Source organism: Pantoea folii (assembly GCF_056678875.1).
Genome location: NZ_JBWXON010000012.1, coordinates 57,672 through 115,342, shown reverse-complemented (window position 1 = coordinate 115,342; position 57,671 = coordinate 57,672). Strand labels below are relative to the sequence as shown.

Genomic DNA, 57,671 nt, shown 5'->3' with positions numbered 1-57,671 from the left:
TTATCGTAATATCGCAGCGAAAGGGTTTGCAGGTGTTCAAAAGCTTCCCGGCGCATATCCGTTTCAATACCAACGCCTAATGCATGCCCCCAGTAATTCACGATGGCCATAAGGCCAGTGTTAATCAGATAGATGGCTAATAATGCCAACGAGGCAAGAAGGATGAGCTCCCAGTTTTGCGCAGGGAGTAATTTATCAATAAACATCCGGACTGCCATGGGAAAGGAAAGTTCCAGCAACCCGGCGAGAATGGCGCAACCAAAGTCCAACAAAAATAGACGTTTGTAGGGAAGGTAGTAATTAAAAAATCGGCGCAACATAGCGTCTTCCTTGTTATTTCAAAGCCAGAATTTTCATTAAATTTTGGTACTAAACAGTTTCCGGCATACAACCCTCGTCCATCATTTTTCTATCCCAGGTGCTTGAAACAGACCTTAACCATACGCTAGCCATGCCTTCCGTGCCGTGTTCCGTTGCCAGACAGCCGCAGTTAAACAGATTCAGCGATCGGTCAATATTCTTTATTGATAACGATACTGATAGTGATTATCATTCCGTTTCGTGTAATTAACTGTAAATATATATCTCATGCTTATCAAAAAAATTACAAAGCGTACTCTACTCTCCCTCGCAGTCTCGCAACTGTTGTTATCTTCCTCCGGGATGGCTAACACTATGAATGAAATGGATTTTAAGACGAAGCCTTTAGGCCGTGGTGTTTATGAAATGGCCTATGTGAAGGAGCGTAATGCACTCCTCGCCGCTTCATCGCCCTCGTTTGACGAGGATAAAAGGGCGGGGATGGTGTTTGAACTGGCTGCCGATACGCTGCGGATTGATAAGAAAATCCCCACAAATCGTCGTGGTTTTTCCGTGGCACTCGATGAAGAGAGCCATATCCTGTATCTCGGTAACGCGCTGGATGGTTCCGTCACCCTGCTGGATAGTCGTAGCGGAAAAGAAGTCCGCACGCTGCAGTTAAGCGATGATGCCGTTGCGGAAAAAAAAGCCCATGTGCGCGAAGTCGTTCTGGATAAAAAACACCATCGCCTGTATGTATCCGGTATCGGTGGAAAAAGTAAAGGGTTGCTTTGGGTTGTCGATACTCAGAAGCAGCAGCTCATTAAAACGCTCGATAACATGGAGCCGGTTGGCTTGGCAGTCGATGAAGCGGGTAATAAAGTTTATGCCGTGACCGGAAAAGGCGAGATCATGACATTGGATGGCGTATCCTCCAGTCTCATTTCCACGGTGAAAGTCGACCCTGCAGAAACCAATCATTACTTCCTGAATATCGCCCTCAATACACGTGAGGGGCTTGGCTATATTGCGGACACCAATACGCGTGACGTGCTGGTGGTTAAGCTGGATTCCGGCAAGCTCCTGCACCGTATTCCCACACCCAACTCTATTGCGGTTATCTACAACGCCGCCCGCAGTGCAATCTATGTCACCCATCGCAACGCGCGTCAAATCAGCATCATTGACGCCGGCAATTATCGCGTGAAGCACACCATTGACACTTCTGGCATGCCCAACAGCCTGGTGTTGACACCCGATGCCAGCACGCTTTACGTCAGCGTGAAGCAGGACGAAAAAACCAATAAAGACGATTACGTCCTTAAGATCGATTTAAACCAATTTTAAAAGGGATTTTGCTGTGAAAAACCAAACACGCCTGGCCGTGGCGATTGCGCTCGCCCTGAGCCCTCTGCCCGTTGTCGGCTATGCCCAGGACAACACCTCGAATAATGAGAACGATCTTGTCGTGACCGCTTCTGGCTTCAGTCAGGAACGACGGGACGCACCAGCGAGTATTTCAGTGGTCGGTGAGAAGGAGTTAAACACCCGATCTAATCAGAATGTCACCGAAGCGCTACGCGAAATCCCGGGTGTACTGGTCGGAAATGGACATGGCAGCCTGGCAACCGGTGATATTCAGATGCGCGGCATGGACTCGACCTATACCTCTTACATGGTTAACGGGATTAAGCAGGCAACCCGTGAGTCACGTCCTTACGGCCATCACATCGGAACCGAAGCGGCTTTTATGCCACCGCTGGCGGCGATTGAGCGTATTGAGGTGATTCGCGGACCGATGTCCTCACTTTATGGCTCCGACTCGATTGGTGGTGTCGTCAACGTCATTACTAAAAAAGCCTATAACCTCGATAAATGGACAGGGGTACTGGAAGATAATTACTTCCTGCAGGAAAAAAGTGAGTACGGTAATACCAATCAGACCAATGCGTTTGTTATGGGGCCGATTATTCCGGGCAAACTGGGTGTGAGTGTGGGTGCTGATTATCTTGATCGCCGTGATGATGACAGCCAAAGCGATGAACGCTTCGTAAAGCATCAGTCTGGGAATCTTGATGCCACGGTTTCCATGTCTCCGACCGACACCCAACTCTGGGATCTGAGTGCCTCTCGCGGGCATCAGGAAAAAACCCACAGAGCAGCCAGTCCATGGTACTGGGGCTTTGATCGCGATGCAGCTTCGCTCTCGCAGCATGCCTGGTATGCCAACGACATGATCGAGGCGAAAAACTTCATCAGTTATGAAAAGGCTCGCACGGAGTACCGTGTTCCTGAGATGTCACCTCAGTTCATTGAGCAACGTAATTTTGAAGCGAACAGCGCGAATACCTTCTCCCTGGGCGATCACAAACTCACGCTGGGAGCGAACTTCACCCGTAATGAGCTGAATGACACCTTTGATGTCGAGGATAAGGTGGCGCCCGGCGTCACCCCGGTCAGCAAAATATCCCGTAATGGCTGGGCATTATTTGCGGAAGATGCCTGGATGATGGTCCCGGACTTTACACTAACAACCTCTGCTCGTCTGGATCATGACAGTTACTTCGGTTACCACGTCACGCCTAAACTCTATGGCAACTGGACGCTGAATGAAAACTGGTCGCTTAAAGGGGGCGTTTCAGCGGGTTATAAGAAGCCGGATTTGCGGGAAAATAATGCGGGCTTTACCAGCGTATATGGCGCCTATCCATACTCTTACATTGGCATCGGCAACGATGAACTCAAACCGGAAAAGAGTATCAATACCGAGTTGGGGCTTTACTGGCAGCAGGATGCACTGGCGCTGGATGCCACCATTTTCCACACAAAATTCAAAGATAAGATCAGCGATTACACCATCTGTACCCAGTCGGCCACGCAGCAATGCGTTTACAATGGCTATGTTGCCGAGAGCGTCTCGCAATATTTCAACGTCAGCTACGCTGAAATCTATGGGTTAGAGCTGAACGGTGACTGGCAGGCCACATCAAACCTGAAGGTGAACGCCAATTACACCTACACCCACAGTGAGCAGAAAAGCGGAGAGTACAAGGGATATGCGTTGAGTGACTTCCCGACCAGCATGGCCAATCTCTCGGTGAACTGGATGGCGATGAGCGAGCTGGAGTTGTGGACGCAGACAAGCTGGCGCAGTAACTCTCCGGACATTGGCAAGTCCAGCTCTACCGAAGCTTATGCATTGGTTGATCTGGGTGCGCGCTATCATCTGAATAAAAATATTACGCTGATGGCGGGTATTTATAATCTGTTCGATACAAACCCGATTTATAAAACGTCCTACAACCAGTCGGCGATGCTGGAAGGTAGACGTTATAACTTAGGGGCTCGCGTCGAGTTCTGATATCAGCCGGGCCTGATAGGCCCGGCATTTTTTTCTGATATGCCACCGACAACTCAGGCCAGCAATTCATGACAAATCGCGCCGATTTGGTCCACGGCATTGAGCAAATGAGCTGTTGGTTCGTTGGCACAATTTAACCGCAGGAAGTTCTGTAACTCCGCTCCCGGTGAAAACAGCGGTCCAGGGCTAACACCAATGCCCAGCGCCAGCGCGCGACGATGAACTTCCAGCGCATTGATCGGATGCGGAAGTTCAACCCACAGCAAAAAGCCGGCTTCCGGTGCGGTAACGCGCGCGCCAGGCGGGAAACTCGCTTCAACCCGTTCGATAACGGCTCGCACACCTTCCGCAACGCGAACCTTCAAACGTCGCAGATGCCGATCGTAGTCACCATTGGCCAGAACGTCGCTGGCGGCGGCTTCAAGCAGCGGTACGCCAGCCCAATCCCCCGCCATACGTGCCTGCATTACCTGCGTGTGATAGCGCCCAGCGGCAATCCAGCCGATTCGCCAGCCTGGAGCCAGAGTCTTAGACAGTGAACTGCAATAAATCACATTGCCGCTCTGATCAAAGGCCTTGCAGGCAGGAGGTCGCTGCCCGTAGCCAGCCAGATCGCCATACACATCGTCCTCGATTAACGGAATACCTGCACGTTCGAGCAATGCCACAAGCTCCTGCTTGCGCGCGACCGGCATACTGGCGCCAAGCGGATTTTGCACGGTAGGCGAAGCCAGCACGGCAGCGAGTTGATGCTGTTTAATGGCGTCAGCCAGTGGTGCCAGCAATAATCCTTCAGTGGGATCGGTGGGGATTTGCAGTGCCTTCAGGCCCAAATTCTCTAGCAACAGAAGCGTACCGAAGTAGGCGGGCTGCTCAATCGCGACGGCATCACCAGGCTGACACACGGCGTGCAGTGCCAGGCGTAGCGCCTGGGTCGCCCCAGCGGTAATGACAAGTTCGTCAGCGCTAAAGCGTGCGCCCCATTGCGCGGCACGTGTGGCTATCTTATTGCGCAGGTCGGCCCGGCCCGGTGGCAGGCTATAGCTTTGGCCATGCGCATCCAGACGGCGACCTGCCGATTGCAGCGCCCGCTGGAGTGTCTCCGTTGGCAACCAGTGGGGATCGGGCAGCGCCGCGCCGAGCGGTATCAAACGGCTTTCCGCGCTGCTGAACAGTGAACGCGCAACGGCTGACAGGGTCACGGGCACAGGGCCCGACAGCGCAGGCGGTATTTGCCGTTCGGTGTTTCGCGGAGTGACGAAGTAGCCTGAGCGCGGACGCGCAATAATCAATCCTTCCGCTTCCAGCCAACGCAGCGCTTCCAGAGCGGTTGGCAGACTAACCTGTTCGCGTTCAGCCAGTTTTCGGGCGGAGATCATCCGATCGCCGGGTTGCAGCGCACCGGAAGCAAGGGTATGTCGCAGACTCTCAGCAATGCGGCGGTAATGTGGGGACGATAATGGCAGGACGGACATGTCGATCTGTACAGTCTGATTTTCGATGAATCTGACTATACAGACGATGCCGGGCGCCATCTATAGTGTCAAACATGAACCAGACAAGGAGGCACTATGCACAGCAACAACTTCGACCTTTCCCGCTTTTTCCGCCGCATCAATTACACCGGCCCTGCGGCCGCCGATTCCGCCACGTTGCACGCCATCATGCGTCATCAACTGTTCACCGTACCGTTTGAGAATCTTGATGTGCAGGCTGGAAAAGTTGTTTCGTTGGTGCCTGAAGAGATCAGCGACAAGATTTTGCACCAGCAACGGGGCGGCTACTGTTACGAGGTCAACGGGCTGTTTGCCATGGCGCTGGAAGCGTTAGGTATTTCTTACCGTTTCGTGGCAGCAAGACCGATGTTCTACCCGGTGCGACGTCCCAAAACCCATATGGCGCTGGTGGCGGAAGTCGATGGGCGTCAATGGCTGTGCGATCTCGGTTTTGGCAGCTACGGCATTCGTGCGCCAATAGCTTTAGATGAGCTCAATACAGAAATTAAACAGGATTTCGACACGTTCAAACTCACCCGTGACGCGCATGGCGAGTATCTGCTGCAGGCGAAGGTAGAAGGGGAGTGGTGCAATCAGTACGGCTTTGATCTGTCACCGCAAGAGTGGATTGATTTTGCCCCGGCGAATTACCTCAACTCGACGCATCCTGATGCGATTTTTGTGCAGAAACGACTCATTGTGCAGCATTGTCCGGAGGGACGGATGATCCTGCTGGGAGATATGTTGAAAACGGTAACGGCGAATGGCGTGGAAAAGCAGCAGCTGGCGGAAGAGGAAATTGATGCTGTGCTGCAAAGCCGCTTTGGGCTAGTTAGCCATACATAGGAACGTCAAAAGAACTAGGCAGGAAATTTTGGGGGATGAATATCCTAATAAGCCAGAACCTTTGTGCGGCCTTAACTGAGCATATTTTGACGATGGTTATGGCTCCAACGAAATTTTTATTATCCATATGATTGAACGCTTTTGCGCGTGTTGGTTTGATGCAAGCCATGAGCCTCACATAATAGGCTCAAGGCTATGCACATTCTTCTCAAAGTTTTTTAGAAGATATGACTCAAAACTTCACTCTTTCCGCTGCAACGTAATCCGCGTCAGTTCCGAGGGACGCCCCAATCGTATTGCCATGCCTGGCCATAGCGCAGTGCCGTTATTCACATAGAGTTGCATGCCATCCACATCATAAAGCCCCGAGACAAAGCCCGCGTTGGGTTTCGCAAACAGCCGATCAAAACCGACGATCAGTCCGCCGTGGGTGTGACCAGATAGCTGCAAATCGACTTTGTGCGTTGCGTTCTGGCGCGCATTGCGTGGTTGATGATCCATCAAGATTACCGGTGCATCAGCAGGAACACCTTCCAGCGCCAGCTCAAGGTTAGGGCCAGTGGCTTCTCTGCGGGAGGCTGAAACATCGGGCAGACCGGCGATCGTTAGCTCCGCGTCGCCGCGTTTAATGAGGGTATGGCTGTTGAGCAAAGGTTGCAGTCCTAACGTCGCAAGATGATCGGTCCAGCGCTGCTGCTCAAAGAAATATTCATGATTGCCGGTGATGGCATAAACGCCGTCCGGCGCATGTAAACCTCGCAGCGGTTCCACGTCATTTCGGCGATTCTCGAGGGTGCCATCAATGACATCGCCGGTCACCAGAATCAGGTCCGCGTCCAGCGTCATGGCCTTTTTCACCATGGCTGCGGTCCATGCGGCGTTGAACACTTTGGTGATATGCAGGTCGGTGAGCTGAAGCAGCTGGTAGCCTTCAAACTCGCGCGGCAGGTTGTGGATTTTAACCGTCACTTCTTTTACGGCGGGGATGCGTATGGCCTGATGGACGCCGACCGCGGCCACAACCATGGTTAAAAGCGCAGCGCCATATCGTATGCCAGACGTAATCTGCAGCGGGTGCCGCACCAACAGGGAAATGAGTGTCACCACATCAAGCAATATTTGGGTGAACGCGAGCAGTAACACCGTGCCAAAGGCCCAGCTGAACAGGATGGTGACGGCGCGCGGCATTTCAGGTGAGAAGATACCGCCCGGCGTAAATCGGCTAATTAACAGATATTGAGAAGCCAGCAAAACCACCAAAGATAGGATGATTTTTAATACTAATGGCATGGCTAATGGAAAAACGAATCGCGCAATAACATACCAACTCGGTATGCTGAATATCAGATGAAACATCACTCTCTTCCCTGTTTTTAAGGCGCTGAATCAGCGCGAAAATCAAACTTATCATCATAAGTGATGACTATAGCAAAAGTTTATTTAGAGACTGTCCAGTTGATGTTCTTGCATTGGCATTATCATTTTCATCAGGAATGGCGATTACATTAGTGTTTTTGGTCTTGATTTACTGGGTCTGTATCGTGTAATTATTATTTTCGCGCTATAGTGCGGATAAATTATCGTTTTAACTTAGATGTTAAAGGATTCAGCCGATGCTGGTGGGATTTAAGGCGCTCTGTAAGCGCTATCACATTGAACTGGTTCAGCCACTTCGAGTGGAATCGGCTATTGGCACGGTTCGCGCCACCCATGAGAATCAGGGACGCATCGAAAAGCGTTATCCTCCAAGCTATCAACCTGAGGATAGCTTCTCAGGCCACTTTGCCTTTGGCCTCAAATATGAAGAGATCCATCTGGAGTTTTTTTCCCGGCTCTTCGCTAACATCGGCCCTGAACCGATCGAAAGCTGGTGTCTGCGTGAACCCTTTGGCCAATACGCACGCCGCACCGGCTTTCTCTATGAATGGCTGACAGGTAATACGCTCACCAACGTGCCCGATGTCGCTAACGGCGGCTATATTGCGGCGATCCCCGCGAAGGACTATCTGACGCGGACCTCAACGCTCAAGAATAAACGCTGGCGTATCAACGATAACTTACCCGGCTCGCCTGACTTTTGTCCTGTTGTTCGCCGCACGCCTGAGATTGAGAATGCCATTGCCTTTGATGTCACGGTAGCACTGCATGAACTGGATGATACCTTTGGTGCCGATGTTCTGCTGCGAACCGCCAGCTGGCTGACCTTCAAGGAATCCCGGGCCAGCTTTTTAATTGAGAAAGAGGCTGAACAGGCCGATCGTATTCAGCGTTTCGCCCATGTGATTGCGCAATATTGCGGCCAGATCGATGACCCGCTCAGTGATGAAAGCCTGCATATTCTGCAAAGAGGCATTCTCGGTCACGATGCGTTGGGACTAGGACTGCGTCGCTCGCCGGTGTTTGTCGGACAGGCCACGATGCGTGAGGACATCGTGCATTACGTGGCGCCACAATTTGAAGACCTGCCGCTGTTTATGCGTGGATTGCAAGAGTTTGAGCTCGCCACCCGTGGCGCCGAGCCTCTGGCCAGAGCGGGCGTGATTGCCTTCGGCTTTATCTATATTCATCCGATGCGCGACGGCAATGGCCGTATTCACCGCTTCCTGATTAATGACTCGTTAATCCGCGACGGCGCCATTCCTGAAGGCGTTATTCTGCCGGTCTCGGCCAGCATCACCAGTTCACTGGATTTTCGTGTTGGCTATGACCGCACGCTGGAAGTGTTCTCTAAACGCCTGATGCGCCGCTACGCCACCTCATGCCATTTTGGTGAGATTGTGACCTATGACGACGGTACACCGAGCAACTTCGCCTTCGCCGACTACGAAGATGCGCGTTACGCCTGGCGCTACCCGGATTTGACCTCTCACGTGTTGTACACCGCGAAAGTGATTGAGCACACCGTGCGAGTCGAAATGGCAGATGAAGCCAGAGTGCTGACAATATTCCAGAAGGCACAGGAGCGGCTGAAGGAAGTGCTGGAGATGCCGGATCAGGATGCGAATCGGATAATCCGATCATTGAAAGAGAATGGCTGGCAGGTGTCAGGGAAGTTGAGAAAGGAGTACCCGCCGCTAGAGGATACGGCAAGGGCGGAGAAGATCGTTAAGGCAGTTAAGTCGGCGTTTGAATAAGGGAGTTAAGATTAGTTGGGTTGGACGCAATTCTGAACATAAACGCCCTTACAGGAGAACTGCATGCATCATCTTGATGTGCAAGTGTTGAACGCAGCACTGGCATGGGCTGAGGAGCATCCGGTGTGGCTATGTACGGTGCTCAGTACCTTTGGTTCGTCCCCGCGCCCGCCAGGTGCAATGATGGTTATCAGAAGCGATGGACGCTATTACGGCTCGCTGTCGGGCGGGTGCGTGGAAGAGAGCTTTATCGCCCGAATTGGCGACGATACTTTTTCCTCGCCCAGCCAGATTGTGCGTTATGGAGACGGTGGCTTTGAGCCGGACCAGGCGCTGCCCTGCGGAGGCGCGCTGGACATCCTTGTGGAAAAGTTAATGCCGGGTAACGCGTCGCTCGACTACCTGCAACAGATGATGTCAGCGTTGACGGGGCCGCATTCCGTGGTAAAAGCGCTGACCATACCCGAACCGTGCCGTTCGCTGCTACCTGGGGGGTATCTGAGCCGGACGCATACTCAGGTACAGGGCGCGAACATCGTGCTGACGTTGTGCGCCCCTCCCAGGGTGGTCATTGCGGGCCTCTCCAGCGTCGCACTCTACTGCGCGAACTTTGCTCAGGCTTTAGGGTTTGAAACACTGGTATGTGAGCACCGCGAGGATGTACTGCTGAATCTGGCCGATCAACTTGATGACTCTGTGAAGTTAATTAAGCAGTTTCCCGCTAGCTACCTTGAACGTGAAGGGTGTCACTCAGGCACCGCGATTCTTTCCCTTACCCATGACCCTCGCATCGACGATCTGACGATGATGGAGGCTGTAAATCTGCCCGCTTTCTATATCGGTGCCATGGGATCGCAGAACAACAGTCTGAGGCGGAAAGAGCGGTTAGTCAGGATTGGCGAACTGAATCCCGAAGAAATTAACCGGATTCATGCCCCGATTGGGATGGATATTGGCAGCAAAACACCCGCGGAGATCGCGCTATCCATTATGGCCGATGTCGTTAGCCACAAAAATGGTTTGATGGGCTCACCGCAGGACAAGGATGGCGCATCGTGAATATTGCCATTCTGGTCATGGCCGCTGGGTACAGCCGTCGCTTCAGGCAATCCGGCCGGGGAAATAAACTCGCTGCGGTAATGCAGGGTAAGCCAGTGCTACAGCATACGCTGGATAATGTGCGGGCTACTGGTCTTGACTGCTATGTGGTGGCTCGGCCTGATGACAGGCAACTGCATGCGTTAATGTCGGAAGAACGCATCGTGCGCTGTTCGAGTGAGGGGCTGGGGGAATCTATCGCGGCGGGCGTGAACGCCACAGCAGATTATGACGGATGGTTAATTACCCTGGCGGATATGCCTTTTATCCAGCCCTCAAGCTATCGGGCCATCAGTGAAGCGCTGCGCGACTCCCGATTGGTACGCGCACAAGTCGATGGAATACAAGGTCATCCCGTCGGTTTTCAGCAATCTTTTTACTCTCAGCTTTGTGCATTACAGGGAGACAAAGGGGCGAAGGAATTGCTAAACGCTGATGCTGTCACGTTTGTTGACTTAACCGATCGCGGTTGTATCACGGATATTGATACTATTGAGGATATTACGCGGGCTAATCAGGCTGAATGTTGATGTGGCTAAGAGACAGACCCGCTGCACGGACTTGCAGACCGCACAGCGGGTAAGATTAGTTGGCGAGCGTTAAGCAGTCTGGGGTAAGGCGGCTAAGAGTTTATCCAGCGTAACCGGATAATCTCTGACCCTGACACCCGTCGCGTTGTAAATCGCGTTCACAATGGCTGCCCCGACACCGCATAATCCCAGTTCACCCACGCCTTTGGCTTTCATCGGTGAAGAGACCGGATCGGTATCATCAAGGAAGATGACTTCCTGCTCGGGAACATCCGCATGAACGGGCACCTCATAGCTTGCCATATCGTGATTCACAAACAATCCCAATCGGGTATCCACCGCCAGTTCTTCCATCAGCGCGCCACCTAATCCCATTGTCATCGCGCCAATGACCTGACTTCGCGCGGTTTTGGGATTGAGTATTCGACCTGCCGCACAGACGGCCAACATGCGGCGTACCCGAACTTCCCCTGTATAAACATCTACGGCCACCTCAGCAAAATGCCCGGCAAACGTGGATTGCTGATACTGCTGATCGAGGTCGCCAAACTCAATCGTGTCTTCTGCCGTCAGAGTGCCATTGGCCGCTGCCGCAGAAAGCGGGACGCTGCGATGACCTGAGCGAACTTCGCCCTCCACGAACTCGGCTTCATCAGGGTTGATGCCGAGTGCTGTTGCTACCTGTTCTCGAAGCTTGACGCAGGCGGCATAAACGCCTGCCGTCGACGTGTTCGCACCCCACTGACCACCGGACCCCGCTGAGACCGGGAAAGCGGAATCTCCCAGTTTCACTGCTACTTGTTCAAGGGGCACGCCCATCATTTCTGCTGTCGTCTGGGCGATGATGGTGTAGCTACCGGTGCCAATATCCGTCATGTCGGTTTCGACGGTGACGATGCCATGCGCATCCAGATGCACTCGCGCGCCAGAAGGAGCGAGGAGATTGTTGCGGAATCCAGCGGCTACGCCTAAGCCCACCAGCCAGCGCCCGTCTCTTACCTGGGCAGGTAACGGATTGCGCTTTTGCCAGCCGAATTTATCTGCCCCGGTGCGCAGACACTCAATCAGCTGGCGGCGCGAGAAGGGGCGTTTGGCATCAGCGGGATCAACCTGAGTATCATTCAGGATGCGGAATTCCACCGGATCGATGCCGGCTTTCTCTGCTATCTCATCCATCGCCATTTCCAGCGCCATTAACCCCGGCGCTTCACCCGGCGCGCGCATCGCATTGCCTTCCGGCAGATCAAGCGTTGCCAGACGCAGGCCGGTCAGACGGTTAGCGCCGGCATAGAGGAGTTCCGTCTGTTGCACGGCGGTCTCTGGCGTGCCGTTCGGCAAGTTACCCGACCAGCTGATATGCGAGATGCCCGTGATATGCCCGGATTTGTCGGTACCGATGCGAATATGCTGGTGCGTCGCGGGACGATGAGTGGTGTTATTAGGGATCATTGGCCGGGGGAGCATCACTTTCACCGGACGTTTCACAACGCGAGCACCCAACGCTGCCAGCAGGGCATCACTGCGCAGAAACAACTTCCCGCCAAAACCACCGCCAATATAAGGCGACAGCACCCGCACTTTTTCCAGCGGCAGGTTCAGCGTCTTCGCAAGATCGGATCGGCACCAGTTTATCATCTGGTTCGACGTCCACACCGTTACCTTGTCCTTGTCCCACATGGCCATAGAAGCATGAGGTTCCATAGCCATGTGACTCTGATCCGGCGTGCTATAGGTTTCATCCAGCACAAACGCCGCTTCGCTCAGGGCACGCTCTGCATCACCCACCGTTTTATCCGGCGTATCTTCCGGTGGAGTAGTCACGGTGGGTATTTCATGAGCAAGGCTGTAAGCGCCTTCTTCTTGCTGATAGCTAACCTCCACCAGCTGGGCCGCCGCACGTGCCTGTTCAAACGTTTCAGCGACAACCAATGCAACGGCCTGATGGTAATGTTCAATACGGTATTCAGCCAGCAACGTTGCCGTGTTCATCTCCCCCTTGCTGAGTTTGCCCGCATTTTTGGCAGTAACAACGCCTAACACGCCCGGTGCGCTTTCAGCGGCTTCGGTATTAAGCGAGGTAATTTTGCCTTTGGCAATCGGGCTGCCCACCACATACCCATATGTGACGTCAGGCGCCTCATCATGCCATTCATAGGCGTAAGGTGCGCTGCCGGTTGTTTTTAAAGGCCCATCAATGCGATCAAGCGGACGGCCAACGTATCTGAGTTGATCGATGGGATTCAAACCGGCGGGTTTCTCAAATTTCATGCTTTTGCCCTCGCTTCTGCCAGCACTGAAGCCAGAGTGCGCTTCGCCAGTACCAGCTTAAATTGGTTATCCGCCGTAGGTTGTGCATCCTCAAACAACTTATCGAAAACCGGCTGAGTACCATTGGGCAGTTCGCTGTCTGCCAACGACCGTCGCCAGGGTTGATGCGCCACACCCCCGACGGCGATCCTTCCTGTGCGATCACGCTGTACGATGGCCGCTACGGAAACCAGTGCAAATGCATAAGAGGCGCGATCGCGAACCTTACGGTAGATATGCGTGCCTCCCACTGGCGGCGGCAGGACCACCGCAGTGATAAATTCGCCCGCATTAAGCACCGTCTCAAGATGAGGCGTCTGACCCGGCGCGCGGTAGAAATCATTGATAGGAATCGCGCGCTCGCTGCCATCCGGGCTGACCGTTTCGATAGTTGCATCCAGCAGACGCATTGCCACGGCCATGTCGCTGGGATGTGTTGCAATACAATCCTGACTGGCGCCGATAACAGCAAGCTGACGGCTATAACCCCCAAGTGCTGCACAGCCGCTGCCAGGCAGACGCTTATTACAGGGCTGGTTGGTGTCATAGAAATAAGGACAGCGCGTGCGTTGAAGCAGGTTTCCTGCCGTCGTCGCCTGATTGCGTAACTGACCGGACGCACCTGCCAGTAACGCGCGCGAGAGCACCGCATAGCCCGTCCGCACACGCATGTCTGCGGCAAGGTCGGTATTTCGCACCAGTGCACCAATACGCAGTCCGCCTTCGTCGGTGGGTTCAATCTTATCCAGCGCCAAACCGTTCACATCAATGAGATGAGCGGGGGTTTCGATCTCTAGCTTCATCAGATCCAGCAAATTGGTGCCTCCGGCAATAAACCTGGCACCGGGATTTTGCTGCGCGCGCGTGGCGGCTTCCAGGGAAGAGGTGACTTTTTCATAGCTGAAGGCTTTCACGATGTGTGACCCTCCGCGAAGTCATCAATGGCGGCGAGGATGTTGGCATAGGCCCCGCAGCGGCAGATATTACCGCTCATGCGCTCGCGAATTTCATCTGCATGTCGTGTCGGCTGTGCCAGCAGGTCCTGGGAAACGTGGCTGGGTATGCCGTCTGCAATTTCCTTCAGAACCGCCACGGATGAGCATATTTGTCCCGGCGTGCAGTAACCGCACTGATAGCCATCATGTTTGATGAAAGCAGCCTGAAGTGGGTGCAGATTGTCAGGCGTACCCAGGCCTTCAATGGTGGTGACCTCAACGTTTTGCTGCATTACCGCCAGTGTGAGGCACGCATTAATACGTCGCCCATCGACGATAACGGTACAGGCACCGCACTGGCCATGATCGCAGCCCTTTTTGGTCCCGGTGAGATGGAGATGTTCGCGCAGGGCATCCAGCAGCGTAGTGCGGGTATCCAGATGCAGGGACCGCTCTTGACCGTTCACTTTCAAGGTTACGGGCATCATGGCGGGTGGGGGTGTGGAGGCAAATGCGCAATGATTCGACTTAGTGAAAGATGAGTCGCTGTTGACAGTTGCAGCGCTTGCCGGTTTGTTATCCTGCGGGTGGTTCATATCGTGAGGGGTGCTCATACCCGGCCTCCAGTGACAAAAAATAGGGTGCCTAAGGCACCTCTGTTTATAGGGTTTTTTGGAAACACTAAGCATAGTTGTCATTTCGGGATTGCGCGTCAGCAGGCGGTTAATCCATAAAAGAAGTGAAGCGAAGATGCGTACTATAAGGGGTCACAAGGCGACTGAATTGAATGTTGAGTCGTTACACGGAATTTCAGGGCCATCAGCAAAAAGCTGTAACCCCCTGTGACTGTAAGAAAATGCCGCTCGTTTTTGCGCGAGAACAATGTCACCTGTCTGCAGCATCACGTGCCGACGAGATGGCCAAACAGAGTGCCAGTCAGACCGGATGCGATCATCGCCAGGCTGCTCCAAAAGCTGACGCGACAAACGCTGCGTAAAACAGGTGCGCCCCCTGTACGAGCGGCCAGCGCGCCCAGCAAGGTCAACGATAACAGTGCAGATAGGACGATGAATCCAATCCCATTTTTCCCAGGGACAGTCATTGCCGCCATCAGGGGTATCACCGCGCCAGCGGCAAAACTGCCTGCTGAAAATAACGCTGCCTGTAATGGCCTGGCGGTGCTTATTTCAGTTATACCCAGCTCATCACGAGCATGCGCATCAAGGGCATCGTGCTGCATAAGCGCCTGTGCAACCTTATGGGCCAGGTCGGGACTCAGTCCTCTGTTGATATAGAGGGCGGCCAGCTCGTGTGTTTCTGCCACAAAGTTTTCATCCAGCTCGGCCTGCTCCTCCGCGAGAGCGGCTATTTCGGTATCGGCCTGTGAGGATACAGAGACATATTCACCGGTTGCCATAGACATTGCACCGGCAATGACACCTGCCAATCCGGCCAGCATCACGCTTTGATGGCTGGTACTGGCCGCCGCAACGCCGGTAAGCAGACTGGCCGTTGAGACGATCCCGTCATTAGCGCCCAGAACCGCAGCACGAAGCCAACCAGAACGGGCAATTTTATGCGATTCTCCATGAAGCATGCTAATTGTCTCCTGTGGTCTTCAAGGTACTCACCTTAAAAGTGAATCAACGTATCTTATTCAGATCTCGCTGGATATCGGCTCGCCGCCCTGTATCGGCTATTTCTCTGCCTGCTCTGGGAGGAGCCTGCATGGCTTTTTCAAGATATTGGCGAGCTCTGCTGGCGTCTCCCTGTTTCAGCAGGTAATCGCCATAAAAATAGTTTGCATCAATGCCGTCCGGATTCATGTTCAATGCCTGTTTCAGGAGGGTTTCGGCTTTCTTATTGTCACCAAAACCAATCGGCCAGCCCGGCACCTGATAGTAAAGGGCGCCCAGACTGGTGAATGCAGAGCCTTGCAACGCTCGAGGATCAAGAGCAAGCGCTTTCTCCAGACTGGCTTTGGCTTGTTTGACCAGCGTCAGTGCACCCAGCCCTCCTTTGGCTCCAGCCCAACTGCTGTCAATGATCCCGGACCATATCAGCAGCTCTGGGTCGCGATCGGCCTGTTGTACAGCAGCGTGAGCTTGCGTACTCAGCGTGCTGAAACAGGATGTTTTTTCCTGTTCCATCGTCCGGTACTGGCACCGGGCCCACTCTGACTGCAAATCAGACAGCTTATCCTTGGCAGTAGCCAAAGCGGGCAACGCCATCAGCATCACGATGAATAACCTGAGGGATTGCTTCATCTATTGATCTCCACTGTGTGTTTCAGAATGAAGAAAGCGTGAAATGACGGGCATTTTTTTGCGCAGCGCGTTGTCTACCCTCCCAGGCAACAGGGCGTTTATCATGATGAAAAAGCGTTCAGCGCGGCCAATATAGTGACGCGTTTTTTCCCGCTCCAGCACCGAAACAATCTGTTGTGCCACGGTTTCAGGTTCATCCTGGCTGTTGCCCAGCGCTTTATTCATCGCATTAACGGCAGGGGAATTCAGGCGAGTGTGTGTTGCCCTGGGCGCCACATAAAACACCGATAGACTGGTGTTAGAAAGTTCACGGTTCAGCGCTTCTGAAAACCGTCGTAATGCCGATTTTGTCGCACAATAGACGCTGTATCCCGGATGCCCCAAATCCCCCAGAATGGAACCGACATTAAGTATGATCCCACGTGCGCTGAACTGGTGAACACAGGCCCGGGAGAGCAGTAGCGGGATCTCAATATTTGCCCTGAGCTGAGTGCGGATGTCATCAAAAGTTTGCTGCTCGAGCAGGGCAAAACGGCTGTTTCCTGCATTATTGATCAATACATCCAGTCGCTGAGCCGCGTGAAAATTGTCCGCCAGTGCAAGGATCTCCTCATCGGTGTATTGAGAAACCGGAAACAGAGTATGGCGCTCAGGGTGAAGCATGCTGCGGCGCAATGTTTCCAGTTCGGCCTGATGCCGGCCAACCAGCCACACCCGGGCACCCTTCTGGGCAAGAAGCCTGGCAAGCGGCTGACCAATGCCGCCGCTTGCCCCAGTCAGAAGAATATTTTTATCACGCAGTTGCATAAGTGGCCTCTGTCAGGCTGTCCAGCATCTCACCATAAAGGGCATAGACCTCACGGGCGGTATGAATAATATCCTGCTGATCTTGCGGGTCAGTGACTTTGTCCATCAGCGAAGCAAAGAATTTAAGATGTTCAAGATCCAGTGCACCGTGCGATCGCAGATAGGTTGTGCAGGTTTCTTCAAGTGAAAGCGACTGCTGCAAAGATTCAGCGATAGGCGTGGCAATCATCACGCTGGTGCCTTCAAGTACGTGTACCATGCCAAAAATGCACATGGGATTGACCCGTTCAATACGGTAATAGAGCCATGCGAGCATCAGATCTACAGGACGGTCAGGCTCACCCGTACGAACAGCTTCTGCATCCCCTCCGCTGGCGCGTATATCATTAAGGATCCACTCATGGTGACCGTACTCCTCTTCGATATATTCAACCAGTGCGGCTCTTACCCACTCTTTCTCTGTCGGTAAACGGCTTCCCGCGCACATCAGCAGTGGAACGGTATGCCTGACGTGATGGTAAGCCTGCGCCAGAAACGCAGTGTACATATCCCGCGTGACTTCCCCGCGTGAGCATTGTGCAATGACCGGGCGAGACAGCATTCGCTCACGGGCCGCCAGCGTCTCATTCTGGAGTTTTTGGTAGAATGACATTTATCTGATCTCCTCAATATTGAGTATCTGTGTTTTCATCAGGGCCCATACGCGTTCACGACGGGGGCGACCATTCGCGGTCAACACCTCGGGTGAGGAGATGAGCGGGGTAAAAATGAGATGATGGGGGCGGGCATAATCCGGAAGCCTGTCCGACAGTGCTCTGAGTTGCTCACGTGCAGATGCTTCCATCCCTTCAAATGTGTGCACCAGTGCCACGTTTTTTTTCAAACCTTCGCCGAAGATCACCAGACGACGCACGGCTGTGCAGTTCATGGCCTCAGCTTCAACCCATTCCGGTGAAAAATTACGACCAAAAGCATTTATCTGAACATTTTTCCGTCTGCCACGAATGTGTATAAAGCCGGCTGTGTCTTGCTCTGCTAAATCTCCGGTCGCAATGCTGCCGGTAAAAGGAGCTTCTCCAAGATAACCCAGGGCGTTGCCGGGGCTTCTTACGTGTAGCTCGGCGTCATGAAAAGTCAGCGATACTCCCTCTAAAGGCTTTCCTGCGCTCCCTGCCATTTCATGATGTTGATGATTAAGTGCCACGACAGAGCCACACTCTGACAAGCCGTATCCTTCAAATATCGGCAGCCCGGCAGATCGCGCGGTACTAATCAGCTGCTGAGACACGCGGGCACCTCCTACCGCAACGTAGCGCAGCGGGGCGGTTACTTCCGGTGATCGACGATGGATGATCATTAATGCCCTGAGAAGTTCTGGCACCAGAACCAGTGTTTGCGGATGCCAGCGGCGCAGGGCTTCAGCGAAAATTTCTGGGCTGAACTGATTCGAACCGCTAAATCCGAGTGCATTAAGGTCAGGCACACAGGCGGTTACTCCCAGCAGCAAAGGAACATAGCTGCCGCAAATGTTTTCCAGTAGCGTACTGAGCGGAAGTGTTACCAGATGGCGCTGGAGGGACAGGGGCTTCATCAGGCCTGCCAGCGCGGCGGCAGTCCACTCCAGCCCTGTAGCCGACAGGCAAACGCCCTTAGGGGTGCCGGTGGTGCCCGATGTATAGGTAACTTTCACGGTGCCAGAATGCAGTAAGGGCAAACCTTCCTTTCTGCAAATATGCAGCATTCCCTGCGCCGTAGACATGAGGGCCCAGCCTGAAATGTGTGCCGGGCCCAGAATGGCGTCCGCGCCGGAGCTGTTCATTAACCATTCACGTTGCTGATCGGAGAAAAAAGGCGGTACCGGAATGCAAACCACACCGGCTTTCAGGCAAGCAAGATCCGCGATAATCCAGGCCGGAGTGTTGCCCAGCGCCAGCGCTAGTCGATGAACTTTCGCCTGTCTGAGTGTTTCAGCAAAAGCCGACACATCCTTATGAAAGTCAGCCCAGCTCCAGCTACGCTCGTTGCTGATCAGCGCAGTAGCAAACGGCTGTTGTCGGGCATGGAATTCGAGCGCATTAATGAGCATGCTGTACCTCCGGTATCGGGTGCCACGGGGAATCAGGTAATACATCTATCCACCCGTTTAGAATGTCGTTGTCTGCAAGCGCAAGCTGACCGCCAGCCAGCTCCCCGGCCATAATCTTGGGCGCATGTAAGTAATAAGTCCCCCATTGCGCCTTTTCGCTTCCCAGCCGATCGCCTTCAGCATCGGCGAGCACGACCGGATGCAAGTTCATTCTGGAAAAGGTGTTACGGATTTTTCGTGTGCCGGTAAACACAATGTGGCTGTACCCGTAATGGTTGAGTAACCTGCAGATGGCGGCATACAACACACGCACTGCCAAACCATCCGTCGCGGCAAAATTACCAATTTCAACGATACTGCTGCGGAAAATTTGACCCTTAAAAACGTCACTCAGCATCCCTTCCGCAGGCCTGTCCAGATAACGCTCGATATACATCATGCCTGCGGAGGCGGGTGCCATGCCGCACGCGGCGATCAGACATCCGCGCCCGTCTTCCAGGGTAAGAATATCGGGCAGCAGTGAGCTGAGTTCAGCTCCATAGTGGCGGAAATAGTGCTCACGAATAAAATTGCCGGCGGTGGAGGATTCGTTGCCACCTAAACGCCATATCAATCTACAGGGAAAATGGATGAGCATTTCAGGTCCCCTTTTTGATCAGTGACAATTCAACATGTTTGCCCAAATATTATTTATTTCTTGCCAGGTAAATATGGAGAATGCCCATGGCACCATGCGCATAAAAATAAAGTTCAACAAAGGTTGTCAAAAACTTGTGCCAGTGCATAAAAATGCGCGCCATCTCTGCCGTCACGCCGGTCATCCACTGGGTTAAAAACCAGAGACCGCCTGAAAATGCAACCAGAAGCAGTGAAACCACGCCGAGACCTTGTATCGTGGCCGCGATCCCGCCTTGCGTAGCTTCGGGCAATCTGCGTTTTTTTAACAGTAATAAATCCTGTTTAATCCCTTTGAAATCAATAGTAAGCCACGCGAAATACCAGCGAACTCCTCGTTGGGTGAGCATCCAGCACAAGAGCACAATACCGGGAAAAATCAGGGTAAATCCTGAAATAATATGAAACCACGTGATAAAAGCCTCGATGTTATTTTCACCCATCGCCTCACGTTCGGTTAAATTTGAATTAATAATCTGCGAAAGTATTAGCAACGCAATGGCAATGTGTAATCCGCGAAAAAAAGGGGCGTCATTGTGAGGAAGATGGCTCAATAATTTACTTTTCATTGTTTCACCAGGATTCAGGGGTAATGTGGCCATCTTCACCTGGAAATATTAAATCAACCTTAACAAAGGAAAGGCTGTACACTATTTTTTAAATGAGAATGTGTTTCAATAAAGATAAGTATTTTTTTCACACAGTGACGTTCATCTCTGATACTTTAGATTTATCTAAACTATCAGAGATAGAGTGATGATGGCGAACACTCTGGACTTGCCGATGCAGGCAGCAAAAGCAGCACGTCTGCTAAAGACGTTAGCGCATACACAGCGTTTGATGATCTTATGCACGCTGATCAAAGCTCCCTTAACGGATGCGGGCGCGCTGAGTCGCATGACCGGCCTGAGTCCTTCAGCAACATCACAGCATCTGCGAATCATGAAAACACAAGGTTTGATTGTTTCGTCCAAGACCTCACGTTTCAGGCACTACCGTCTGGCTGATCCTTCTGTGATTGCCGTGATGGAAGTGCTTCACCGACTGTATTGCCAGGAGAATGAGAATGAACATCCCGCTACTCACCCCGATAGAAGTCAAACAGAGGCTTAAGAACGGCGCGCGCCTGATAGATATACGTGGGCGTGATGAATGGGAGTATGAACACATACCGGAGGCATTGTCCGTTCCGATCGATCAGATCGAGCCGGAAAAACCGCTCTCGTTGCGACAGAAGAGCGAAGATTGCATCATATTTCACTGCCAAACGGGTATGCGCACTGATGCAAACCAAGCCCAATGTGCCACATTAGGCGCGCCGGCAAAGATTTACCTGCTGAAGGGTGGGATGAATGCGTGGAAGTCGGCAGGCTATGCAACAGTAAAAGCGAAAGGAGGCGTGCTCCCCTTAATGCGTCAGGTGCAGATTGCCGCCGGTACATTAGTGTTATCCGGCGTCCTCGCCGGCGCGACGGTGTCTGAGTGGTGCTATCTTGTGTCCGGTGTTGTCGGATGTGGACTCATATTCGCTGGCATCACCGGCTGGTGTGGGATGGCGAAGGTATTAAGTCGACTGCCCTGGAATCGGACATAACGTTTTTCACAGGGATCGCGTCTGTTTTATTAAAAATTGGCAGCAAGCCAAAGCGATAGACAGACAAAAGATTGTTCACAATGTTTAAGTTTAAACCCGTCAGGTGTTATCGCCGTTTGTCAGCAGCATCTGATCGTAGGGTATTTAAACACGATCAGATGGGCGGAATAATGACGATGAATTCCTCCAGGCGTCACTGTAATTGGATTAAAACTTAATATTAATTAATGATTTTCACCCTAGGGTGGCTCTACAAGGTTGAATAAGCGAAAGATTTTCTGCGAGGACTTTAATGTCAAACATCCTATGCTACATTTACTCAGCACTGATTTGATCTTTATGTTTGAGGCTTCTGATAATGGATGATAAGCACGGTGTATTAATCGTGAATTTGGGAACGCCTGCTGCGCCCACACCGGTTGCGGTGAAAAAATTCCTTTCAAAATTCTTACATGATTACCGGGTCGTTGATTTACCCAGGATTCTATGGTGTCCGATACTTCACGGCATCATTATCCCACTACGTTCCAGACGCGTGGCAAAGTTATATGCTTCAATCTGGATGGAAGAGGGATCTCCGCTCATGGTTTACAGCAAACGACAAGCCACTGCTCTTGCGCAGGTGACAGGATTGCCCGTTGCTCTTGGCATGAGTTACGGTGAACCGTCAATCAGCAGCGCTATTGATGAATTAATTGAGAAAGGTGTGACTAAAATGACAGTCATTCCATTGTATCCGCAATTTTCATCGTCAACGGTTTCATCAGTCTGGGATAGCGTCAGTCGTCATTTACAGACGACCAAAATTCGATATACACCTGCGGTCAATTTTATAAATGATTACGCAGCCCATCCGGCCTATATTGAAGCGCTCAGGTTGTCAGTTGAAAATTCTTTCAACCTGCACGGTGTTCCGGATGCCTTGCTCATTTCATACCATGGTATCCCTGTCAGATTTTCAGCCGAAGGAGACAGGTATAAAGAGCGATGCGAACTCACCACAAAACGGCTGACTGAAGCGCTGGGTCATGAATCTCTGCAGGTATTAATGACTTTTCAATCCCGATTCGGCAGAGAACCCTGGTTAGAACCCTATACTGATGAAACGATTAAGGGACTTCCGGCCAAAGGCATTAAGAAGATACATGTGATCAGTCCGGGGTTTGCGTCAGATTGTCTTGAAACCCTTGAAGAACTTGATGAGCAGAACCGGGAATTATTTATGCATGCAGGTGGGACGGCATTTATCTACATACCCGCTCTTAATGACAATCCCGAACATATTGAACTGCTCCGACAGCTTGCTGTGGGAGAAAGTTAACAGATAAATATTATCTCCGGGTATACGAAAGAAAGCCCAATAAGGGATGCTTATTTTGACTACGCATTAAGTATTTTTTTATCAGGCTTATTGTTTTGATAAGTCTGATTTTTTTGACCAACTCATCATTTCTCAATACGTCTGTATTAATTTCCAATCCTGCCATTAAAGATAAGTGGCATGAGTTTCCTGGCAGCATTCCTTAAAGGTTCATTAAGCAGATGTGATAAGCGAGCACATCATAACGACGAATTTTATTAATGCTCACGTAAATAAATAGTTGAGTGCGCGTGTCTTCTTTAAGGTTCCAATCATTAAATTGATGGAAAGGGCAGTAATGTAAAAAAATGATTGGGTAGCATAGGATTTTGGTATGTCAAATCCACCGATTGATAAAAAAGTATATTTATTTATAAAGTCTAAATATTTGCATCCGATAACTCTTTTTTAACCATGGGAGTTTGAATATGAAAGTTTCCACCCGTCTTATGTTGAGCTTTGGCTTGCTCATTGTTCTTTTTATGCTAAGCATTTCGATTGCGTATAAAGGTTTGTCTGATTCCCGGGATGAACTGGATAAGACGGTTAACGTCAACATGCAGAAATATCAACTGGGTATGGCGCTTTACGGTAACATTAGAGACATGGGTATTGCCGTACGCAATATTGCGTTGCTGACTAATAATGAAGAAATGGAAGTTGAAAAAAAGCGTCTTGAATCTCAGCAGTTGCAGTTTGACGAGACGCTGAAGAAACTCGACTCGCTCCAGGCAAAATATGCGACCGAAAGGGGGCAGGCTTTTTTTAATAAAGTCACCGCACTCAGAGCTGAAACTTTTTCTGTTCTCAGTCAGGCAGCTTCATTAGGGTTGCAGAATAAGCAGCAGGAGACTATTCGGTATCTCATGCAGACGGTCAGACCGATCCAGGGACAGTTATTAACGGCGTTAAAAGAACTGACGGTTGTTCAGCTCGAGGAAAGCGATGCCGCGGTAAAAAATGCGGGAAGTTATGTCAGCAAACTCATGTTTATTCTCGGGGTACTGGGTGCAATGACATTAATTATCTCTCTCCTGGCCGCGTGGTTAATCATGCGCAGTCTGATGAAGCAACTCGGTGGTGAACCCTCGCAGGCTCAGGCCATAACGGCAGCGATTGCTGCTGGTGATCTTACCACAACGGTCACGCTAAGGCCGGGAGATCAAACCAGCCTGCTTGCTTCTCTTTCTGCCATGCAGACTGACCTCCGCCAGTTGGTCAGTGACATTAAAAACAGCGCCGGTTCGGTTGCGATGGCGGCAGGTGAAATAGCGGAAGGAAATACCGAACTCTCTTCACGTACTGAGGAACAAGCAGCTGCATTACAGGAAACCGCCGCCAGCATGGAACAGATGACCGTGACGGTGAAAAATAATACAACCAGTGCGCAGCTCACAGCAGAACTCGCTCGTGATGTGGCTAAGCTTGCGCATGTGGGTGAAAAGGATGTGCAACGTATGTCCACTACCATGGATGAAATTACCTCCAGCGCCACAAAAGTCAGAGATATTACCTCTGTCATTGAAAGTATCGCATTTCAGACCAATATCCTGGCGCTCAATGCTGCCGTAGAGGCGGCGCGTGCAGGTGAAGAGGGACGAGGATTTGCCGTTGTCGCAGGTGAGGTGAGAACCCTTGCTCAACGAAGTGCCACTGCTGCTAAGGAAATAAAAACGTTAATTGAGCAAGCGGTAGAGCAGGTTGAGAGCGGTGTCGTGGTCGCAAACGGAACGGGACAGAGCATACTGAAAGTCGTCAATATGGTCGGTGAACTGGCATCATCCATGGACGATATTTCCAGGGCTTCAGCTGAACAGATGCAGGGTATCACGCAAATTGGCATTGCGGTTACCCAGATGGACTCAGTGACGCAAAGTAATGCAGCTTTAGTCGAAGAGTCTTCTTCGGCCTCGCAATCACTGGCAGGACAAGCCCTGGTGTTACGTGGAACGGTGGAAATGTTTAAAGTTTAAAGCGCATTCTTTGTTGTCACTCATGGTCAGGCTCATGCATTGAGCCTGACTTTTTTGTCCTTAGAGATCTAAAACCGGTGTCTCTTTTTGCTCAGCAGTCTTATACGGTGTAAGCCAGTTAATGACTACGCTACTCTGCGAAATTTCGTATCTTTCAGCAGGATCTATCTAATTTCCTTCTGTCGCGCTTATCCTTAGCGCGTCCGTTAACCAGAAGGAAGATAATATGAAATGGCAGCATTATTTACTGGGTGGCGCGCTGGGTGTGATGAGTGCGACCGGCTTTGCCGCAGAAATGAAAAATCCGCTCAGCGTGCACGTGCTGAATCTCCAGACCGGCGTGCCAACGGCAGGGATCGAGGTCGAGCTGGACAGAAAGCAGGGGGAGGAATGGATCAGGTTAAGTCAGGGAACCACTGACGGGCAGGGACGCATTACGGCGCTTTACCCGGCAGATCAGAAGGCACAGACAGGCGTATACCGCGTGATTTTCAAAACCGGCGACTATTACAAAAAACACGATCAGCCGACCTTTTTCCCTGAGATCCCGGTGATGTTCAGTCTTACTGACGCTGATCAGCACTATCATATCCCGCTGCTACTCAGTCAGTATGGATATTCAACTTATCGAGGCAACTGAGCGTAGACCGCTGTTTGTCGAACAGTGCCAGGTCAGGGATAAAACCTCTACTGGATTGAATAACATAAAGCGCAGCCTGCCGTGCGCGATGGGTTCCTTGCATAAAAAAACCGGCAGGTCGCCGGTTTTTATTCAAAAGCCAGAGATCTACCAGTGATACTTATTAGAGTCTTCCCAGTCTTTCAACTCTTTTTCCGCCTGCTCCTTGCCGTAACCGTAGCGTTCCTGGATACGACCAACCAACTGGTCGCGCTTACCTTCTGCCACGTCCATGTCGTCATCGGTCAGCTTGCCCCATTGTTCCTTCACTTTGCCCTTGAACTGCTTCCAGTTTCCGCTAATACGATCTTCGTTCATGCCGGTCTCCTTAGTTAACTAACGGTCTGCCGCCGGGTGACTTGTGTGCAGAGTTTTATTCTATAAAATATGGTTCATATTCATGAATTTTCCTGTTCGACTTCACATTTGCGGATTTTTCCTTAAGTGAAATCAGCCCAATCGGCAATAGGGTTAAACCTCAGAACTGTCGTTCCGGCTGCATGACGGAGATGCGGACGATTTCCTGGACCTCAGGAGATAATTCATGCACTCATATGAAAATCGTATCCGGGCTGTGGAGCTTTATTTCGGATATGGAAAAAGGCTGACAGTTGTTGTCAGGGAGTTGGGCTATCCGTCCGTTAAACAGCTTGGTCGATGGTTTCGAATTTTTAAGGAATACGGCGACTAACCCAGTGAATTAAAACCCAGAAAACGCTAAGTACGCGGAAATACGCATAACCTTGGCAAAGATCTTTGAGGGAAAGGCGGGCACAACGCTGGAAGATTTTATGTGCTTCCTGTAGAGGGACATACGCTGGTGTAACGAAAGTCGGATCAAAATATCATGAGGTGCAATGAGTCCGGTAAAGTACCGGCAGCATCTGGGGATCACAACATAACAGTCCAGGAAAACATCCGCATTCCCAAAAGTGACATTATCAAATTGGATTCTCAATAAAGGTTCGTTAAATACTTATTATGTTAAATAAGCTATCTGAAGGCGCACTAAAGGCCGTGATGTGCTATCCCCTGCAGTCAATTTCCCTACTTCTTTAATCCTTCAAAATCTTACTGACAACAAATTTTTAGAGATAACCCGATTAGCACCATTTTGGTGCTAATGGATTGGATTTAGCACCATAATGATGCGTCATAAATAATGGGCTATGAAAATTAGTTCTATCAACACTAATTTTATCCGATCCACTTTATTGTTTATAAATTCATTCCCTTTATGCGGGAATGCACTTCCTGGTTTCTGGCACGACATCTGCAATATCTAATTAATACCAGATAATGTGAAATGACGATCCATGAAAGATCTGCCAGAAAAGCCGCCCATTGAGGATAGAGTTCCTACCTCCGAGCGCGTCCTGCTGATACTCCGCATCGTGGCGGGTTACGGGCGACCTGTCAGCGCCAGCGACTTAATGCGCGAAACCGGACTGAATAAAAGCTCGCTCTACCGCCTGCTGGCCTCATTGCGTCGCTGGGGATTCGTTATGGAAACCGACGCACTTTATTCACCGGGTCCGGCCTGCCTGCAGATGTCACTCAACTTTGATGTGGTGCCGCTGCTGACGCTGAATGCCCATGAAGCCATGCAACAGCTCAATACGCTCACGCAGGAAACCGTCGCCATTACGGTGGTGATGCAGCAGGAAGCGGTGTGCATCAGCATGCTTGAGCCGCGTCAGTCGCTGCGCTGTTCGTTTGAAAAAGGGCGCAGCCTGCCCCTGCACAGCGGTGCTACCGCGAAATGTCTGCTTGCTCACCTGCCTGCCGTCGTCAGCCAGCCTATTTTACAGAGCCAGTTCAGCAACATGTTTGAACGTCAGGCGCGTATTGATGAGCTGAACCTTATACGGCAGCAGGGCTACGCCTGCACCGAAAGCGAGGTTGATGCGGGAGTCTGGGGGATTAGCGTGCCTCTTCTGACCCAAAACCAGCAGTTACTCGGTGCCCTGACCCTGATGGCGCCGATTGTCCGCGCACAGGATAAGCATGCAGAACTTATCACCGCCACGCTCAGCGCGGCTGATGCCATACAGCAACGATTACGTTCGACCTTCACGCAGGGATCACCTGCTTTGTTTCATCAATCTTAAATTCAGGATGTGAGCCATGTCTTTTATTAAACACACAGTGAAACCTACCCTTCTTGCCCTGTCTCTTATCGGCACGTCCCTGTCCGCGCTGGCAGCAGGTGAACCTATTAAAGCGGTCACGGACGCGACCTTCCCGCCAATGGAGTTTACCGAAAACCAGAAAATGACCGGATTTGATATCGAGCTGGTTGAGGCAATTGGCAAAAAGCTCGACCGCCCGGTTCAGTGGACCAACGTTGACTTCAAAGGGCTGATCCCCAGCCTGACGGCGGGTCGTGCGGACATTGCTGTGTCGGCAATTTACATCACGCCCGAGCGTCAGCAGGTGGTGAACTTCACCGAGGCATATCTGGCCGGCGGCCTGGTTGCGCTGGTGAAGGAAGGCAACAGCTCGATCAAGAGCGCTGAGGATTTGAAGGGTAAAAAAATCAGCGTACAGACCGGCACCAAATCTGTTGAGTGGGTGAACGCACATATTCCGGATGTGCAGACGGTTGAAGTAGAAAAAAACCAGCAGATGTTCAACCTGGTCAGCATCGGGCGCGTGGATGCCGCCGTGACGGGTAAACCCGCGGCGTTTCAGTATGCACGCACACGCGGAGGGGTGAAGATCCTGCCAGGCTCGCTGACCAGCGAAGAGTACGGCATCGCGGTGCGTAAAGATGAAGCGACGCTGGTAGGCGAGATGAACGACGCGCTGAAGCAGATGAAAGCGGATGGCAGCTATCAGCAGCTGGTGGATAAGTGGTTCCCCAATCCGGTGAAGTAATCCAATATTATACCCGACCCAGGAATTCTCATGAGTTTAGATCTGAACTTTGCACCGGTATTTGCCAGCAGCGATGCGCTGCTGGCAGGCACGCTGGTCACCGTTGAAATTACGCTCTGCGCCCTGCTGCTGAGTTGCCTGCTCGGGCTGCTTATCGGCGTGGCCAGAATTAATCCGCAGGGAAAAGTGCCCTACGGGCTGGCGAGTGGCTATGTCGCCATCATTCGTGGCACGCCGCTGCTGGTGCAGCTTTTTATCTGGTATTACGGCCTGCCAAGACTGGGCGTCATGCTGCCCTCTTTTTTCTGCGGCGTTATCGGACTGGGTCTCTACTCTGCGGCCTACGTTTCGGAAATTGTGCGCGGCGCCATAATGTCAGTGGATCGCGGGCAGAATGAAGCGGCACGCTCACTGGGCATGTCATCAAAGCAGGCGATGATGAAAATCATTCTGCCGCAGGCCATCGTGCGCATGCTGCCGCCGCTCGGCAACGAGTTTATCGCGCTGATCAAGAACTCGGCGCTGGTCTCGCTCATTACCATTCACGATGTCATGCAGCAGGGCAATACCATCATCAGCAATACCTACCGCGACCTAGAAACCTATCTGGTTATTGCGGTGATCTACTTCGTGCTGACCAGCCTTACCGTGACGGCGTTGCGTCACTATGAAAAACGTCATCATCAGAAAGGGGTGCAGTAATGACCACAAGTGACAGTCGCCAGCAGGCGCAAATCAGCATCCGGGGATTACACAAGCGCTACGGCGACAACGTGGTGCTGAACGGTATTGATTTCGACGTGCTCCCCGGACAGGTCATTGTCATTATTGGCCCGAGTGGCTCAGGAAAAAGTACCTTCCTGCGCTGCTGTAACGGGCTGGAAATGCCTGAACAGGGCGATATTACGCTGTGTGGAAAAGCGCTGATTCAGCAGGGAAAGCCGTTGCCTGAGAAGCAGTTAAATGCCCTGCGTCAGGACGTCGGTATGGTGTTTCAGTCGTTTAACCTGTTTCCACACCTCTCCGTGCTGGAAAACCTGTGCGTGGCGCCGGTGATGCTGCGCGGTCTGGACAAAGCCACCGCGCGGCGTCAGGCGCTCTCATTGCTGGAGAAAGTGGGCCTGAGCAGCAAAGCCGAAGCGATGCCAGGCAGCCTCTCTGGCGGACAGAAGCAGCGAGTGGCTATCAGCCGGGCGCTGGCGATGTCTCCGAGCGTCATGCTGTTCGATGAGCCGACATCGGCGCTGGACCCTGAGCTGGTTGGCGAAGTGCTGCAGGTAATGAAAATGCTGGCCAGCGAAGGGATGACCATGATGGTCGTGACCCATGAGATGGGCTTTGCCCGTGAGGTGGCTGATGTGGTCGTCGTGATGGACGGCGGCGGCATCGTGGAATCGGGCACGCCTGAGCAGATTTTCACTGATCCGCAAAGTGAGCGTACCCGTCAGTTTCTTAATGCGGTTTTAACACGTCAGTAATTCAGTCAGGACTTCATATTTAATGAGTAACAATCAACTTTATGCGCGCCATGCCTGGCTGGAACAGGGATGGCAAAAGGATGTGCTGATCAGCTGGAATGACGCGGGCACGATCACGGAGGTTGCTGCCGGTGCGGCAAAACCTGGCGGTCTGCCTTCTGTCAGCTGGCTACTGCCCGGCATGCCAAACCTGCATTCGCATGCCTTTCAGCGCGTGTTCGCCGGATTAACCGAGTACCGGCACCATCCCACTGACAGTTTCTGGAGCTGGCGGCAGCTGATGTACGTCTTTGCGCAGCACGTAACCCCGACGCAGCTGGAGGTTATTGCCGCTGAACTGTATCGAGAGATGCTGGCTGCGGGTTACACCTCGGTGTGTGAGTTTCACTATGTGCACCATCAGCCTGGCGGTACTCCCTACCCTGACGCCATGGCGATGAGCGCCGCGCTGGTACGTGCAGCGCAGGCAACCGGCATCGGCCTGACGCTGCTGCCGGTTCTTTATCAGCACAGCGGCTTTGGTCAGCAGCCGCCGGAAGCCCATCAGCAGCGTTTCATTCACGATAAATCTGCCTTTCTGGCGCTGTGGGATCAGCTTTTTGTTTTATGCCGGAACGCCGGTGCAAAATTAGGGCTGGCTCCGCACTCTTTACGTGCCGTTAGTCCCGACGACCTGCACGCAGTGCTGGCGCACATTTTTGATGCCGACCCAACCGCTCCGGTGCACATACACGTTGCAGAACAGCAAAAAGAAGTTGATGACTGCCTCACCTGGAGTGGCAAGCGACCGGTGCAGTGGCTGATGGATAACTTCGACGTTGATGCGCGCTGGTGCCTTATCCACGCAACGCATATGGACGCCGGTGAGTATCAGCGCGCGGCCGCCAGTGGCGCGGTGATTGGTCTGTGCCCCACCACTGAAGCCAACCTCGGGGATGGCGTCTTTGACTTCCAGCACTGGAAGATGCGGCGCGGAAGCTGGGGTATCGGCTCAGACAGCCACATCGCCGTGAATGCCGCAGAAGAACTGCTCCAGCTTGAGTACTCTCAGCGGCTGCTGTTCCAGCAGCGCAACATCTGCTGTGATGCCGAAGAGCCGGACGCGGCCAGCTACCTCTATCGCCATGCCCTGCAGGGTGGCGCGCAGGCCTCCGGTCGCTGTATTGCGGGGATTGCGCCGGGTCAGCAGGCCGATTTTGTTGAGCTTGATGGTAACCATCCTCTGCTGGAGGGTATACCGGCAGAATATGTTCTCTCGACGCACCTTTTCGCCAGTTCGCGTCAGTCGGCGATCAAACATGTCTGGACGCGCGGATTACTGCGCGACATTGCACGTACATCAGCCGGGAGCGAGGTTGCCCGCATTCGCCAGAAGATGATTACGGCATTCACCGGGGAAGCGTTATGACTGAGACTGAAAACTACATTTTCCATCGCGGTTCCGAGCCGCTGTTTATCACCATGCCCCATGTTGGTACCGATATTCCGTCGGGGATGGCGTCCCGCTTCAGCAATGAAGCGCGTACCGTGCCGGATACGGACTGGCATATTGAGAAACTGTATGCGCTTGCCCGTGACATGGGGGCATCAGTTCTGCAGGCTAAGTGGTCACGATATGTAGTTGATCTGAACCGTCCGCCTGACGATCAATCACTTTATCCCGGCCAGGCAACCACTGGGCTGTGCCCGGTCGTCCGTTTTGACGGCGGAGAGATTTACCAGCCAGGTCAGCAGCCGGATGCGACGGAAATAGACGATCGACGCGCAATTTACTGGCAGCCGTGGCATGACAAGTTACAGGATACGCTGAACTCGATGCGAGAAGAATTTCCGCGCGTGGTGATGTGGGACGCCCATTCCATTCGCTCGGTGCTGCCGCAGTTTTTCCAGGGCAAGTTGCCAGATTTCAGCATTGGTACCAACGACGGGCAGAGTTGCGATCCTGAGCTGGAGCAACGCATTGCTGATCTCGCGCAGCAGAGCTCTCATTTCACCATGGTCAGCAATGGCCGGTATAAAGGCGGTTACATTACCCGCCATTATGCGGCGCCTGAGCGTGGTATTCACACTATACAAATGGAGCTGGCGCAGAGCGCCTATATGCGGGAAACACTGCCGTGGGCGTGGGAATCAGATCAGGCTGTGGCATTGCAGGAGCGGCTGAAAGTGATGCTTGAGAGTGCATTATTGTTTGCAAAAACTCAGCCCTGAAGGCTGCAGTTGGATTGTACCCGTAAGGTCTGATGTATTGCACTTACGGGTATTTTGAGTGTTAAAGGTTGCTGATTCTATACTGCAGCGTTGGTCAGGGGTGGCAAACTGCAGGTAACACTAAACAAAGATTTTTGCTCCGGGCACAGGATCATCCGCACCAGTACGGGCGCATCAATGCGAAAGGCATGCGGCGATCTTGTTGCGTAAATCGGCTATATTCGGAGGTGCTATCAATGTCAGAATTTTCATATTAAAAACAATCAAATACAGAACATCATAATTATGTTAAATAAAATGACTTATCCTTAGATAATGTCCTTTCTTCCAACCTTGAATTGCATGAATTTATCTATGCTAAACCCTTCGACAAACTCATTATTTTTTTAAAAAAAGCCAAGTATTTATGTTTAACTAATTAAATGCCCATTTTAATCAATGATTCTTATCGCCTATAATGGTTGTCAATCCACTCTGTAAAACAGAGCGGATAAATTTATTGCTGATTTTTCCTGTAAATTAATGATCTAATTAATTGCTAACAAAAGCTCTTAATTTAACACCAGTAACTTCATCAATGTATGACTCAGTCGAACCTAACAGGATTAATTGTTCATTAGATATTGATTTTTTGGAAATGGCTGGCTGTACTATTGCTACACCCAATCTAAAAGAAGAAAACTTTGCCACCTTAGCATAGTGTATAAGTTGAGGTAAATTTCCTTTGTCAATGCGTGATGGCATTCCTCTAGATAATCTAGCTTTTTCTCTTTCGATTAATCTTAAAATTAGTTTTTCTTTATCCGAAAACCACTTGATACTTTTGATCGCTTGACCAACCACTTGATATACATCATCAATCCTCGCGCCGGGCTTAGATACCCCGTTAATTTTTGGACAATACTTACAATGATATAAGTCAATTACTAACTCAACATCATTAATGTTTTTTATTGCGACTATGTCTGCTACTTCTCCACTGCCATCATCGTCAAATATAAAATCATAGTCATCTTTAATTTTATTTATTGTATACCATTGTATGGAGTAAGTTTTTTTTAGCTCGGTCTGTGATTCTTTCGAAAGATCAATGCCATGCCAATCCCAATGCTCTATTTTTTCAACATCATATCTATACTCATAGTTTTCATGAGGAAAGACTCGAAGACCGCCATCAATGAACGAAGTATCCGCCAAAAAGATAACAGGAGGGAATTCATTAAAAAATTCCGATAGTGGAATTGCCGATTCACTGATGGTAATTGTAAGATCTTCACTGCATTTAAATTCCGCCTGTCCTTTAGAAATCAAATGCAACGAAACTTCCTCCTGAAAGTCCCTTCCTTTCACAAAGAATGATAATTTCTTTTCGGTGTAGGATAAATTGGTTATTTCAAGCTCAATACTTAATAGATTTTCCTTATGGTTCTTATTTGAAATTGTTATTTTAGAATCATTCTTTCTAAGTATTTCCGATGGCCACTCTATATTTAAAACTGCAATATTAGGAAGTGATTCAAGTTCTTCCATATGCATGGCAGTCTTCATTACAGTGTTTGTATCAATTGTATCGTCTAAGACCTTCGAACCATTTTTATTACACCAATCTTTCCATTTATCTATTGAGTCACTATCCATTGACCAAATCTTACCTTTATAAGAACAACCAATGCTTACAGCCACTCCGGATTCAAACCCTTTACCAAAAATATTGGATTTTGTTGCTCGCTTTGCTTCAATGTCAGGTATTTGGTCATTTATTTCTGTACCCGTGTGCATTGAGTACCTTAGTCCTTTCTTATTTTTATTTAATCCGACATTCTGCAATTTTAATCTTTTAATTCCATGGAATGTTCTAAATACTCGCTCACCTTGTATTTTCAAAGCTGAAGGTGCTATCAGCTTGACAAGCCTAGCTGTAAGCCCGTCTTTTGCTGAGGAATGGATATAAAGTAAATTATCCTTCTTATTATAGTAAGCTATGTATAAATCCCAAGTTTCATCCTGCAACTCTTTAGAGCTAGCCCAGCCTACAGGCGTTTCAGTTTTAACTGAAAAAATTATAAAATCTCTCTCATCACTTATTACTGTGTCAAAAATATTAAAATTCTTTCTTCCGAACCTTATGATTTCATCAGGCTTCCATTCGGATAGCTTCATGCTATAAATTACCGTACTGATGTTCGGGTTTAACCCTAAATCCAATAGTTTGCTTTTATTTGAAAATTCAGAAATGAATGCTTCATAATTCTTTTCATCCTGAATCTTTCTTGAGCTTATATTGCTGATTAAATTATTCCAGTCAGAATTTTCACGGTATAATTCATCTAATGTTTCGCTAACGTTTGGATTAGCAATGTTTGCCACGAATTTTGCGTTCCCTACATTATCTGTAGTTCTTGTGAATCTACCAGTAAACTGCAGCATGATATTTATGCTTTTATGAGGGTCATGAATTGCAGATATTTTAAGTTGAGGTAAATCAAACCCTTCCCCTAGCATGTCAACACATACTATGATCTTATGGTTTCCATTTTTTATGTCTTCAAGAATTTTTTGTTTCTGTTTTGTTTTGCTATTGATTATTATAGGGTTAAGGTGTGGGGATTCACTGTAGATTTCGAATATTTCTTTAGCTCTTACAATTGTACTTGCCCGAGCCATCATTATGTGATTGAAGCCATTTTGCAGATCTGCTTCTAGTAAGGTAATAGCCTTTTCTGCTATAGCCTTATCTGCATTTTCTTCCATAAACTCAATTATTGGATGGAATTCAATTTCCTTAAAATACCCATCTTCTTGAGCTTTTTTTAAAGGGTAGTTGAATATTATTTTACCTTCGATGCGAGAGCGATCTGATCTAAAAGGAGTGGCAGTGAATTGGAATACGTTATTCTTTTTGAAGTTTTTCTTAACCCTTGACCAGGTTTCAGCCGTTACATGATGAGCTTCATCAATTATAAGATGTGAACACGATTGAGTAATTTTTAATAATTGGTCATCTTTAATTCTGGCTAGAGCAGCAGCAGAGGCCACCAATACATTGGCATCAAGGATAGCATCAATTTCATCGTTATCATTTATTCCATGATTTATAGTAGCAACTCTGGGATTAGCTATGCTGTCATCTATGACACCAAACTCCCGGAGTAATTTATAGTCAATTAACTTCCTTTCTGTTTGTTTACGTAAAGCATCAGATGGAACTATAATGAGAGTTTTTTTAAATTTTCCAGCAATTAAAATTGATAGGATAGTTTCGGTTTTTCCTGTTCCAGTAGGCATGACTATAGTGGCTGAAGATTCACTATCAGATTTTTCAAAACCTAAAGCGGAATAAATCCCGCCCAACTGAGGTGGGTGTAACCCTTTATAGGATAACGATAAGTTTTCTTCTTTGAAGGAGAACAGTCCACTCTTCCAACTCTCATATATTTCATCAGTTGATAAGGTATTTTCAGATAAAGGCATCCAATTTATTTTGCTTGCGCCTATTTTCTTTTCTTGAACTGATATCATCTAGCCTTCCTTGTTTTTTATTTCAATGATGAGTTGGATTGTGAGGAGGTCTATAGCAAACACTCGATGCCATGGTTTTGTTAAAACTAGGATGATTAAGATTAATCCTAATACTGAGTGTTATGCAAGCAATATGCAAGAAAGAGAAAAATTCATTTTTAACCTTATCTCCTTTCCTAGCACTGCGAACCTATATAAAGGCTGGTCTCACTGAGAATGTTTCTAACTTCATATAATAGGCGTTTTATGAACTGGGATATGCTCGCACTCACCTGTAGTTCGAAAACCATCCACAATACTAACCTTATATAATAAGGTTTATATAAGACCAGACAAACCCGAAAAATCCCTGTATTATGCGGATCCGGGCCTGATCCTGGGCTTTTGGCCATTTATACGTGACGGCGGAACTTTTAAGCTGCCTTGCTGCTAGTGCGGGCGCAGGTGGATAATTCTCCGGCAGCGCTACGTAAAATCTGGCGGGCATATGCCCTGTTATCTCTTCAGAATTCACGTAGCGATGCCGTCATCAAAACGGACAAAGACTGAGCAGACATGAACGACATCTCCGGTTTTACCGGCGTGGCCCTCAGCGGCAGCGCCGGTGACGAACTCACCGCGAAGCTGGCCGCCTTTGTCCGGCACCGCGAGGCCTTCTCGCCGAATACCTGGCGCCAGCTGCTCAGCGTGATGCGGATCTGCTGGCGCTGGTCGCAGGAAAACAGCCGTTCATTTCTGCCGATGTCGCCGGAGGATATGCAGGACTACCTGTTTCACCTGCAGGCGATTGGCCGATCAACTTCGACCATCTCGGTGCACGCCGCCCTTCTGTCGATGTTACACCGTAACGCAGGGCTGGTGCCTCCGACGGTTTCACCGGACGTTATTCGTGCTAAAAAGAAAATTAACCGTACGGCCGTCGTCTCCGGCGAGCGCACCGGGCAGGCGGTGCCCTTCTGCCGGCCGGATCTGAATCGTCTCGATGTTGCCTGGAAGCATTCGCCCCGGCTTCAGCATCTGCGGGACCTCGCCTTCATGCACGTGGCATACGGCACATTGCTGCGTATGAGTGAGTTGTCCCGCCTTCGGGTGCGTGACATTACCCGGTCGGCCGACGGCCGCATTATCCTCGACGTCGGCTGGACCAAGACCATTCTCCAGTCAGGCGGCATCGTCAAGGCGCTCAGTTCACGCTCCTCTGAGCGGCTGATGGAATGGATTAACGCCGCCGGCCTGGCGGAGGAACCCGATGCGGTTCTGTTTTGCCCCATACACCGGTCAAACAAAATTACCGCAGTCTCAACAGTGCCCATGAGCGCTCCGTGCCTGGAAGACATCTGGCGCCGCGCAAGGCATCACGCCGGAGCGAAAGCTCCCCTTAAAACGAACAAGGGACGCTACTCCAGCTGGAGTGGCCACAGCGCGCGCGTCGGCGCCGCGCAGGATATGGCCAGAAAGGGCATCTCCATTGCGCAGATTATGCAGGAAGGCACCTGGACGCAGACCCAGACCGTGATGCGGTATATCCGCATGGTCGAGGCCCATAAAGGGGCTATGGTAGGTCTGATGGAGGCGGACACCTGGCCTGACTAAAGGGGCCAGGTGTCCGCCAGGCCCGCTCCGAATGCCATTAGCAAGCGAATATTCAGATTAATGCTGCCAGAGGCCGTAACCGGGAGACGGTTTCCGGAAGCTGCTGCCGCAGCAGACAGTCAAGATACTCATCGGGCGTGAAAGGCGGAGACGAAAGACTGGCGCGCTGGCGCCGGGCCGCGTCGATCACAACGGTGATGTCCAGGTCGGTAAGATCAGTGATAAAGCTGTCAGGGTGAATAGCACGCAGGTTCCATACCGACAGCACCTCATCAGGAAAATCCCTGAGATTAAACGTCACTATGCCTTCCGCCTGGGCCACAATCGCAGCGGCAACGACGTGACGGTCGTCTTCATCAGGCAATCCCCTGATGGATTCAATCAGAGACTGATATCCGGTTACCAGAGCATCCGGTACATGGCGATCCATTAATGCGCGGACACGCTCAAGCTGAGCCCTGTTAAGCTCGGTGCGATTGAGCAACACGTTACGTATCCACTCTTCATGGATGTCTTCACTCCAGCGCGCGCGAAACTGCCCGCCGGCAGCAAGGTACATCAGGAAGCTGCGTAGAGGTGCAGGGTAGAGAACGCAGGCGTCAAATACGACGGTATAACCAGAACTCATTCGTAACCCAGCCCAAGTTCCTGATCAAGTGCACCCAGCTCATCAAGCGCATCATACCTCTGGTTCACAAGTTTGTTGCGGTAAGCAAGCGCGTCCACGTAGCGGATTTTACGGCGGTTTCCCGTACGATGGTAAGGCAGTTCACCGTTGTCCAGCAGGCGAATCAGCGTTGGACGCGAAATGTTAAGCAGATCGGCCACTTCCTGCGTTGTCATCTCTGCTCCGACCGGAACAAGGCGCACGGCGTTTCCTTCACCTAGCTCGGTGAGCACGTCTACCAGCATACGCAGCGCGCTGACCGGAATGCTGACATTGTGGATCTGGCCACGTTTGTCAGTGAGTGAAACCTGCTGTGACTCTGCGCGTGTTTCGAGCACGGCGGAGAGTTCCCTGCTGCACAGGCGCGCAAGTTCCGCTTCCTGCAGGGAAGGAAGCTTATTCTGAAGTTGTGTCATGAACACCTCCTGTATCTATTATTCGAAATTTTCGCAAATGGTGGCGTTATATGCAACCGCATTATGTTGTGACGTGTAGCTTAACGCTGCAGGCAGGGTCCGCTGGCATAACAAGAGCCATCAACGCGGGGAAAGTTGTGCTGCCTGGCACTCTTCACCTGCACGGGGTTTACAGATCGGGTGAACTGTCTAGGCCTATCCTTCATAATGTAAACATGTTCCCTGATGAAGCTGAGAAAAATGGCTGTTGATGAAACCGGTTTTATCTCCGTCCCTGACGGAAAAAATTTACAGCCCCAGTTCAGCAATATGATTAGCGATGTTGCTAAAGCTCTTGTCATTTCTCAGGCAGACAACATACACAGCATCTATGTCTACGGGAGCGTGGCTCAGGGAACCGCCGTAGAGACTGTGTCTGATCGGGATATCACGGTTATTTTCAGTCGTGAACGCGTCGGGACTGAATCGCCTACACTGACTGAGGTCATCAGGTCGCTCGAAGAGGCACATCCGGTAATCAGTAAAATTGACCTGGACACCGGCACCCTCTCCACTGTGATGGATCCTCAACAGCTCAATCGATGGGGATACTGGCTCAAGCACCATTGCGTCTGCGTATACGGCCAGGATTTACGCGAACGTTTTGCAGCCTTCAGGCCTTCAAGGGAGATTGCCGTTGCCGTAAATGGTGATTTTTTTAACGTGCTTAATGAATACGCTTCACAGATGAAACCGCCTTCAGAACCCGCACAACGGCAGAGGCTGCAAAGAGCTGCGGCCCGTAAGGCCATTCGTTCGACAAATATTCTTAGAGACGAAAATGATTCAGACTGGCCCATGACGCTGGAAGAGCACTGTGCAAAGTTTAACGACCTTTATCCGGCTCTATCAGAAGAAATGGACTACCTGCTGAGCATCAGTAAACGCCCCCGGGGCGACATCATGGCTTTCGCCAGCAGGATCTCGACATTTGTCTACTGGCTAAATGCCGAATTCAGCACGCGCAATCGGTAATCACTAAAAACCGGCAATGCCCTAACACACCCTGAACCTTATGAAGTGGAAGGTCATCTGGCTGACGGATATCAGTGACATGAGTAAAACAACACCGACACCCCACGATGCGACATTCAAAGCATTTCTGACGCACCCGGATACGGCGCGCGACTTTATCGAACTACACGTGCCGGCAGAGTTTCGCGCTATCTGCGACCTCAGCACACTAAAACTTGAGTCCGGCAGTTTTGTGGAAGAAAACCTTCGCGCCTATTACAGCGACGTGCTTTACAGCGTAAAAACCACCCGCGGTGACGGGTATATTCATGTGCTGATTGAGCATCAGTCTACGCCCGATCGGCATATGGCGTTCAGGCTGATGCGATACGCTATAGCGGCTATGCAGCGCCATCTTGATGCCGGTCATAAGCAGCTGCCGCTGGTGATCCCTGTCCTGTTTTATACCGGACGGCGAAGTCCTTACCCTTACTCGACCGACTGGCTTCAGGAATTCAGCGAACCAGACATTGCTGCACGTTTATACGGAGCGGCATTTCCACTGGTCGACGTTACAGTCATACCTGATGATGAGATAATGAATCACCGCAGCATGGCTGCACTGACTCTGCTACAAAAGCATATTCATCACCGGGACCTGACTGAACTTCTTGATCGGCTGGCTGCTACAATGCTGACCGGACATCTGACGGGACAGCAACTTGTATCGCTGATAAACTATCTTGTACAGGCAGGCGAAACTGATGACGCTGAAGCTTTTGTACGTAACCTGGCACAGAAAGTGCCACAGCATGAGGATGCTCTGATGACGATTGCACAACAACTGGAGCAGAAAGGCATTGAGATTGGACGTCAGGAGGGCCTTCAGCTCGGGGAGATGAAAGGCCGCCAGGAAGGGAAGCTTGAAGAGAGATTCGAACTGGCCGGCAAGATGCTTAAAAGCGGTATCCCTCTGCAAACGGTCAAAGAACTGACCGGGTTGTCAGACGAAGTGCTTTCTAAAATTCATCACTAAAAGCCCTCTTACCCCTGTGGTTGCCGGAGATTAAATGATGCAGCAGGGGATCTTTGGTTTCTGCGATGCGTTGCCATCCTGCACGGTTCAGCAACGCATCCACGGCAGGAAGATCGGCGGTAATACGTACCGCGAGAGGGGAAATTTGACGCCCATTGTCATCGAATCCGGTTTCGAGATCGTTTTTCCTTAAAAAGACTCCCGGCACCTTCGGACTCAGTTTAACCGCGCGGCGACCTTCCCATTCAGACTCTGTGAGAACGCCGTAATTAATACCCGTCAGCGTAATGGCGTGCATCACGTGCTGGAGGCGGAATAAATCATTCTGCGCCAGCAGATCGCCGTTGCTTGCCCGCCAGAGGTATTCCAGCTTGCCCGGCAGATCCGCCCGAAGCCCTTTCTCCCGGCCTTCCTTCAGCAGCCAGCGTATGTCATTGGCCAGTTCACGCCGGAACAGACGCTTCTTCTCTGCCGTCGCCAGCCATCTGCATAAAAAGAGATTTTCCTGCGCAGCGGAACTGACGGCTCCTGCCTGACGCGCTATGTTCAGTGCGATAAGCCCGCACCAGGCAAGGTGATCGACGTAGAGGTTTGAGGTATCCATACTTTGAATAATTTTTCGTTGATATGGAGTTTTAATTGCCGATCCTAACCCGCGCGGGTTTCAATTTCATCCCTGTTTATCATGGAGCCTGTCGGCCCTCCAGGTGGCGAAGGGCTGACGACGTAAATGGGAGCGCTGGTTATAGAAAACTCCTATGACCAGTAACAAAAGGTAAATATAAATTCGACACTGAGCAGAGTAATATCGTGATGCACACACAGCTACGCTGTTGCCAACGAGAATTTCTGTACTGATTTATTTAACCCGTCTTCAGACGGGTTTTTTTCAGTGTTCCTGCCGGCATTTTCTGGATGTGAATAATGCGGACCAACACGCCTCAGACGGCAGCAGTGTTCGGGCATAAAGACAAGCTGTTTTCAGCACAGCTCATAAGGAAATCTGAGCATAAATACAGAGAGAGGAGTCTTGTGTTGCCTGCCGTACAGCTCATGGACAATCAGCTGCCTGCCACTCTGGATCCTGACTTCCAGGACCGTCGTGACGCTGGCTGCGGCATTGTTTTCAGCTGATGCGAAACGACTGCCTACCAGTGTGGTCAGCTCCGCCTCGTTTAACCTCAGTATCATGCACCTCTGTTCCATAAAGACCAGCAATCTAAAGAGGGTAGCTTAAAAGCGGACATCCCATGACATTTGCACGCCTATTTCTGAAAATGTCATCTTTCAGGCACTCATCGCTCATGACGTGCCCGTACTTATCGTTATACCGCTTGAAGTAATCGACGTCGATGAGGATAAGCGAAACCGGAAAGCTGTCTTCCTCCTCCGCACTGAGTGCATCATGCAGAAACCGGTCAAACCCCCGGCGGTTGGTCAGTCCCATCACACTGTCGGTGTAGGCAAGACGCCCCAGGCAGGGATTCGCGGCCGCCAGTTCACCCTGAAGTCCTAACAGTTGCTCCTGAAAACGCTGGCTGTTGCGGGCCTGTCATACGATAAAAAGCCCAAGTACAATCACGGATATCAGCAGCGCAAAGCTGCGCGCCACGTCCTGCAGGCGGCTTCTCAGCCAGCGCCGGAACAGGGTGTATTCATCGTAGCCGGGAGCCTGCCTGTCAACACATGACATACTCCGCAGTCTGTTTCACCATGTATGTCTGGTGCGCAGAACAGACTGGCCAGTCATGAGGGGGGCATCGCGAGGGAGAAACGCCCTCTGGGTCGAGGTTAATTATCTCTGTCTCCCCTGCGGAGAATACTTAACAGTGTCTCTCTCATTCAACCATTCTTCTGACAGCACTGGCTCGTAGATGAAAAGCCTGACGGGCACAAACTGATAACTACAGGTAAGCCGTTACTTCTCTAATCCGACCCCATTTTCATATGAATACATTATTGGTTTCCTGAAGGTCTCGGAAACATTCGTATTCCCGGCTCAAATATTGAGGTCTTATGACTTCCTCTTCATTACCCAGAATGACCAACTGTGATAAACCACCGTGAGTGGAACAATGATGGCCGATCCGATTAAAACGAAAACCTGAGTGGTTTGAGGTGCTGCGCTCTGATAAATGTCTAATTTATTCATCAAAATCCAGGGGCGCATGCCAATACATCCTCCGAGGTAGATTAATGCTAAAAACGCCTGAGTAAAAACCAGCAACATTAACGGTTGTCCTCGCCAGAGTCCCCAAACCTGTAGGCAAGCCGCGGCAGCCGCCATCAGAATCACCAGTTTCCCAGTTAAAAGTCCCCAGCATCGATCCCACAGTGGCATATTAAACCGCAGCAGTACTGCAAAAATCAGCAGTGAAACCAGCCACCATATCCAGCACCAGGCTCCTGCAAGTGGAACCGTTGCTTCGCCCAGCCGCCAGCGAACCCAACAGCAGGCCATGAGAAGATAAACAGTAACGAGCCCCAAACCCGACAACAATCCTGTCAGGCTGAGGATATCAGCCATTGCGTCCGGCTGCGTGCTCAATACAGCATTCATACACAATCCCTGAATTAAAGCCGCAAGCCCTGAGCAGACAATCATCATACGATCGAGCCAGCGTTTAAGCTTCACCCCCGCTTCAGCACGATACTCCAGCGCCAGCGCGCGCAGAAACAGGCATAAGAGCATGATGAAAATGGGCAACGCCAGCGAGCTCATCAACAGGCTAAAGGCGGCAGGAAAAAGCGAAAACATGCCACCCGCCAGAAGTACCAGCCAGATTTCATTTGCGTCCCATACTGGCAGAAGCGTATGAGTCATTTTTTCCCGCTGCTCCTCAGTCCGAAACCAGAAGAACAGCATGCCGGTTCCAAGGTCTGTTCCGTCCAGCAGAATGTACATCAGTAAAGAAAAGCCCAGAAGGACCGCTGAGAGTTCTGCCAGAAGCATGTTCAGCCTTCCTTAATTGGGTGTTTTCAGGGCAACGGCAACCATACCTGGCTTTTCAGGGATAGGAGCAGAAGCGTGGCGAAGGAGATATCTCAGACCCAGCGTGAAACCAGAAGCGTAAACAACCAGGATTAACCCAAAGATGATGACAGTTGACGTCAGTGAAAGGGTGGAAACACTATCAGAGGTGCGCAGGATGCCATATACCGTCCAGGGCTGTCGTCCTACCTCAGTCACTACCCACCCCGCAATGAGCGCGGTGAAACCTGACGGTGTCATGCAGACCAGCCAGCGCAATAGTTTACTGGACTCACTGAGCCTGCCACGTCTGTGTTGCAGTAAAGCCACCAGCGAAGTCACCAGCATCAGCAGACCAAGCCCAACCATTACTCGGAATGCGAAAAATACGGGAGCAACAGGAGGTTGATCGGCTCGCGGGAATTCACTGAGGCTTTTAATGTGATCCGTGAGATTATGGCGCAGATAAAGCGAGGCAACGTCCGGAACCGATATTTCCGCCACGTTACGTTGGGCCTGTTGGTCGGGCCAGGCGAAAAGACGTAGCGGCTCACCCTCCCCTTGCGGCGGCGGCTGCCAGCTACCCTCCATAGCCGCCAGTTTGGTGGGTTGGTACTTGAGCGTGTTCTCGCCGTGGAGATCGCCGGTTACCATCTGCAGCGGCACGGCGAAAAGCGTCAGGATCAGTGCGCTCTTCAGCATGAGTTGAGAAGCCATTTCACCCGGAAAGCGCAGCAGGCGCCATGCCGCAATACCCATCATAAAATACGCGCTTCCGATTAGCGCGGCGGTCACCATATGGGAAAAGCGCCAGGGAAACGAAGGTGCTTTCAGGAGAAGGAAAATACTTTCAGGAATAAAGTGCCCGGCGTCATCTTGGGTAAAGCCCACCGGGGTCTGCATCCAGGAATTGGCGGCCAGAATCCAAAAGGCACTTAACAACGCGCCGAAAGCGACCATGCAGGTTACGACAAAGTGGACATGCGGGGGGATCCGGCCAAAGCCGAATAACATCACGCCAGTGAGTGCCGATTCCAGAAAAAAAGCGGTCAGTACTTCATAAAACAGAAATGGTCCGATTATTCCGCCCGTTTGCTGGGAAAAAGCAGCCCAGTGCGTACCAAACTGAAATTCCATAACAACACCTGACACGGCTCCTACCGCTACGGTCAGGGAAAATATCTTTATCCAGAAGTGCAGCGCATCACGTGCAGCAGTGTTTTTTTGCCACAACCACTGAGCTTCAAACCAGACCAGCAGGGGCGCAAGACCCATGGTGAGGGCTGCCAGTACGATATGCATCGCCATGGTCAGAGCAAACTGAACGCGTGCAATCAGCAATACCCATTCAGCTTCATTCACGAGTGGGCTTTCCGCTATAGCGTGTCACCGGGGGTTCTTCCTCACGTCGTATCTCCGTGACAAAGGTTTCCAGCACCGCCATCAGCGGGCGGAGGCTTTGCCAGAGCTCATCGTCGTTAAGCAGTTTGACGATGCCCCTCAGACCTGGTGCTTTCTGGTTCTCGCTGACCTCACTGGCGGTTTCCGTGGCCATCACCGCCGCACGCAGCGCCAGAAGAATGTGGTTAAAGCGTTCAGGAGGAATGCTTCCTACAGCCATCATCATCAGGGACAGGTTCTGTACCGCATTACGCGAACCGGGGCGGTTGAGCCCGGCCACCAGAATTTTTCCAATTTCGCTGTTTGCCTTAACCATATCGTTGGCCAGTCGTATAAAACCGTGCTGGTGCAGATTCTCCAGTAGTTCACTGAGCGCGTCCAGCGCAGTTGGCTCATCCTTAACTGGCGGTACGGTGTAATTGAGTCGCTGTGCCATCAGTATTTCTCCGGATGATCGCTGTGTTCGGGCGGTTCGCGGTAACCCTGCTGCTGCCATTTTTCCTCAACCGGCAGATGAGAAACAGGGGTGCGTTGCCCGTAGCGGAAATTATGTAAGGATAAGGGATCTGGCTGAGTGGGGTGGTCGATCCGCGTCATTTTCACCGCAATTTCTTTATAAGCAGGCGTATTGACGTCGGGATCGTGATGGTCGCCTGTCAGGCTGTTGATCCCCTCTTTTCCATGGTGAATGGGAATAAACAGGACGTTACCCGCTACGCGTGAGGTCACGACCACCGGCACCTCAATTTTACCGCGTCGGGAACGCAGGATGACCCATTCGCCTTCTGACAGCTGACGCTCAGCGGCCAGCTCAGGAGAAATTTCGACAAACCAGTTGGGCGAAAGTGACATTATGCGGCCTCCCTGCCCGGTCTGATTTGTTGACTGGAAGTGTTCGAGCATGCGCCCATTGTTAAGCAACAGGTCGTAGTCATCATTCGCCTCTTCCATGGGAGGCTGCCAGCTGAGCGGATAGAGCCTTGCTTTACCATCGGGGAAATGGAAGCGCTCGGTGTAAAGCAGGGGTGTACTCTGCCCGTCAGGCGTAACCGGCCAGACCTGTGACTGCCAGCCGACGAGATTTTCATAACTCACGCCAGCAAATATCTCCGCGATACCCGCGGCTTCAGCCATAATTGCGCCAGGACTGGGGAAATGCCAGTGGTGGCCTAGACGGGCTGCAAGGTCGGTGAGAATGGCCCAGTCAGGTCGGCTGTCGCCCAGCGGTTTCAGCGCAGGGGAAAAATGTTGAATACGCCGTTCGGTGTTAACAAACGTTCCTTCTTTTTCAATGCTCGGGCACCCCGGAAGAACCACGTCCGCGAACTCTGCCGTGCGGCTCATGAAAATGTCCTGAACCACCATAAATTCCAGCTGACTGAAAGCTTCATGTACTTTGGTTGAGTCAGCATCAGAAAATGCGGTTTCTTCCCCTATCACGTACATCGCCCGAATCGTGCCTTCATGGGCATGCTGTACCATCATGAAGTTATCAGCACCGGGCTTATCGGACAGCGATTCCGGGGAGATATGCCAGGCGTGGGCCCATTTTTCGCGTGAAGAAGGATCGCTGACCTTTTCATAGCCGGGATAAACGTTGCTGAGGCAGCCAAAGTCGCTTGCCCCCTGTACATTGTTATGGCCACGCATTGGATAGCCACCCGTGCCCGGTCTGCCGTAATTCCCGGTGACCAGCAGCAGGTTTGAAAGCGCCGTGCTGGTATCCGCACCATGGCTGTGCTGCGTAATCCCCATGGCCCACAAGATACATACGCTTTTAGCCCGACCAATTAACTCTGCCGCTTCCTGCAGTTCTTCGACAGATAGTTCCGTCACGGCACTGGCAAATTCCAGCGTAAACGGGGCAAGTGAGGCCTTATACTCCTCAACTTGATTAACACGCTGTTCAAGGAAAGACAGATCGGCATAGCCTTGCTCAAAGGCATACTTTGCCATCGCAGAAGCCCAGACCATATCCGTACCAGGGCGGATGCGCAGGAAGCAGTCAGCGCGCTCCGCCATTTCATGTCGGCGGGGATCCACCACCATCAGCTTCTGGCCCTGATGCTTGTGGCTTTGCTTGATATGGGCGGCGATGACGGGATGATTCTCAGCAAGATTGCTCCCCAGGGTAATGATGAGATCCGCTTTCTGCAAATCCGTGATGGTGCCGGCATCTCCGCCGTATCCTACCGTGCGAAACAGCCCCTCAGTGGCGGGGTTCTGGCAGTAGCGTGAAGAATTGTCGACATTGTTTGTTTTGAAAATCAGGCGCGCAATTTTTTGCGTCAGATAGGCCTCCTCATTACTGGCCTTACTGGAGCCGATAAAGCCAATCGCGTTTCCACCGTGACGACTTTCCACGGTGCGCAGCCCTTCCGCCACACGCTGCAGAGCTTCGTCCCAACTGGCCGGGCGAAACTGAGCGTTCTCACGAATTAACGGTGTCGTCAGGCGGTGCGGGCTGTTAACAAAGTCCCAGCCGAACTTCCCTTTGATACAGGTCGAAATTCCATTAGCGGGTGCTTCCGCCACCGGCTGGATTTTCATGATGTGGCGATCGCGCGTCCATATTTCGAAACTGCACCCCACGCCGCAATACGTACAAACCGTTTTTGTCCGCTTGATCTCTGCCTGCCGCATCGCATTATCAATAAGCGAAACGCCAGTAATAAGTTCCATGCCGATGCTGGGCTCCAGCGATTTCACAAAATCAATAAGCGGTCGCTTGAGATCCGGCTCCATAGCCGTAAAAGGACCACTGTCGGGTTGCATGGTTTTCTCAAGCAGCGCATTACAGGGACAGACCGTTACGCAGTGACCACAGCTGACACAGCTGGAACCTGCAATTTTGGTCCCTCCATCCCACAGTACGCGCGGATGCGGCGACTGATAGTCAATCGAAAGCGTTTCGTTGACTTCAACGTTTTGACACAGCGCCCGCAGAGAATGCACTGGTCCGGATCGTAGGTGTAAAAAGGATTGGAGGTGTCTTTTTCCGCAGGCTTGCGTTCGTAGGGGTAGTACTGAATCGGAATATGCATATCGGCTACCGTATTGTGTAGCGTGCAGTCTCCGGTGTTGTGTTCACATACGGTGCAGTAAAGTTCATGACGCTGGAGTAAGCGATCCATGCCCTCCTGCTGGGCAGCCTGCATCATTTCGTTCTGGCTGTTAACCACCAGCCCGTCTCTTGTCGACAGCGTACACCCTCGTACTTTTATGCCGTCGGCTTCGACCCAGCAGACATCACAGCTCTGTAGCGGCGGTAACGCCGGGTGATAGCAGACATGCGGCAGCTTTTTCCCCTGGAGTTGCAGGAAATCAATTAGAGGTTGATTAACCGCTCCGGTCAGTCGCTCACCATTATATACAATGCTACAACTCGCTTCTCTCATTAATCGCCTCTAAAGTGACTGACCGGAATTAACCGTTATTGATACTCGCGGGATTATAAAGTTATGTATTCAGCTTAGTGAGCAAAATCAATATTGCAATGCGTTGTTCTCGCTTGTAGATACTAATGAACCTTTGCTGAAAAAAAACAACCTGCGAACCCATTGATGTAAATAAATAATTTCCCCGCACCTGTCGTTTTTTATTAACTTAAAATAATCAGGATCGTTTATATTAGCCCGTACACATTTTCATGTAGTGGTTGAAATTTATTTTGCAAACCATCTCAATCTGGGATGTTTTGGTTATTGCAATCCATATTAAAAACAATGAGATGTTTCACGTTGCGTCTCGTTATAAAATGAGTGCAAATGGAAATGGATAACAAAAATTTAAGTAAGTAGCTTTGGGTTCATTCTGTCATCCTGCACGTTCTCTTTGCAGGCTCGTTGAGCACGCATTTTTGGATCTGACGGAGAAAAAAGCTAAATAAATAAACCTAACGATTCCTGCTCAATTCAATCCCACTGATTTAAACGCTACGCTTAATTATTTCACCTGTTTCCACTTTGTTACGTGACAATCATCGCATCTTTGCCAGGCTTGGTTAACATGCTAATCAGGAGGTTAAGATGAATTCATCCACAAACAAGACGCTTCTTACGCAGGAATATCCTGAGCCGCCTTTTAAACAACAACACTAACCCATTCCTGGACTGGCCAGTAAAATGGAACCGCGGCCAGACCATGGTGAAACAAGCTATCGCGGCACTGGTCGCCTTAGTGGTCGTAAGGCGCTGATAACCGGTGGGGATTCAGGTATAGGTCGGGCCGTTGCTATCGCCTACGCGCGTGAAGGCGCCGATGTTGCCATTAATTATCTTCCTGCCGAGGAAGAAGACGCGGCGGAAGTGGTTAAATTAATCGAAGCGGAAGGACGCAAAGCCGTGGCAATCGCCGGCGATATTCGTTCTGAAGAATTCTGCCAGCAACTGGTTAAGGACGCGGCGGAAAAATTAGATGGCCTGGATATTCTGGTCAACAACGCCGGGCGTCAGCAATACAATGAGTCTATCCGTACGCTTTCCACAGAAGATTTTGACGCCACGTTTAAAACTAATGTATATGCCATGTTCTGGATAACCAAAGCGGCCCTCGAGTTTTTGCCTGTGGGGTCTTCCATCATTAATACCTCTTCGGTACAGGCTTATGAGCCGAGTGCCATTTTGCTGGATTACGCCCAGACCAAAGCGGCGATTGCTGCCTTTACAAAAGCTCTTGCGAAGCAGCTGGGTAAGCAACAGATTCGCGTAAATGCCGTGGCACCCGGGCCTTACTGGACGGCATTACAAGTCTCGGGTGGACAACCACCAGAGAAAATCGAACAGTTTGGTGCCACCGCTCCGCTGGGTCGTCCTGGCCAGCCAGCAGAAATTGCCCCGCTTTATGTCACTTTTGCTGAAAACTCTAACAGCTTCACTTCTGGTCAGGTGTGGTGCTCTGATGGTGGCACAGGCACCATTTGATATTCACCAAAGGAAGCACCATGTGGTCGCCAGCTCGACCACATGGGTAACTTTTCTGGCCGGAAATTAATACTCTTTTTAACGGATAAAGGAACTACCTTAATAAACTCTTTGTATTAAAGATATCTTTCAGGCCCAGCAGCGCCTGGCATGTCTGCCAGGCATGAAAAAAACGATGCTGAAACTTCAGCTTCTGATTTACTTCGTGAGATTGCTGTAATTTTTTTCAGGCGCTACTTTTTTGGCTTAGTAATTTGCTAGTCACGGTCTCAGCCGCCCGTTTACCTGCCAGGAAAGCATGGTCAGAATTGTAATACTCCCATTCGCTGTACCGACCCGAGAGTGTTATGTCTTGATGCTGCAACCATTCACGAATTAACGAGACATTTTTTCTCCGCTGGTGGTCATACACTACATATGCGTACGGCATATCGACCTGATGCGCGCAGAGTATTTTATCGTTTTCGCTAAATAATCCCACGCGAATGCAATCTTCAATACAGCGTTGAATAAGTGCCTCACCTTCCAGGGGCAAAGGATACTCAGGACAATAGGTCATCTCACACGTCAGACCAAATCCCCCTTCGGGATTACAATGCGGGCTGGCGTTACCCTGCAGGAAAATACGGTGGAATACCGTGTCGCCAGGATAATAAATCCAGTGCTTGTCGCTGAGATCGGCGCGATCTATGCCCAGATTAACGCAGCGTACCGATACATACCGCAGCGCCTGCGCGGCGCTTAGAATTAATGCAGGCGCGTGGCTGCCAATCAATCGGATCAGCTCTGGCAGTGGTAAAGTGCTGATCAGCTGCTGATAACGATAATATTGTCCATTGGTTAATTCTACTGTTCGGGTTTGCGGGTCAATGTTGACGATCTCTGCTTCGGTGTGTAATTGCCCAGTAAGAAGTGGAAGAAACCCATCCATCAGCGCCTGGAAACCGCCAACCAGGGGATAACCGAAACGGGCATTAGGTCCGAGTTGTTTTGCCAGCGGTGCCAGTGCACCTGTAATGATCTGACTGAGATCGGGTAAAGGTACGCGGCCGCCAAGCCACGACGTTTCCATTTCTGTTAATGGAATTTTCCACAGCTTGCGGTTGTAAGGAATAGCAAAATGCTCGGCGATGCCTTTTCCCCATGTGGAATAGATAAAGCGCTCAAAATTGTCTGTTGGCTCAATCACTGGCGTCACGCGGCATTCAATGTCGTTCATGCCGCCATCGGCACAGCAATCCTCATGCAAGAGTTCATTTTTACCCTGCTCTGATTCGTTAGCAACCGTCAAACCGTACCGTGCTTCAACCGCACCCAGAACACACTCGGTGATGACGTTCACGGGTAATCCGTGTAATGCAGACTGAAACGGATAGCGCGTATAGACGTCGTGGCTGTATACCCAGGCTTCACGCGCTTGCCAGTGCTGGTTATCGCCCAGTAGAAGATCATAAAGTTTCAGTACATAAGGGTCGTTGGTAAACATGATGTGGCCAGCATGATCGAAGGTAAAGCCACGATCGTGAATCGATCGGCACCAGCCGCCGGTCCGCGCCTGCTTTTCCAGTAGCACCGCGTTCTTACCATAATGATAAGCAGCGCTCAGCCCAGTGGGTCCGCCGCCTAAAATCAGGCATTCCGCATGCGTGGTGGCAAGCGGCGTCCTGGTGTTTTCCGCCGGGACTCGGCTAAACCTTTTAGTTGATGCTGTATTTTCAGATAACGTTTTTTGCGCTATCAGCGCATACATGGCCTCTGCCGTTTGATCCCATGACGTATGAGCGACGACGGCAGCCATACTCGCTGCCAGTGACTGTTGCTGCTGCGTGGTATATTGCAGCGCCTGGGCACACAAGGTGATAAAGTGCTGATGTGAATCCGCAATGCTGACTAAGTGTGTGTAGTGTTGCACCACATCAGGGATTGCGCTGCTGACAATCGGTAAACCGGCCGCCATATATTCCAGGACTTTTGTAGGACTGATATATCTTGTCGCCTCGTTCAAAGCAAAAGGCATTAAACACACATCCCAGTCGGCCAGAAAATGCGGTAATGCCGCATAGGGCTGCTGTCCAAACCAGTAAATGTTTTCCCGCTGCGGTAGTGTCTGCGGATCGATTTTTACCACAGGCCCCACCATGATGATTTGCCAGTCGGGATGCGCATCGGCCAGGCTTGCAATCAAAACGAGATCCAGGCGTTCATCAATCACGCCATAATAGCCAAGCCGCTGTGATGGCAACGTTTGCTGTAATGGATGGCCATTGCTGCGATCCCGTGCTTGCTCAAAATGGGCAGCATCGACGCTGCTGGGAAAACAGTACACTGCGTCGTGACGGTTTTTCTTTGCCTCATATAAACTGCTGCCGCCGGTGAATACTAAATCGGCGCACTTCAGTAAGGCGGACTCACGTTGACGCAGTTGCAGGGGCGCTTTTTCAAAAGCCGATAACTCATCCATGCAGTCATAAATAATGGCAGCTGGTTTAAAGCCCGCCAGCAACGGTAAGGCCATTGGGGTATAAAACCACACCAGCGGGTGCATATTATCTTCTATTAGATCAGCCAGTAGCGGTTGTAGTACCGCGATTTGCCTGTCGTGGAAGCCAGGCGCCTCAACATTAGAATGTGGCACAACCACCTTCACGTTAGCTGCTGCTTCAACGTGTTTGAGATAAGGTTCACCGTTGTGCCAGATCGGCTCTTCAATGAATATCACCCGGTAATGTTGCGCCAGACGGGACATCAGATGCTGTGGACGTTGATAAACAAACTCCCAACGCAAATGACTGAACACAATTAATGTTTGATTATGCATAGCGGATTCCTTTGGCTGTTCGTCTCGAAGAAGAAAAGACTGGAAGCGTTGTAATTGACGCTGACATTGCAGCAATGTCAGGGCGTAGGAGTGATGTAAAACCCGGGCATCGGGATCAACGCCATCACATCGGACATCCCAAAGTCCGGCCTGGGGCCAGTGCTGTGGATCTTCCCACAGCGGGCGATCAAGTATCGGATACAGACATATGCCGGTTACTTCGACACCTTTTAGCTGAGCCTGGGCGACCTGAGCGGTGATGTCGTTGAGCCACGCCGCTCGGCCGCTGCCCACATGACTCGTCTCTGCGAGTAACAGCGGTGTGTTATAGCGTTGATAAACGGTGGTGAGCATGCTGTGCAAAGGTTCGCGACGAGCATCCCCCAAATGCCATGCCAGCGGTAAACCTGAAGAGGCTTCCCATTGATTACTGTGATAATAATTAACTCCGACCATATCGAGTAAAGCTGGCGCCCCACCCAGTTCGGCATGCGTTCGCCCCGCTAACATATCCCACGCCTGAAACTGTGCCTGGTTCATCACCGCAGCGTGTGTATGGCTGGTGGCATCGGATTGATCTGCTACCAGGTGAATAATGGGATCACAGTGTAAAAACCGGGCGCGGGTATCAGCAGCCTTAATGGCGTGACATGCCGCCAGCGCCGTACGCACCAGTTGTTGCTTTACGGCGTCCGGATCACGGACGCGCTCATCGTGTCCTGCAGGGAATAATCCAACCGAGATCCCCCAGCTCAAAAAGGAGATTTCATTGATTGGTGAGTAGACGGGTGGCTGGTGATAAAAGGGCCGCAAATAATCGGCGATTTGATAGCTCCATTCAGCAAAGCGGGCAATAAATTCAGATGAAAACAGCGGCAGATTTTCCGGCCAGCCATAGTGACAAAGCGTCCAGTTAATCTGAATGTTGTGCTGTTGCGCGTGGTGCATTCTTTCACTGAGATTTTTACGATGCTGCTTTACATTGCTTTCGGCGAGCCGCCAGCCGATACTTTCCCGGACGGTCTGAATACCGAAGTGTGACAGGTTGGCATAATCTTCATTGCATCGGCTGATATGGGCGTTTGCCTCATTCATGGAAAGTCGTAATCCGTGAGGATTGATATGATCTGCCCCTTCAAATCCTCCCTGCCAAAAACTTTGGAATGGCGTCATGAGTCCCCCGGGAAAACTAAAACATAGATTGGTATGCAAAAGGAATGCAGATTATTTCGGACTGCTAAATTCGAAATGGTCGTAAAAAAAAGAATAAATCAGGAATGATTCAAAATATACGCTGCGCTTAGTTTTTAAGTGGTTTTTAAATAAAGTTCATTGCGCACTGAAAGTATAGGGCGAATTTTGAAATATCGCATTTTTATGTGAATTATGCCTGGTGTTTAAATTAATTAGCTGATTTGAATGGTGATTTATATAACCTCGCCGTTTGGCTTAATGAAGTAAAAGCGAGGCGTTAATTTTACAGATTAATTAGCATCAGGGTTTTTAGATTGGTTATACGAAGCGTGATAATGGACTGGATTATATTCCTCACTATTATAATCTTAGTGCCATAATTACCTGAGGTGAACTCGGTAATTATATGTAATGCGTGCTACTGACTTTAACATTTCATTCTGAATTTATAAACGTTCCACATTAGTCGGTTCGCTTTAATTTAGTCGAACTCGGGTTCGTTATGTAAAGTACGAGCTAAAGGTCTTAGCTCATAGCGCTGCGCGAATAATCTATCTTGCGCGGGTGGATTCGCAGGATATTTGTTCATTTTTTCGCGCTTACGCTTGTCGTTTCATCAAGTATTATTAAACTTAGAAGAACATAGTGGTAGGGTAAAAAATGAGGGCACAGCGATGGTGAATAAAAGCGACTGGACACGGGAGCACTTAACGGGAAGATTTAACAACAGTGATCCCAGAGAAAACCATGACAGCATTTTGAATAAACATATCAGAATCGGAGTGGAAGTTCAGGCCCTGTGTAGAAAACTGGAAGCGGAGAATGACAGTAAAAAACGAATTCTTATTCAGCATGAAATCTGGAATCTAGTGGAAAATGACGCGAACTGCTCCAAAGCCAAACCGTTAAAAGATGAGTATGAAATTAAATAACTGGCAGGTCAGCGTGTTGACTTATTTTAAAATGCTCAGTGAGATGGTTTACATTTTTGCCTACCACCGATAATCAAATTAGTTAGCCTTCTATTTATCCTTCTCCATCATCAAAATTTGTGGCGAAAATCCCGTCTCCTTCGTCTACTTTTCCGCTGTTGCCAGCCATCTACATAAGAAGAGTGTTTCCTGCGCAGCGGGATTGAGGGTTCCAGCCTGACGCGCCATGTTGAGCGCGATAAGCCCGCACTTGAGACACCATAAATCTTAGCGATACCAGACCTCATTTCGGCGGTATAAGACACTTAAGCTAACGGACTAATCAGTCGATAAACATTGATTCGTAATTGCCGATAGTGTCTGACTGGCCGCTCATTCCAGAAATAATCCGCAGTTTGATTTCTGCAGGTTTATCTACAACGCAAGCATGGTTGCCATACCCTAAATGAAAGGTTTTTATCTCTTAAATGATGAACTTCAGGAACGGCAGTGACTGATAAAAGGTATCTCTAACGATCATTATTGAGGTTAATCAGTATCGACAGTTTTAAACGGAGTTCAAAATAATGATCAATGCGATCAAACCTACCCTTTCCGCCGTTTGGTCCACTGACGCCTGTGGCATCTGTATTGCCAGTCAGGAAAGCCCGCAGGGCCTACTCCCTGCACTTAAAGGCGTTACGCTGAGTGCATGGCTGAAGTTCGCACAGGCGGATGATGACGCAACGATTGCGCAGCAACTCACCGCAGCGCTGGAAATGCTAACCCCTTTCAATATTGAAGTGCCTATCAACTGCCTCGACGGGACCAGGCGCCGGGTGATTTTGTCTGGTTTACCGGAATGCACCACCAGTAACTCTCTCAACCATTTCAATGGATTTATCCTTGATATAACCGGTCAGCGTAAAGCACTTGAGGATGCTCTGCGCACGGCGACCGAATACCGATTGTTGATTGAAAACAGCACCGACTTAATCGCGCATTGTGACAGGGACGGCAGGTACGTATCGATTTCGCCGTCATACAGTGAAATGATCGGATGGTCAGTGGACGACATCGTTGGCCAGCGTGTGGTGGATTTCCTCCATCCTGACGACCGCGTATCTGCCGGAGATGCGTTAATGCATCTATTTGAGGGTGGCGTGCTGCCGGACGTCGTAGAGGTCCGCAAAAGGCACAGGGACGGCCACTACATTACGCTTGGTACAAAGGCCTGTGGGGTAACCGATCCCTCTACTGGCGATAATATCGGAGCCGTGCTTGTCTCACGCGATATCACGCGTGACAAGGTAAAAATGAGAAGGCTTGAGAAACTTGCTACCCGGGACACGTTGACCGGCTTGCCTAACCGGGCCTGGGTTTACGATAAAGTCAGAGGGATGCTGTCTGAGGGAGAAGATCTCACTTTCACAACAGTTCTTTTTATCGATCTTAATGGATTCAAACCCGTTAACGATACCCTGGGGCACGCGGCGGGTGACGTTTTGCTGCAGCAGGTGAGTGAGCGATTAAAACACTGCATGCGCCCGGGGGATTTAGTGGCGCGCCTGGGTGGAGATGAGTTCGTCATAGCCGCTAAATGCCTTAATCGTGAGGCGGCTTCATTGATCGCACAGCGTCTTATTGACAGCCTTCAGGAGCCATTCGTTATCCATAAAATGGAAGTGCGTATCGGGGCATCCATAGGTATAAGCCTTGCAGGCTTCGGATCAGTATCCGTCGATCAGCTATTTGATAACGCTGACAGAGCGATGTATCAGGCGAAAGCGAAACGAACGGGTTCGTATCAGTTTTATGGTGGCTGAAAAAAGGTTTCTAAAGAGAGTTAAAAAAACCCGGCAGATTGAGTGCCGGGTAAAATTCAAGTTTCCAAGAGATTGGGTTACACCCGGCGATAACTATAGATTATTCCAGAAAAAAATCGCTACCTTAAATCTAAAGTGGCATCTCGCAAGGCAATTTTAAGAATCCCCCTTTGAAATTACTGTCTTTAAGGTGAAAAAGATTGACGGCACCAGGACAGATCTTCAGACACCATCGGCGCCGGGGCCTGAAAAAATTTAACTGCAATAATCCGTTGAGTCGGCGTCCTGCGGGACGCTTCCCTCTGAATCTGAATATTGCAGAGCTTTTCAGTTACCATGCATAGTCGACTGTAGAATGCTGAGCAGTTCCGAAGGCACCCGTTCAATAGTTTGAAGCGGTTGCATGCGGATTAGACACAATCTGGCCCATATAACATGTCCTTATGCCTTCAAATGAAAAAAAACCGGCACGGAGCCGGTTCATGGATGATTCTTAAGGGCTACCACTTATAGTGGTTGGAATCTTCCCAGTCTTTCAGCTCTTTTTCAGCCTGCTCCTTGCCGTAACCGTAACGTTCCTGGATACGACCTACCAGCTGATCGCGTTTCCCTTCCGCGACATCCATATCGTCGTCGGTGAGCTTGCCCCACTGTTCTTTCACTTTGCCTTTGAACTGCTTCCAGTTACCGCTGATGCGATCTTCGTTCATGTCGATCTCCTTCGTTAATTCACGGGCTGCCGCCTGGCAATCCCTGTTCAGAACTTAATGCTAATAAGTATGGATCATGAAGGGTATTTTTCCTGCCACTCATCACATTCTCGGAATTTTCCTGAGATAAATTCAGTCGGGCCGCGTAAAGCCTGATACCCGTAGCATTGCCCTTTATGGCTGCTCTTCAGTGGGCGAATTTCGCTCTATCCCTGCAATTTGTCTGCCTTGCCTTTTAGCTTCGTCATGCACCGCATTGATTGGAGTTAAAAACTATTTTCTTAAGTGCTGAAGGGGAAGCGGTAAACTGACCAGGGGCCATGCGTTTCATCTTTACCCTTATTTGTTATCAGCCAGATACTCAATCTGAGGTGCGGGTACATAGATCCAGCCGCCTGAGATAACGAGAGCGTCTGCCGTTATGAGCCTCTCATCCTGAATTAGCGTCTTCAGCGTACCGTCAGGCTGAAGTTTATCGACAGAGCGTTTCTCCACATTGGAAAGATAAATATTTCCTGCCGCATCGATAGCGGATCCACCTACAGACGGAATATCCGCTACCTTTTCAATGTGTCCCTCCAGTGCTTCATCGCTCAACCGGCGATCTTTTAATGATTCCGTGCGTATACGATAAAGAGGACCGGTGGGGGTCGCATAGTAGAACCATTTGCCGTCAG

Annotated in this window: 47 protein-coding genes and 2 pseudogenes (2 of these 49 cut by a window edge); 23 read left to right on the top strand and 26 right to left on the bottom strand. The window is 50.6% G+C overall.

Going from position 1 to position 57,671, the window contains the following annotated elements; translation table 11 throughout:
* Nucleotides 1-320: the 5' portion of an ABC transporter ATP-binding protein gene (locus AC1MDE_RS15185; protein ID WP_480344781.1), read on the bottom strand. The gene continues 1,414 nt to the left of window position 1, outside the view; the window shows 320 of its 1,734 coding nt (coding positions 1-320); its start codon is at nt 318-320; its stop codon lies off the left edge, out of view.
* A gap of 268 nt (nt 321-588) precedes the next feature.
* Between AC1MDE_RS15185 and yncE the strand changes: the two genes are divergently transcribed.
* Nucleotides 589-1,647 (top strand): 7-bladed beta-propeller protein YncE, encoded by a 1,059-nt coding sequence (gene yncE, locus AC1MDE_RS15180; RefSeq protein ID WP_479397736.1) that lies wholly within the window; start codon nt 589-591, stop codon nt 1,645-1,647.
* 13 nt (nt 1,648-1,660) lie between these two features.
* Nucleotides 1,661-3,661, top strand: coding sequence for a TonB-dependent receptor domain-containing protein (locus AC1MDE_RS15175; protein ID WP_480344780.1), 2,001 nt, complete (start codon nt 1,661-1,663; stop codon nt 3,659-3,661).
* Between the two features lie 53 nt (nt 3,662-3,714).
* Here the strand turns inward: AC1MDE_RS15175 and AC1MDE_RS15170 are convergent, their stop codons facing one another.
* Nucleotides 3,715-5,196: an aminotransferase-like domain-containing protein gene (locus AC1MDE_RS15170; protein ID WP_480344779.1), complete on the bottom strand. Its 1,482-nt coding sequence runs from the start codon at nt 5,194-5,196 to the stop codon at nt 3,715-3,717.
* A gap of 36 nt (nt 5,197-5,232) precedes the next feature.
* On the opposite strand from AC1MDE_RS15170, the gene AC1MDE_RS15165 reads away from it, so the two are divergent.
* Nucleotides 5,233-6,003: an arylamine N-acetyltransferase family protein gene (locus AC1MDE_RS15165; RefSeq protein ID WP_480344777.1), complete on the top strand. Its 771-nt coding sequence runs from the start codon at nt 5,233-5,235 to the stop codon at nt 6,001-6,003.
* Between the two features lie 240 nt (nt 6,004-6,243).
* Here AC1MDE_RS15165 and AC1MDE_RS15160 read toward each other — a convergent pair whose 3' ends face one another.
* Nucleotides 6,244-7,359 (bottom strand): metallophosphoesterase, encoded by a 1,116-nt coding sequence (locus AC1MDE_RS15160; RefSeq protein ID WP_480344776.1) that lies wholly within the window; start codon nt 7,357-7,359, stop codon nt 6,244-6,246.
* A gap of 257 nt (nt 7,360-7,616) precedes the next feature.
* Here AC1MDE_RS15160 and AC1MDE_RS15155 point away from each other — a divergent pair, with 257 nt between their 5' ends.
* The 3 genes from AC1MDE_RS15155 to AC1MDE_RS15145 all read left to right on the top strand — a co-directional run bounded on the left by AC1MDE_RS15155 (nt 7,617) and on the right by AC1MDE_RS15145 (nt 10,765).
* Nucleotides 7,617-9,137 carry a Fic family protein gene (locus AC1MDE_RS15155; RefSeq protein ID WP_480344775.1) on the top strand — a complete coding sequence of 507 codons (1,521 nt, stop codon included), beginning with the start codon at nt 7,617-7,619 and terminating at the stop codon, nt 9,135-9,137.
* A 63-nt stretch (nt 9,138-9,200) separates the two neighbouring features.
* Complete coding sequence (locus AC1MDE_RS15150) at nt 9,201-10,196, top strand: XdhC family protein (protein WP_479403000.1); 996 nt, start codon at nt 9,201-9,203, stop codon at nt 10,194-10,196.
* Nucleotides 10,193-10,765 (top strand): nucleotidyltransferase family protein, encoded by a 573-nt coding sequence (locus AC1MDE_RS15145; RefSeq protein ID WP_479403001.1) that lies wholly within the window; start codon nt 10,193-10,195, stop codon nt 10,763-10,765. Before AC1MDE_RS15150 ends, AC1MDE_RS15145 begins: the two co-directional genes overlap by 4 nt.
* Before the next feature lie 69 nt (nt 10,766-10,834).
* Here the strand turns inward: AC1MDE_RS15145 and paoC are convergent, their stop codons facing one another.
* From paoC to AC1MDE_RS15095, 10 genes are all read right to left on the bottom strand, one after another.
* Nucleotides 10,835-13,033 carry an aldehyde oxidoreductase molybdenum-binding subunit PaoC gene (gene paoC, locus AC1MDE_RS15140; protein WP_479403002.1) on the bottom strand — a complete coding sequence of 733 codons (2,199 nt, stop codon included), beginning with the start codon at nt 13,031-13,033 and terminating at the stop codon, nt 10,835-10,837.
* Nucleotides 13,030-13,986, bottom strand: a complete 957-nt coding sequence (locus tag AC1MDE_RS15135; RefSeq protein WP_479403003.1) for an FAD binding domain-containing protein — start codon at nt 13,984-13,986, stop codon at nt 13,030-13,032. Before AC1MDE_RS15135 ends, paoC begins: the two co-directional genes overlap by 4 nt.
* Nucleotides 13,983-14,621: an aldehyde dehydrogenase iron-sulfur subunit PaoA gene (gene paoA, locus AC1MDE_RS15130; RefSeq protein ID WP_479403004.1), complete on the bottom strand. Its 639-nt coding sequence runs from the start codon at nt 14,619-14,621 to the stop codon at nt 13,983-13,985. Before paoA ends, AC1MDE_RS15135 begins: the two co-directional genes overlap by 4 nt.
* A 287-nt stretch (nt 14,622-14,908) precedes the next feature.
* Nucleotides 14,909-15,604, bottom strand: a complete 696-nt coding sequence (locus AC1MDE_RS15125) for a VIT1/CCC1 transporter family protein (protein ID WP_479397726.1) — start codon at nt 15,602-15,604, stop codon at nt 14,909-14,911.
* Between the two features lie 46 nt (nt 15,605-15,650).
* Nucleotides 15,651-16,274 carry a tetratricopeptide repeat protein gene (locus AC1MDE_RS15120; RefSeq protein ID WP_479397725.1) on the bottom strand — a complete coding sequence of 208 codons (624 nt, stop codon included), beginning with the start codon at nt 16,272-16,274 and terminating at the stop codon, nt 15,651-15,653.
* Nucleotides 16,275-17,081 (bottom strand): SDR family oxidoreductase, encoded by an 807-nt coding sequence (locus AC1MDE_RS15115; protein ID WP_211729787.1) that lies wholly within the window; start codon nt 17,079-17,081, stop codon nt 16,275-16,277.
* A complete protein-coding gene (locus tag AC1MDE_RS15110; protein WP_211729786.1) occupies nt 17,068-17,733 on the bottom strand; it encodes an iron-containing redox enzyme family protein in 666 nt (221 codons plus the stop codon). Before AC1MDE_RS15110 ends, AC1MDE_RS15115 begins: the two co-directional genes overlap by 14 nt.
* Nucleotides 17,734-19,167 (bottom strand): AMP-binding protein, encoded by a 1,434-nt coding sequence (locus tag AC1MDE_RS15105; protein ID WP_479397723.1) that lies wholly within the window; start codon nt 19,165-19,167, stop codon nt 17,734-17,736.
* Nucleotides 19,157-19,804: a thermostable hemolysin gene (locus AC1MDE_RS15100; RefSeq protein WP_479397722.1), complete on the bottom strand. Its 648-nt coding sequence runs from the start codon at nt 19,802-19,804 to the stop codon at nt 19,157-19,159. Before AC1MDE_RS15100 ends, AC1MDE_RS15105 begins: the two co-directional genes overlap by 11 nt.
* Nucleotides 19,805-19,853: 49 nt before the next feature.
* Entirely contained in the window at nt 19,854-20,411 is a 558-nt protein-coding gene (locus AC1MDE_RS15095; RefSeq protein WP_480344808.1) for a cytochrome b/b6 domain-containing protein, read from the bottom strand.
* A 187-nt stretch (nt 20,412-20,598) separates the two neighbouring features.
* Between AC1MDE_RS15095 and AC1MDE_RS15090 the strand changes: the two genes are divergently transcribed.
* From AC1MDE_RS15090 to uraH, 5 genes are all read left to right on the top strand, one after another.
* Nucleotides 20,599-20,955, top strand: coding sequence for an ArsR/SmtB family transcription factor (locus AC1MDE_RS15090; protein ID WP_479397721.1), 357 nt, complete (start codon nt 20,599-20,601; stop codon nt 20,953-20,955).
* The gene (locus AC1MDE_RS15085; protein WP_479397720.1) at nt 20,909-21,436 is read left to right on the top strand and encodes a rhodanese family protein; all 528 of its coding nucleotides are present in this window, start codon (nt 20,909-20,911) and stop codon (nt 21,434-21,436) included. Before AC1MDE_RS15090 ends, AC1MDE_RS15085 begins: the two co-directional genes overlap by 47 nt.
* A gap of 358 nt (nt 21,437-21,794) precedes the next feature.
* On the top strand, nt 21,795-22,757 hold the full coding sequence (gene hemH, locus AC1MDE_RS15080) for a ferrochelatase (protein ID WP_479397719.1): 963 nt from the start codon (nt 21,795-21,797) through the stop codon (nt 22,755-22,757).
* 467 nt (nt 22,758-23,224) lie between these two features.
* Entirely contained in the window at nt 23,225-24,769 is a 1,545-nt protein-coding gene (locus AC1MDE_RS15075; protein WP_283216765.1) for a methyl-accepting chemotaxis protein, read from the top strand.
* 226 nt (nt 24,770-24,995) lie between these two features.
* Nucleotides 24,996-25,409, top strand: a complete 414-nt coding sequence (uraH, locus tag AC1MDE_RS15070; protein ID WP_479402137.1) for a hydroxyisourate hydrolase — start codon at nt 24,996-24,998, stop codon at nt 25,407-25,409.
* 147 nt (nt 25,410-25,556) lie between these two features.
* Here uraH and AC1MDE_RS15065 read toward each other — a convergent pair whose 3' ends face one another.
* Nucleotides 25,557-25,766 (bottom strand): CsbD family protein, encoded by a 210-nt coding sequence (locus AC1MDE_RS15065; RefSeq protein WP_283216714.1) that lies wholly within the window; start codon nt 25,764-25,766, stop codon nt 25,557-25,559.
* A gap of 998 nt (nt 25,767-26,764) precedes the next feature.
* Here AC1MDE_RS15065 and AC1MDE_RS15060 point away from each other — a divergent pair.
* Genes AC1MDE_RS15060 through hutG form a run of 6 tightly spaced genes read left to right on the top strand, consistent with a single transcriptional unit; the run spans nt 26,765 to nt 32,017 of the window.
* Entirely contained in the window at nt 26,765-27,559 is a 795-nt protein-coding gene (locus AC1MDE_RS15060) for an IclR family transcriptional regulator (RefSeq protein WP_479402066.1), read from the top strand.
* Nucleotides 27,560-27,575: 16 nt separating this feature from the next.
* The gene (locus AC1MDE_RS15055; RefSeq protein ID WP_479397717.1) at nt 27,576-28,328 is read left to right on the top strand and encodes a transporter substrate-binding domain-containing protein; all 753 of its coding nucleotides are present in this window, start codon (nt 27,576-27,578) and stop codon (nt 28,326-28,328) included.
* A 30-nt stretch (nt 28,329-28,358) separates the two neighbouring features.
* Nucleotides 28,359-29,030 (top strand): amino acid ABC transporter permease, encoded by a 672-nt coding sequence (locus AC1MDE_RS15050; RefSeq protein WP_479397716.1) that lies wholly within the window; start codon nt 28,359-28,361, stop codon nt 29,028-29,030.
* A complete protein-coding gene (locus tag AC1MDE_RS15045; RefSeq protein WP_480344774.1) occupies nt 29,030-29,806 on the top strand; it encodes an amino acid ABC transporter ATP-binding protein in 777 nt (258 codons plus the stop codon). Before AC1MDE_RS15050 ends, AC1MDE_RS15045 begins: the two co-directional genes overlap by 1 nt.
* Before the next feature lie 22 nt (nt 29,807-29,828).
* Nucleotides 29,829-31,214, top strand: coding sequence for a formimidoylglutamate deiminase (locus tag AC1MDE_RS15040; RefSeq protein ID WP_479397714.1), 1,386 nt, complete (start codon nt 29,829-29,831; stop codon nt 31,212-31,214).
* Nucleotides 31,211-32,017, top strand: a complete 807-nt coding sequence (gene hutG / locus AC1MDE_RS15035) for an N-formylglutamate deformylase (protein WP_480344773.1) — start codon at nt 31,211-31,213, stop codon at nt 32,015-32,017. The genes AC1MDE_RS15040 and hutG overlap by 4 nt, the downstream gene beginning before the upstream one ends.
* 531 nt (nt 32,018-32,548) lie before the next feature.
* Here hutG and AC1MDE_RS15030 read toward each other — a convergent pair.
* Nucleotides 32,549-35,536: a DEAD/DEAH box helicase gene (locus AC1MDE_RS15030; protein WP_480344772.1), complete on the bottom strand. Its 2,988-nt coding sequence runs from the start codon at nt 35,534-35,536 to the stop codon at nt 32,549-32,551.
* Between the two features lie 555 nt (nt 35,537-36,091).
* Between AC1MDE_RS15030 and AC1MDE_RS15025 the strand changes: the two genes are divergently transcribed.
* A complete protein-coding gene (locus AC1MDE_RS15025) occupies nt 36,092-37,129 on the top strand; it encodes a tyrosine-type recombinase/integrase (RefSeq protein ID WP_479397708.1) in 1,038 nt (345 codons plus the stop codon).
* A gap of 52 nt (nt 37,130-37,181) precedes the next feature.
* Here AC1MDE_RS15025 and AC1MDE_RS15020 read toward each other — a convergent pair whose 3' ends face one another.
* Complete coding sequence (locus AC1MDE_RS15020; protein WP_337024630.1) at nt 37,182-37,757, bottom strand: PIN domain-containing protein; 576 nt, start codon at nt 37,755-37,757, stop codon at nt 37,182-37,184.
* Complete coding sequence (locus tag AC1MDE_RS15015) at nt 37,754-38,212, bottom strand: helix-turn-helix domain-containing protein (protein ID WP_479397707.1); 459 nt, start codon at nt 38,210-38,212, stop codon at nt 37,754-37,756. The genes AC1MDE_RS15020 and AC1MDE_RS15015 overlap by 4 nt, the downstream gene beginning before the upstream one ends.
* Before the next feature lie 225 nt (nt 38,213-38,437).
* Between AC1MDE_RS15015 and AC1MDE_RS15010 the strand changes: the two genes are divergently transcribed.
* Nucleotides 38,438-39,226 carry a nucleotidyltransferase domain-containing protein gene (locus AC1MDE_RS15010; protein ID WP_479397706.1) on the top strand — a complete coding sequence of 263 codons (789 nt, stop codon included), beginning with the start codon at nt 38,438-38,440 and terminating at the stop codon, nt 39,224-39,226.
* A 79-nt stretch (nt 39,227-39,305) separates the two neighbouring features.
* Entirely contained in the window at nt 39,306-40,241 is a 936-nt protein-coding gene (locus AC1MDE_RS15005) for an Rpn family recombination-promoting nuclease/putative transposase (protein ID WP_479397774.1), read from the top strand.
* Here the strand turns inward: AC1MDE_RS15005 and AC1MDE_RS15000 are convergent.
* The 6 genes and pseudogenes from AC1MDE_RS15000 to fdhF all read right to left on the bottom strand — a co-directional run bounded on the left by AC1MDE_RS15000 (nt 40,225) and on the right by fdhF (nt 48,011).
* Nucleotides 40,225-40,845 (bottom strand): DUF2913 family protein, encoded by a 621-nt coding sequence (locus AC1MDE_RS15000; protein WP_479397705.1) that lies wholly within the window; start codon nt 40,843-40,845, stop codon nt 40,225-40,227. The genes AC1MDE_RS15005 and AC1MDE_RS15000 overlap by 17 nt on opposite strands.
* Nucleotides 40,846-41,460: 615 nt before the next feature.
* The gene (locus AC1MDE_RS14995; RefSeq protein ID WP_479397773.1) at nt 41,461-41,718 is read right to left on the bottom strand and encodes a diguanylate cyclase domain-containing protein; all 258 of its coding nucleotides are present in this window, start codon (nt 41,716-41,718) and stop codon (nt 41,461-41,463) included.
* Between the two features lie 537 nt (nt 41,719-42,255).
* On the bottom strand, nt 42,256-43,194 hold the full coding sequence (locus AC1MDE_RS14990; RefSeq protein ID WP_479397704.1) for a cytochrome d ubiquinol oxidase subunit II: 939 nt from the start codon (nt 43,192-43,194) through the stop codon (nt 42,256-42,258).
* 12 nt (nt 43,195-43,206) lie between these two features.
* Nucleotides 43,207-44,574 (bottom strand): cytochrome ubiquinol oxidase subunit I, encoded by a 1,368-nt coding sequence (locus tag AC1MDE_RS14985; RefSeq protein WP_479397703.1) that lies wholly within the window; start codon nt 44,572-44,574, stop codon nt 43,207-43,209.
* Nucleotides 44,567-45,049 carry a DUF1641 domain-containing protein gene (locus tag AC1MDE_RS14980; RefSeq protein WP_479397702.1) on the bottom strand — a complete coding sequence of 161 codons (483 nt, stop codon included), beginning with the start codon at nt 45,047-45,049 and terminating at the stop codon, nt 44,567-44,569. The genes AC1MDE_RS14985 and AC1MDE_RS14980 overlap by 8 nt, the downstream gene beginning before the upstream one ends.
* A pseudogene (gene fdhF / locus AC1MDE_RS14975) lies at nt 45,049-48,011 on the bottom strand (formate dehydrogenase subunit alpha). The gene AC1MDE_RS14980 and the pseudogene fdhF overlap by 1 nt, the downstream one beginning before the upstream one ends.
* A 630-nt stretch (nt 48,012-48,641) precedes the next feature.
* Between fdhF and AC1MDE_RS14970 the strand changes: the two are divergent.
* Nucleotides 48,642-49,535 (top strand): annotated as a pseudogene (locus AC1MDE_RS14970) (SDR family oxidoreductase).
* 226 nt (nt 49,536-49,761) lie between these two features.
* On the opposite strand, the gene AC1MDE_RS14965 reads toward AC1MDE_RS14970, so the two are convergent.
* Nucleotides 49,762-53,526 carry an FAD-dependent oxidoreductase gene (locus AC1MDE_RS14965; RefSeq protein ID WP_479403012.1) on the bottom strand — a complete coding sequence of 1,255 codons (3,765 nt, stop codon included), beginning with the start codon at nt 53,524-53,526 and terminating at the stop codon, nt 49,762-49,764.
* 695 nt (nt 53,527-54,221) lie between these two features.
* On the opposite strand from AC1MDE_RS14965, the gene AC1MDE_RS14960 reads away from it, so the two are divergent.
* Nucleotides 54,222-54,479: a hypothetical protein gene (locus AC1MDE_RS14960; RefSeq protein ID WP_479397700.1), complete on the top strand. Its 258-nt coding sequence runs from the start codon at nt 54,222-54,224 to the stop codon at nt 54,477-54,479.
* A 566-nt stretch (nt 54,480-55,045) separates the two neighbouring features.
* Nucleotides 55,046-56,284 (top strand): diguanylate cyclase domain-containing protein, encoded by a 1,239-nt coding sequence (locus tag AC1MDE_RS14955; protein WP_479403013.1) that lies wholly within the window; start codon nt 55,046-55,048, stop codon nt 56,282-56,284.
* 500 nt (nt 56,285-56,784) lie between these two features.
* Here AC1MDE_RS14955 and AC1MDE_RS14950 read toward each other — a convergent pair whose 3' ends face one another.
* Entirely contained in the window at nt 56,785-56,994 is a 210-nt protein-coding gene (locus tag AC1MDE_RS14950) for a CsbD family protein (protein ID WP_017345754.1), read from the bottom strand.
* 339 nt (nt 56,995-57,333) lie between these two features.
* Nucleotides 57,334-57,671: the 3' portion of an SMP-30/gluconolactonase/LRE family protein gene (locus AC1MDE_RS14945; RefSeq protein ID WP_480344771.1), read on the bottom strand. 703 nt of this gene lie beyond the right edge of the window; the window shows 338 of its 1,041 coding nt (coding positions 704-1,041); its start codon lies beyond the right edge, outside the window; its stop codon occupies nt 57,334-57,336.

Bases quoted from the DNA above. Each gene is read 5' to 3' on its own strand.
- yncE (WP_479397736.1), top strand. From the start codon at position 589: ATGCTTATCAAAAAAATTACAAAGCGTACTCTACTCTCCCTCGCAGTC.
- AC1MDE_RS15170 (WP_480344779.1), bottom strand. From the start codon at position 5,196: ATGGCGCCCGGCATCGTCTGTATAGTCAGATTCATCGAAAATCAGACT.
- AC1MDE_RS15165 (WP_480344777.1), top strand. From the start codon at position 5,233: ATGCACAGCAACAACTTCGACCTTTCCCGCTTTTTCCGCCGCATCAAT.
- AC1MDE_RS15160 (WP_480344776.1), bottom strand. From the start codon at position 7,359: ATGTTTCATCTGATATTCAGCATACCGAGTTGGTATGTTATTGCGCGA.
- AC1MDE_RS15155 (WP_480344775.1), top strand. From the start codon at position 7,617: ATGCTGGTGGGATTTAAGGCGCTCTGTAAGCGCTATCACATTGAACTG.
- AC1MDE_RS15150 (WP_479403000.1), top strand. From the start codon at position 9,201: ATGCATCATCTTGATGTGCAAGTGTTGAACGCAGCACTGGCATGGGCT.
- paoC (WP_479403002.1), bottom strand. From the start codon at position 13,033: ATGAAATTTGAGAAACCCGCCGGTTTGAATCCCATCGATCAACTCAGA.
- paoA (WP_479403004.1), bottom strand. From the start codon at position 14,621: ATGAGCACCCCTCACGATATGAACCACCCGCAGGATAACAAACCGGCA.
- AC1MDE_RS15125 (WP_479397726.1), bottom strand. From the start codon at position 15,604: ATGCTTCATGGAGAATCGCATAAAATTGCCCGTTCTGGTTGGCTTCGT.
- AC1MDE_RS15120 (WP_479397725.1), bottom strand. From the start codon at position 16,274: ATGAAGCAATCCCTCAGGTTATTCATCGTGATGCTGATGGCGTTGCCC.
- AC1MDE_RS15115 (WP_211729787.1), bottom strand. From the start codon at position 17,081: ATGCAACTGCGTGATAAAAATATTCTTCTGACTGGGGCAAGCGGCGGC.
- AC1MDE_RS15110 (WP_211729786.1), bottom strand. From the start codon at position 17,733: ATGTCATTCTACCAAAAACTCCAGAATGAGACGCTGGCGGCCCGTGAG.
- AC1MDE_RS15105 (WP_479397723.1), bottom strand. From the start codon at position 19,167: ATGCTCATTAATGCGCTCGAATTCCATGCCCGACAACAGCCGTTTGCT.
- AC1MDE_RS15100 (WP_479397722.1), bottom strand. From the start codon at position 19,804: ATGCTCATCCATTTTCCCTGTAGATTGATATGGCGTTTAGGTGGCAAC.
- AC1MDE_RS15095 (WP_480344808.1), bottom strand. From the start codon at position 20,411: ATGAAAAGTAAATTATTGAGCCATCTTCCTCACAATGACGCCCCTTTT.
- AC1MDE_RS15090 (WP_479397721.1), top strand. From the start codon at position 20,599: ATGATGGCGAACACTCTGGACTTGCCGATGCAGGCAGCAAAAGCAGCA.
- AC1MDE_RS15085 (WP_479397720.1), top strand. From the start codon at position 20,909: ATGAACATCCCGCTACTCACCCCGATAGAAGTCAAACAGAGGCTTAAG.
- hemH (WP_479397719.1), top strand. From the start codon at position 21,795: ATGGATGATAAGCACGGTGTATTAATCGTGAATTTGGGAACGCCTGCT.
- AC1MDE_RS15075 (WP_283216765.1), top strand. From the start codon at position 23,225: ATGAAAGTTTCCACCCGTCTTATGTTGAGCTTTGGCTTGCTCATTGTT.
- uraH (WP_479402137.1), top strand. From the start codon at position 24,996: ATGAAATGGCAGCATTATTTACTGGGTGGCGCGCTGGGTGTGATGAGT.
- AC1MDE_RS15065 (WP_283216714.1), bottom strand. From the start codon at position 25,766: ATGAACGAAGATCGTATTAGCGGAAACTGGAAGCAGTTCAAGGGCAAA.
- AC1MDE_RS15060 (WP_479402066.1), top strand. From the start codon at position 26,765: ATGAAAGATCTGCCAGAAAAGCCGCCCATTGAGGATAGAGTTCCTACC.
- AC1MDE_RS15055 (WP_479397717.1), top strand. From the start codon at position 27,576: ATGTCTTTTATTAAACACACAGTGAAACCTACCCTTCTTGCCCTGTCT.
- AC1MDE_RS15050 (WP_479397716.1), top strand. From the start codon at position 28,359: ATGAGTTTAGATCTGAACTTTGCACCGGTATTTGCCAGCAGCGATGCG.
- AC1MDE_RS15045 (WP_480344774.1), top strand. From the start codon at position 29,030: ATGACCACAAGTGACAGTCGCCAGCAGGCGCAAATCAGCATCCGGGGA.
- AC1MDE_RS15040 (WP_479397714.1), top strand. From the start codon at position 29,829: ATGAGTAACAATCAACTTTATGCGCGCCATGCCTGGCTGGAACAGGGA.
- hutG (WP_480344773.1), top strand. From the start codon at position 31,211: ATGACTGAGACTGAAAACTACATTTTCCATCGCGGTTCCGAGCCGCTG.
- AC1MDE_RS15030 (WP_480344772.1), bottom strand. From the start codon at position 35,536: ATGATATCAGTTCAAGAAAAGAAAATAGGCGCAAGCAAAATAAATTGG.
- AC1MDE_RS15025 (WP_479397708.1), top strand. From the start codon at position 36,092: ATGAACGACATCTCCGGTTTTACCGGCGTGGCCCTCAGCGGCAGCGCC.
- AC1MDE_RS15020 (WP_337024630.1), bottom strand. From the start codon at position 37,757: ATGAGTTCTGGTTATACCGTCGTATTTGACGCCTGCGTTCTCTACCCT.
- AC1MDE_RS15015 (WP_479397707.1), bottom strand. From the start codon at position 38,212: ATGACACAACTTCAGAATAAGCTTCCTTCCCTGCAGGAAGCGGAACTT.
- AC1MDE_RS15010 (WP_479397706.1), top strand. From the start codon at position 38,438: ATGAAGCTGAGAAAAATGGCTGTTGATGAAACCGGTTTTATCTCCGTC.
- AC1MDE_RS15005 (WP_479397774.1), top strand. From the start codon at position 39,306: ATGAGTAAAACAACACCGACACCCCACGATGCGACATTCAAAGCATTT.
- AC1MDE_RS15000 (WP_479397705.1), bottom strand. From the start codon at position 40,845: ATGGATACCTCAAACCTCTACGTCGATCACCTTGCCTGGTGCGGGCTT.
- AC1MDE_RS14990 (WP_479397704.1), bottom strand. From the start codon at position 43,194: ATGCTTCTGGCAGAACTCTCAGCGGTCCTTCTGGGCTTTTCTTTACTG.
- AC1MDE_RS14980 (WP_479397702.1), bottom strand. From the start codon at position 45,049: ATGGCACAGCGACTCAATTACACCGTACCGCCAGTTAAGGATGAGCCA.
- AC1MDE_RS14965 (WP_479403012.1), bottom strand. From the start codon at position 53,526: ATGACGCCATTCCAAAGTTTTTGGCAGGGAGGATTTGAAGGGGCAGAT.
- AC1MDE_RS14960 (WP_479397700.1), top strand. From the start codon at position 54,222: ATGGTGAATAAAAGCGACTGGACACGGGAGCACTTAACGGGAAGATTT.
- AC1MDE_RS14955 (WP_479403013.1), top strand. From the start codon at position 55,046: ATGATCAATGCGATCAAACCTACCCTTTCCGCCGTTTGGTCCACTGAC.
- AC1MDE_RS14950 (WP_017345754.1), bottom strand. From the start codon at position 56,994: ATGAACGAAGATCGCATCAGCGGTAACTGGAAGCAGTTCAAAGGCAAA.